The sequence below is a fragment of the Kitasatospora sp. NPDC036934 genome, assembly GCF_055608425.1.
Genome location: NZ_JBVJQR010000003.1, coordinates 56,157 through 113,827, shown reverse-complemented (window position 1 = coordinate 113,827; position 57,671 = coordinate 56,157). Strand labels below are relative to the sequence as shown.

Annotated in this window: 44 protein-coding genes, 1 tRNA gene and 2 riboswitches (1 of these 47 only partly in view); of the genes, 28 read left to right on the top strand and 17 right to left on the bottom strand. The window is 73.3% G+C overall.

Annotated elements, in window-relative coordinates; all coding sequences use genetic code 11:
- Window positions 1-514 precede the first annotated feature (514 nt).
- The gene (locus tag ACZ7BZ_RS05620) at window positions 515-3,742 is read left to right on the top strand and encodes a protein kinase domain-containing protein (RefSeq protein WP_470357240.1); all 3,228 of its coding nucleotides are present in this window, start codon (window positions 515-517) and stop codon (window positions 3,740-3,742) included.
- 131 nt (window positions 3,743-3,873) lie between these two features.
- On the opposite strand, the gene ACZ7BZ_RS05615 is transcribed toward ACZ7BZ_RS05620, so the two are convergent.
- Window positions 3,874-4,503: a GTP cyclohydrolase II gene (locus ACZ7BZ_RS05615; RefSeq protein ID WP_470357239.1), complete on the bottom strand. Its 630-nt coding sequence runs from the start codon at window positions 4,501-4,503 to the stop codon at window positions 3,874-3,876.
- Between the two features lie 442 nt (window positions 4,504-4,945).
- Between ACZ7BZ_RS05615 and ACZ7BZ_RS05610 the strand changes: the two genes are divergently transcribed.
- The 3 genes from ACZ7BZ_RS05610 (at window position 4,946) to ACZ7BZ_RS05600 (ending at window position 7,849) form a co-directional block, all read left to right on the top strand.
- Window positions 4,946-5,821 (top strand): AraC family transcriptional regulator, encoded by an 876-nt coding sequence (locus ACZ7BZ_RS05610; RefSeq protein WP_470357238.1) that lies wholly within the window; start codon window positions 4,946-4,948, stop codon window positions 5,819-5,821.
- Between the two features lie 222 nt (window positions 5,822-6,043).
- A complete protein-coding gene (locus ACZ7BZ_RS05605; protein ID WP_470357237.1) occupies window positions 6,044-6,952 on the top strand; it encodes an NADP-dependent oxidoreductase in 909 nt (302 codons plus the stop codon).
- 135 nt (window positions 6,953-7,087) lie between these two features.
- Window positions 7,088-7,849: a VOC family protein gene (locus tag ACZ7BZ_RS05600; protein ID WP_470357236.1), complete on the top strand. Its 762-nt coding sequence runs from the start codon at window positions 7,088-7,090 to the stop codon at window positions 7,847-7,849.
- Here the strand turns inward: ACZ7BZ_RS05600 and lnt are convergent.
- Window positions 7,825-9,450, bottom strand: a complete 1,626-nt coding sequence (gene lnt / locus ACZ7BZ_RS05595; protein WP_470357235.1) for an apolipoprotein N-acyltransferase — start codon at window positions 9,448-9,450, stop codon at window positions 7,825-7,827. The two genes, ACZ7BZ_RS05600 and lnt, sit on opposite strands and share 25 nt — an antisense overlap.
- 282 nt (window positions 9,451-9,732) lie before the next feature.
- On the bottom strand, window positions 9,733-13,413 hold the full coding sequence (cobN, locus tag ACZ7BZ_RS05590) for a cobaltochelatase subunit CobN (protein ID WP_470357234.1): 3,681 nt from the start codon (window positions 13,411-13,413) through the stop codon (window positions 9,733-9,735).
- Between the two features lie 157 nt (window positions 13,414-13,570).
- Window positions 13,571-13,656: riboswitch (cobalamin riboswitch) on the bottom strand.
- 290 nt (window positions 13,657-13,946) lie between these two features.
- Between cobN and ACZ7BZ_RS05585 the strand changes: the two genes are divergently transcribed.
- From ACZ7BZ_RS05585 to ACZ7BZ_RS05575, 3 genes are read left to right on the top strand one after another with little or no spacing between them, the layout of a single operon-like run.
- On the top strand, window positions 13,947-15,221 hold the full coding sequence (locus tag ACZ7BZ_RS05585) for a hypothetical protein (RefSeq protein WP_470357233.1): 1,275 nt from the start codon (window positions 13,947-13,949) through the stop codon (window positions 15,219-15,221).
- Window positions 15,218-15,844 carry a precorrin-8X methylmutase gene (locus ACZ7BZ_RS05580; protein ID WP_470357232.1) on the top strand — a complete coding sequence of 209 codons (627 nt, stop codon included), beginning with the start codon at window positions 15,218-15,220 and terminating at the stop codon, window positions 15,842-15,844. The genes ACZ7BZ_RS05585 and ACZ7BZ_RS05580 overlap by 4 nt, the downstream gene beginning before the upstream one ends.
- Entirely contained in the window at window positions 15,841-17,367 is a 1,527-nt protein-coding gene (locus ACZ7BZ_RS05575) for a precorrin-2 C(20)-methyltransferase (RefSeq protein ID WP_380453292.1), read from the top strand. The genes ACZ7BZ_RS05580 and ACZ7BZ_RS05575 overlap by 4 nt, the downstream gene beginning before the upstream one ends.
- Window positions 17,368-17,490: 123 nt before the next feature.
- Here the strand turns inward: ACZ7BZ_RS05575 and ACZ7BZ_RS05570 are convergent, their stop codons facing one another.
- The gene (locus ACZ7BZ_RS05570; RefSeq protein WP_470357231.1) at window positions 17,491-19,230 is read right to left on the bottom strand and encodes a TIGR03767 family metallophosphoesterase; all 1,740 of its coding nucleotides are present in this window, start codon (window positions 19,228-19,230) and stop codon (window positions 17,491-17,493) included.
- A gap of 349 nt (window positions 19,231-19,579) precedes the next feature.
- Here ACZ7BZ_RS05570 and ACZ7BZ_RS05565 point away from each other — a divergent pair, with 349 nt between their 5' ends.
- Together ACZ7BZ_RS05565 and ACZ7BZ_RS05560 are read left to right on the top strand one after the other, a co-directional pair.
- Entirely contained in the window at window positions 19,580-20,830 is a 1,251-nt protein-coding gene (locus ACZ7BZ_RS05565) for a cobalt-precorrin-5B (C(1))-methyltransferase (RefSeq protein ID WP_470357230.1), read from the top strand.
- Window positions 20,831-21,044: 214 nt separating this feature from the next.
- The gene (locus tag ACZ7BZ_RS05560) at window positions 21,045-22,574 is read left to right on the top strand and encodes a UDP-N-acetylglucosamine 1-carboxyvinyltransferase (protein WP_470357229.1); all 1,530 of its coding nucleotides are present in this window, start codon (window positions 21,045-21,047) and stop codon (window positions 22,572-22,574) included.
- A gap of 23 nt (window positions 22,575-22,597) precedes the next feature.
- On the opposite strand, the gene ACZ7BZ_RS05555 is transcribed toward ACZ7BZ_RS05560, so the two are convergent.
- The 6 genes from ACZ7BZ_RS05555 to ACZ7BZ_RS05530 form a co-directional block, all read right to left on the bottom strand.
- Window positions 22,598-22,795: a hypothetical protein gene (locus tag ACZ7BZ_RS05555; RefSeq protein WP_470357228.1), complete on the bottom strand. Its 198-nt coding sequence runs from the start codon at window positions 22,793-22,795 to the stop codon at window positions 22,598-22,600.
- A gap of 348 nt (window positions 22,796-23,143) precedes the next feature.
- On the bottom strand, window positions 23,144-23,647 hold the full coding sequence (locus ACZ7BZ_RS05550; protein WP_470357227.1) for a DinB family protein: 504 nt from the start codon (window positions 23,645-23,647) through the stop codon (window positions 23,144-23,146).
- Between the two features lie 132 nt (window positions 23,648-23,779).
- Entirely contained in the window at window positions 23,780-24,556 is a 777-nt protein-coding gene (locus ACZ7BZ_RS05545; protein ID WP_470357226.1) for a cobalt-precorrin-6A reductase, read from the bottom strand.
- Window positions 24,553-25,314, bottom strand: coding sequence for a precorrin-4 C(11)-methyltransferase (gene cobM, locus ACZ7BZ_RS05540; protein WP_470357225.1), 762 nt, complete (start codon window positions 25,312-25,314; stop codon window positions 24,553-24,555). Before cobM ends, ACZ7BZ_RS05545 begins: the two co-directional genes overlap by 4 nt.
- Window positions 25,311-26,549: a precorrin-6y C5,15-methyltransferase (decarboxylating) subunit CbiE gene (gene cbiE, locus ACZ7BZ_RS05535; RefSeq protein WP_470357224.1), complete on the bottom strand. Its 1,239-nt coding sequence runs from the start codon at window positions 26,547-26,549 to the stop codon at window positions 25,311-25,313. The genes cobM and cbiE overlap by 4 nt, the downstream gene beginning before the upstream one ends.
- 207 nt (window positions 26,550-26,756) lie before the next feature.
- The gene (locus tag ACZ7BZ_RS05530) at window positions 26,757-27,200 is read right to left on the bottom strand and encodes a gamma-glutamylcyclotransferase family protein (protein ID WP_470357223.1); all 444 of its coding nucleotides are present in this window, start codon (window positions 27,198-27,200) and stop codon (window positions 26,757-26,759) included.
- A 133-nt stretch (window positions 27,201-27,333) separates the two neighbouring features.
- Here ACZ7BZ_RS05530 and ACZ7BZ_RS05525 point away from each other — a divergent pair, with 133 nt between their 5' ends.
- The gene (locus tag ACZ7BZ_RS05525; RefSeq protein ID WP_470357222.1) at window positions 27,334-28,386 is read left to right on the top strand and encodes an EamA family transporter; all 1,053 of its coding nucleotides are present in this window, start codon (window positions 27,334-27,336) and stop codon (window positions 28,384-28,386) included.
- A gap of 184 nt (window positions 28,387-28,570) precedes the next feature.
- On the opposite strand, the gene ACZ7BZ_RS05520 is transcribed toward ACZ7BZ_RS05525, so the two are convergent.
- The 3 genes from ACZ7BZ_RS05520 to ACZ7BZ_RS05510 form a co-directional block, all read right to left on the bottom strand.
- Window positions 28,571-29,134 (bottom strand): EF-hand domain-containing protein, encoded by a 564-nt coding sequence (locus ACZ7BZ_RS05520; protein WP_470357221.1) that lies wholly within the window; start codon window positions 29,132-29,134, stop codon window positions 28,571-28,573.
- A gap of 125 nt (window positions 29,135-29,259) precedes the next feature.
- Complete coding sequence (locus ACZ7BZ_RS05515; RefSeq protein ID WP_470357220.1) at window positions 29,260-29,730, bottom strand: cytidine deaminase family protein; 471 nt, start codon at window positions 29,728-29,730, stop codon at window positions 29,260-29,262.
- 93 nt (window positions 29,731-29,823) lie between these two features.
- Entirely contained in the window at window positions 29,824-31,305 is a 1,482-nt protein-coding gene (locus tag ACZ7BZ_RS05510; protein WP_470357219.1) for an ABC transporter permease, read from the bottom strand.
- 303 nt (window positions 31,306-31,608) lie between these two features.
- Window positions 31,609-31,703: riboswitch (ZMP/ZTP riboswitch) on the top strand.
- A 22-nt stretch (window positions 31,704-31,725) separates the two neighbouring features.
- Here ACZ7BZ_RS05510 and ACZ7BZ_RS05505 point away from each other — a divergent pair.
- The gene (locus ACZ7BZ_RS05505; protein ID WP_470357218.1) at window positions 31,726-33,192 is read left to right on the top strand and encodes a glycine hydroxymethyltransferase; all 1,467 of its coding nucleotides are present in this window, start codon (window positions 31,726-31,728) and stop codon (window positions 33,190-33,192) included.
- 81 nt (window positions 33,193-33,273) lie between these two features.
- On the opposite strand, the gene ACZ7BZ_RS05500 is transcribed toward ACZ7BZ_RS05505, so the two are convergent.
- A complete protein-coding gene (locus tag ACZ7BZ_RS05500) occupies window positions 33,274-34,707 on the bottom strand; it encodes an aldehyde dehydrogenase family protein (RefSeq protein WP_470357217.1) in 1,434 nt (477 codons plus the stop codon).
- Window positions 34,708-35,308: 601 nt separating this feature from the next.
- On the opposite strand from ACZ7BZ_RS05500, the gene ACZ7BZ_RS05495 reads away from it, so the two are divergent.
- Window positions 35,309-36,283: a class I SAM-dependent methyltransferase gene (locus ACZ7BZ_RS05495; RefSeq protein ID WP_470357216.1), complete on the top strand. Its 975-nt coding sequence runs from the start codon at window positions 35,309-35,311 to the stop codon at window positions 36,281-36,283.
- 92 nt (window positions 36,284-36,375) lie between these two features.
- Here the strand turns inward: ACZ7BZ_RS05495 and ACZ7BZ_RS05490 are convergent, their stop codons facing one another.
- Both ACZ7BZ_RS05490 and ACZ7BZ_RS05485 read right to left on the bottom strand, forming a co-directional pair.
- Window positions 36,376-38,037, bottom strand: coding sequence for an APC family permease (locus ACZ7BZ_RS05490; RefSeq protein ID WP_470357215.1), 1,662 nt, complete (start codon window positions 38,035-38,037; stop codon window positions 36,376-36,378).
- Window positions 38,038-38,333: 296 nt separating this feature from the next.
- Window positions 38,334-38,418, bottom strand: a tRNA-Leu gene (locus ACZ7BZ_RS05485).
- Between the two features lie 372 nt (window positions 38,419-38,790).
- Here ACZ7BZ_RS05485 and ACZ7BZ_RS05480 point away from each other — a divergent pair.
- On the top strand, window positions 38,791-39,366 hold the full coding sequence (locus ACZ7BZ_RS05480; protein ID WP_470357214.1) for an ATP-binding protein: 576 nt from the start codon (window positions 38,791-38,793) through the stop codon (window positions 39,364-39,366).
- Between the two features lie 26 nt (window positions 39,367-39,392).
- Here the strand turns inward: ACZ7BZ_RS05480 and idi are convergent, their stop codons facing one another.
- The gene (gene idi, locus ACZ7BZ_RS05475; protein WP_470357213.1) at window positions 39,393-40,043 is read right to left on the bottom strand and encodes an isopentenyl-diphosphate Delta-isomerase; all 651 of its coding nucleotides are present in this window, start codon (window positions 40,041-40,043) and stop codon (window positions 39,393-39,395) included.
- Between the two features lie 489 nt (window positions 40,044-40,532).
- Between idi and ACZ7BZ_RS05470 the strand changes: the two genes are divergently transcribed.
- The 15 genes from ACZ7BZ_RS05470 to ACZ7BZ_RS05400 form a co-directional block, all read left to right on the top strand.
- Window positions 40,533-41,288: a phosphocholine cytidylyltransferase family protein gene (locus ACZ7BZ_RS05470; RefSeq protein ID WP_380453258.1), complete on the top strand. Its 756-nt coding sequence runs from the start codon at window positions 40,533-40,535 to the stop codon at window positions 41,286-41,288.
- Entirely contained in the window at window positions 41,276-42,337 is a 1,062-nt protein-coding gene (locus ACZ7BZ_RS05465) for an iron-containing alcohol dehydrogenase family protein (RefSeq protein ID WP_380453256.1), read from the top strand. Before ACZ7BZ_RS05470 ends, ACZ7BZ_RS05465 begins: the two co-directional genes overlap by 13 nt.
- 91 nt (window positions 42,338-42,428) lie before the next feature.
- Complete coding sequence (locus ACZ7BZ_RS05460; protein ID WP_470357538.1) at window positions 42,429-43,166, top strand: CDP-alcohol phosphatidyltransferase family protein; 738 nt, start codon at window positions 42,429-42,431, stop codon at window positions 43,164-43,166.
- A gap of 49 nt (window positions 43,167-43,215) precedes the next feature.
- Window positions 43,216-44,115 carry a glycosyltransferase family 2 protein gene (locus ACZ7BZ_RS05455; protein WP_380453254.1) on the top strand — a complete coding sequence of 300 codons (900 nt, stop codon included), beginning with the start codon at window positions 43,216-43,218 and terminating at the stop codon, window positions 44,113-44,115.
- A gap of 143 nt (window positions 44,116-44,258) precedes the next feature.
- On the top strand, window positions 44,259-45,200 hold the full coding sequence (locus ACZ7BZ_RS05450; RefSeq protein WP_380453252.1) for an ABC transporter permease: 942 nt from the start codon (window positions 44,259-44,261) through the stop codon (window positions 45,198-45,200).
- Window positions 45,193-46,002: an ABC transporter ATP-binding protein gene (locus ACZ7BZ_RS05445; RefSeq protein WP_470357212.1), complete on the top strand. Its 810-nt coding sequence runs from the start codon at window positions 45,193-45,195 to the stop codon at window positions 46,000-46,002. The genes ACZ7BZ_RS05450 and ACZ7BZ_RS05445 overlap by 8 nt, the downstream gene beginning before the upstream one ends.
- A gap of 304 nt (window positions 46,003-46,306) precedes the next feature.
- Window positions 46,307-47,254 carry a squalene synthase HpnC gene (gene hpnC / locus ACZ7BZ_RS05440; protein ID WP_470357211.1) on the top strand — a complete coding sequence of 316 codons (948 nt, stop codon included), beginning with the start codon at window positions 46,307-46,309 and terminating at the stop codon, window positions 47,252-47,254.
- A gap of 41 nt (window positions 47,255-47,295) precedes the next feature.
- A complete protein-coding gene (hpnD, locus tag ACZ7BZ_RS05435; protein WP_380453310.1) occupies window positions 47,296-48,153 on the top strand; it encodes a presqualene diphosphate synthase HpnD in 858 nt (285 codons plus the stop codon).
- Window positions 48,154-48,292: 139 nt separating this feature from the next.
- Window positions 48,293-49,735 carry a hydroxysqualene dehydroxylase HpnE gene (gene hpnE / locus ACZ7BZ_RS05430; protein ID WP_470357210.1) on the top strand — a complete coding sequence of 481 codons (1,443 nt, stop codon included), beginning with the start codon at window positions 48,293-48,295 and terminating at the stop codon, window positions 49,733-49,735.
- Window positions 49,736-49,917: 182 nt separating this feature from the next.
- Complete coding sequence (locus ACZ7BZ_RS05425; protein WP_470357209.1) at window positions 49,918-51,006, top strand: polyprenyl synthetase family protein; 1,089 nt, start codon at window positions 49,918-49,920, stop codon at window positions 51,004-51,006.
- A 7-nt stretch (window positions 51,007-51,013) separates the two neighbouring features.
- Window positions 51,014-53,095, top strand: a complete 2,082-nt coding sequence (shc, locus tag ACZ7BZ_RS05420) for a squalene--hopene cyclase (protein WP_470357208.1) — start codon at window positions 51,014-51,016, stop codon at window positions 53,093-53,095.
- Complete coding sequence (locus ACZ7BZ_RS05415; RefSeq protein WP_470357207.1) at window positions 53,092-53,778, top strand: phosphorylase family protein; 687 nt, start codon at window positions 53,092-53,094, stop codon at window positions 53,776-53,778. The genes shc and ACZ7BZ_RS05415 overlap by 4 nt, the downstream gene beginning before the upstream one ends.
- A 2-nt stretch (window positions 53,779-53,780) precedes the next feature.
- Complete coding sequence (gene hpnH, locus ACZ7BZ_RS05410) at window positions 53,781-54,809, top strand: adenosyl-hopene transferase HpnH (protein WP_380453238.1); 1,029 nt, start codon at window positions 53,781-53,783, stop codon at window positions 54,807-54,809.
- 136 nt (window positions 54,810-54,945) lie between these two features.
- Entirely contained in the window at window positions 54,946-56,856 is a 1,911-nt protein-coding gene (dxs, locus tag ACZ7BZ_RS05405) for a 1-deoxy-D-xylulose-5-phosphate synthase (protein WP_470357206.1), read from the top strand.
- Window positions 56,846-57,671, top strand: partial view of an aspartate aminotransferase family protein gene (locus ACZ7BZ_RS05400; RefSeq protein ID WP_465750331.1) — the 5' portion only. The gene runs 575 nt beyond the window's last position; the window shows 826 of its 1,401 coding nt (coding positions 1-826); the start codon lies at window positions 56,846-56,848; the stop codon falls past the right edge of the window. The genes dxs and ACZ7BZ_RS05400 overlap by 11 nt, the downstream gene beginning before the upstream one ends.

Below are 57,671 nucleotides of genomic sequence, written 5' to 3'. Positions count from 1 at the left end.
GGAGTCGTCCCGTCGTGGTCCCCGTGGCGCGGTCCCTGTGGCGCGGCCGTCGTGGCGCGGTCGTCATGGCGCGGTCCCGTTCCGGCAAGCGTTCCGGAACCGTTCCGGAAACCGTCCTACGGCCCCGGCCGGTATGCGGGATGATGGCGCGTCAAAATCACCACCCGGCACCGGTGCGCCCGTGGTCACGGCCTTCGCACCGGCCCGGGGGCACGGGGAGGGGAGCGCCGCCATGGGCGCAACGGAGGGCGCCGGCCCGGCCGAGGGGGACCGGTCCCAGGGGTGGCCGGGAGAGCCGCCGCGGACCAGGGTCGACTGGGGGTCGCGGGAGCGCGGCTCGCGGTTCCGGAGGTCGTGGGACCGGCGGCGCGGCGCCCAGGGCGGGGGACGGGGCGGTGCCGACTCGGGCGCGGGAGCCGGTGCAGGGGCCGGTGCGGGCTACGGTTCGGAGCGGCCGTCCCGACTCGGCGCCCGGCGGCCCGGCAGGGTGACCCCGGAGGCCGACACCCGGCGGATGCCCGGTCCGCGCCACGACCCGGAGGCCGCGACGAAGGTCCGGCCCGGCACCCCGGGGCGGTTCGACCCGGAGGCCGTCACCGAGGTGGTGCGGCCCCGCTCCGCGGACGGCCCGTCCTGGCAGGACAACATCGGCCCGGGGCCCAGCCCGAACGGCGTTTCCGGTTCAAACGGTGTGCCCGGCCCGAACGGCGGGCCGAGCCCGGACGGCGGGACCGGTCCGGAGGGTGGTGGGCCCGGCCCGGCCGAGGACGGCTTCCCGGACGCCCTGCGCGGCCGCTTCACCCCGCTGGGCAAGGCGGGCGCCGGCGCCGAGGGCACCGTCTGGTACGTCCGGCGCACCGACGGCGGCGCCGACGCCGCAGTCAAGGTGGCCGTCGTCGGCCACCCGATGGACCACGACCTGCTCACCCACCTGCGCAACGACGGCTTCCGCCGGCACGTCCCGCACCTGATCGACTTCGGCCGGGTGCGCCACCACGGCGCGCTGGTCGACTGGGTGGCGATGGAGTACCTGCCGGTCACCCTCTCCGCGCACGTCGCCGGGCTGCGCCGGGACGGCGCCCAGGCCGACCCGCGGACCACCGAGCAGATCGTCTACGAGCTGGTCTCGCTGCTGGAGTTCTGGCAGCGGCGGATCCAGCGCAACCCGCTGGACTTCAAGCCGGCCAACATCCTGGTCCGACCCGGCCGCGGGCCCGGGGAGTTCGTGATCGCCGACTTCGGCGGCGTCGACCGGCTCACCGACAGCCGCCGCTTCACCTCCGCGATGATGGTTACCGTCGCCTACATGGCCCCGGAGCAACTGGCCGGCAAGAACCACGAGGCCGGGCCCTGGTGGGGGCTCGGCAACGTGCTGTACGAACTGTTCGTCGGCCGCCCCCGGTTCGTCGGCGCGGATGGTGAGCGGGCCGCCGACCACGACCTGGAGCTGGAGCTGGTCATGGGTGAGGAGGTGGACCTCAGCGCCGTCTCCGACCAGCGCCAACTCCTGCTGCTCCAGGGCCTGTTCACCAAGAAGCCGGAGGACCGCTGGACCGCCCGGGAGGTCCGTAGCTGGCTGGCCGGCGGCAGCCCGCAGGTGGTCCGTCGCCGCCCGCAGGCCCGTCGGCCGATCACCTTCCTCGGTGACCCGTTCACCGACCCGGCCCGGCTGACCGAGGTGCTGCTGCGCAACTCCGGCGCGGCGGCGCGCTGGCTGGCGGCGGTGGGCGCGGAGCGGCTGCGCGACTGGCTGCGCGACGAGGTCCAGGACTCCGTGTTCGACCTGCACTACCTCACCGACGTGGTCCGCTCGCCCGGCTCCCGGCGGGAGGCCGTGGCCGCCGTGGCCGTGCTCGCCCTCGGCGCCGCATACGCCCCGTCCGCCGTCCCGCACTACCGCGACCGGCCGGTCGACCCGGCCGGCCTCGAACGCGTCGTCACCGAGCCGGACGGCGCCGCGCTCATCGACGAACTGGTCCGCGGCGGCGCCCCCGCCGTCGCCGCGCGCTACGACTGCTTCCACCCCGAGTGCTCCGGCGAGCACTGCTCGCGGCTGCTCGCCCTCGCCGCCCTCCCGGACGTGCTGGCCGAGGTGGAGCGCACCGCCCGGACCGTCGGCGGCGGCCGGCGCGGTGACGGCGGGCTCAGCCCGGAGGAGCGCGAGGAGGCCCACCGACTGGCGGTGTGGCTGAGCATCCGCCCGGAGGAGCGCCACCGGCTGCTCGGCAGACTCTCCCCGCTGCCCGCCGCGCTGCACCGGCTGCCGTTGCCGGTACGGGTGTCGGAGCTCGCCGCGGTGGTCGCGGCCGCAGTGGTGGACGGGGCGCTGACGGCGGGTGCCGGAGCCCGTACGGCGGTGCGCTCGGCGGCTCGGCGGCCGGCGCCCGACCCAGCGGCGGCCACCCCGCGGGACGTGGTGCGCCGGCGCTGGTCGGCACTGCGACGGCGGGCGGTGGGGGCAGAGCCGGAGCAGGTCGCGGGGCGTGCTGCGCTGGTGGCCGCGGAGGCCCTGCGGCAGCGAGGCCGGGGACGGGTGGAGCGGTCCGGGCCCGAGGCGGAGGCGGCGGTACTGCGGGAGGGCCGGGCGCGGGCCGGCCGCGCGGCCCGGCTGTGGCGCGAGCGGCACCGCCGGCCGCCGGTGGACTGGGCGGCCCGGCTGCGCCTCTGGTGGCCGTACGCCCGCACCATGCTGCCGCGCCGGGTGGCGGCGGTCGCGCTGCTGGTGGTGGGCCTGGGGCTGCTGCTGTGGACGGGGGCGGTGCTGCGCTACCCGATCGAGTCCGGGCACCAACTCGACCTCTCGCCCGACCTGTTCGGCGGGCCGCTGCGCCACGCCGGGCAGCGGGCGGCCGAGCAGGTGGTCGGCAAACTGGGCGCGGCCTTCGTCGCGGCCTCCGTGCTCGCCTTCTTCCCGGCCCCGGTCGGGTTCGGCACGGCCCTGCTGACCGGCGCGGGCGCCCTCGCGATCGGCTACCTGCGGCTCGGACCGCCGATGACGGCCGTGGAGGCGCCGCAGGCGGTGGCCGATCGGGTGGTCATGTTCGAGGGAGGGATGGGGAGTTGGGCCGGGATCGCGGCGGTGGTGGCGCTGGTGGCGGCCGTCGTGCTGATCGAGCGGGCGGCCGACCGGCTGCTCAAGCCCGCCCAACAAGCCCGACGGCGGGTCCGGGACGGCTGGCGGGAGCTCGACCGACGGGCCGAGCGGGCGGCGCGGGTCGCGGGCGCACCGGCGCGGCCGGCGGGCGCTGCGGGGGCTGCGGGGGCTTCCGGGGTGGCGGGTGCTGCGCGGGCGTGGGGCACCGGCCGGGCGGGGACGCGTGACCGGCTGCGGTTCGCGCTCGTCGGCACCGGGGTGCTGGTCCTGCTGCTGTGGGCGGCGGTCGAGGTGCGGCTCGCGGCCACCGGGGTGCACCGGACACCGGACTCCTGGGGGACGGGACAGGCCGGTGCGGCCTACCAGGCGGGGTTCGTCATCCTGCTGGCGGCGGTGTCGCTGCTGAGCACCCTCGGGACGCTGGTCACCGCGCGGGTGCTGTTCGTCGGCTGGATCCTCGGCACCCTGTTCCTGGGGGCCTGGCCGGGAGCGTTGGGGCCGGTGGAGGCGCTGCGGATCCCGGTGTTCGAGGGGCTGTTCGACGCCGTCGCGGACTGGTGGGGGCACGGGGCCTTCTGGGCGGCGCTGCTGGTGGCGCTGCCGCTGGCGGCGTACGGGGTGCTGCGGATGGTGCGGGGACGGACGTGAGGGAGGGCGGGGGAACGGCCGACAGCTGACGGATAACAGATTTCGAAATCTGTTATCTGTTATCTGTTATCTGTCAGCTGTTCGCCGCCCGCCGCCCGCCGTCGGCTGCCGGCCATCGCCGTCCGCCGGGCTCAGCCCACCAGTCGGGAGAGCTCGATCGAGTGCCCGGTCCGCTCCACCTTGGCCGTCAGGTAGCGCACATTGCTCGCCGACAGGTGGACGCCGGTCGGCACCCGCCGGTGGACGGTGATCCCTAGCCCGGCCAGTTGGGCGGCCTTGTCCGGATTGTTGCTCAGCAGGTCGATGCCGTCGACGCCGAGCGCGGCGAGCATCTGGGCGGCTGCGGTGTAGTCCCGGCCGTCCTCGGGCAGGCCTAGCGCGGTGTTTGCGTCGTAGGTGTCCAGCCCGGAGTCCTGCAGGGCGTACGCGTCGAGCTTGTTGTAGAGGCCGATGCCCCGGCCTTCCTGGCGCAGGTAGAGCAGGTAGCCGCCGGCCTCGCTGATCCGCTCCACCGACTCGCGAAGCTGCGGTCCGCAGTCACAGCGGTCCGAGCCGAAGACGTCGCCGGTCAGGCACTCGGAGTGCAGTCGCACCAGCGGGGTCCCGCCGTCCGGGACGGTGCCGAGGGCGAGCGCCAGGTGCTCGGCGCCGTCGGTGAGGCCGTGGAAGGTGGAGACCTCCGCGTCGGCGCGGTAGCCGTCGGGGAAGGTGAGCGGGATGCGCACGTGCGAGCGCACCGTGGCGGAGCCGGGTTGAGGCATGGACGGGCCTCCGTCGATCGGGGGTGGACCGGGTTGGACCGGGTTGGACCGGATTGGATCTTCGGATCCGGATGGACCCGCGGGGGATCCGCGGGGGATCCGATCGGTTCGGAGGTCGACCGTACCCGTTTGTTCCAATTTGAACAACTGGGTACTGCCAGTGACCGCTCCGACCACGGAGGCGGACAACACCCCGCCCGCTCCGCCTGTTCCCGTCCGGCGTACCAGCATGCGGAAGGGGTGGGAGCGGGGGTGTGGACACTGCGACCTGGTCTGAGTCCGGGCTCCGGCCTGTGCCCGGCCTGAGCCTTGGTCGCGGCCCGGCCTTGGTCGCGGCCGGTCACCCGGCGATCGGCACCCGACCGGCGCGGGCACCGATCGTCGGGTACGGCAGGGTGGGTCCTTCCTACGGTGGTGATCAGCAAGGAAGGACGGGGTTGGCGTGCTGGAGCACCTGAACCGGGCGATGGAGCACATCGAACGGCACTTGGACCAAGAGATCGACGTGGCCGAACTGGCGCGGATCGCGATGACGTCGGAGTACCACTTCCGACGGTTGTTCTCGATGCTCGCCGGGATGCCGCTGTCGGAGTACGTCCGGCGCCGGCGGCTGACCGTCGCCGGGGCCGAAGTGCTCGACGGCGGACGTACGTTGCTGGACATCGCGGTCAGCTACGGCTACACCTCGGGGGAGGCGTTCGCCCGGGCGTTCCGGGCGATGCACGGGGTCGGGCCCGGGGAGGCCCGGCGCGACGGTGCGACGCTCATCTCTCAGCCCCGGATGTCCTTCCGACTCATCGTGGAGGGAAGCAGCAGCATGCAGTACCGGATCATCGAGAAGCCGGATTTCCGGATCGTCGGCAGGAAGGCCCGGGTGCCCCTGATCTACCGGGGCGTCAACCCACACATCGCCGAGTTCATCAAGGGGCTCGGCGCGGAGACCGTCGAGCGGATCACGGCCCTGACCGGCAAGGACCCGCTCGGCATCGTTTCGGTGACCGACGACTTCTCGCCCAACCGGGAGGAGGGGTCCGAACTCGACTACTGGCACGCGGTGGTGGCGCGCGAGGACGCTGCCGTCCCGGACGACCTGGACGTCCTGCACGTCCCGGCCGGGACGTGGGCGGTGTTCAGCAACAGCGGGCCGTTCCCGCAGGCGCTGCAGGAGATGTGGGGGGACACGTACAGCCAGTGGTTCCCGTCCAATCCGTACGAGGCCCGGCCGGGCCCGGAGATCCTGAAGACCCGTTTCATCCCGGGGACGGGCGACACCGACGCAGAGCTCTGGATTCCGGTGACGCGGACTGTGCGCGACTGACGGCTGACGACTAACAGAAGACAAGAAACAGATAACAGCTGACGGATGACAGATTTCGAAATCTGTCATCCGTCAGCTGTCGTTTGTTCGCCCACCCCCGTCCCCGCTCCCCGCCCCGACCCCCGTTCGGCCCACCAGCGCCCGCCCCCATACCGCCCTGCCCCGCATGCTGGGGCGGGGGAGCAGGGGCCGCAGACCGCTACCCGAGGAGTGGGATCACCGATGGTCAAGGCATTCGGCTTCGTCGACTACGGCGGCCCGGAGACCCAGGAGTTCCTCGACCGCCCCGTACTCGATCCCGGCCCCGGCCGACTGGCGATCACCGTCCGGGCCGCCGGGGTGAACCCGGTGGACTGGAAGATCCGCCGCGGCCTCCTCGGCCGCGAACGTCAACTCCCCGCCGTGCTGGGCCAGGAAGCCGCCGGAGTGGTGCAGCAGGTCGGCCCCGGGGTCACCGGTTTCACCCCGGGCGACGAAGTGTTCGGCCTGGTCGCCGCCGGAGCCTTCGCCGAACAGACCTTGCTGCGCGCCGAGATGAGCGCCCTCAAGCCCGAGGCTGTCAGCTTCGACCTGGCCGCCGCGCTCTGCGTCTCGGTCGCTACCGCCGACGACGCCGTCCGTCAACTCGCCCTGGGCGCAGGCCGGACGCTGCTGATCCTCGGCATCGCGGGCGGGGTCGGCAGCGCCGCCGCCCAGATCGCCCGCAGCCAGGGCCTGGTCGTGGTCGGCACCGCGAGCGACGCCAACCGGGCGTACGTGGAATCCCTCGGTGCCACGCAGGTCCGCTACGGCGACGGCGTCGCCGCGCGGATCGCCGAGGCCGCCCCCGACGGTGTCGACGGCATCCTGGACCTGGTCGGCGGCCACGCCCTGCGGGCCGTGGCCGACGTCCGCGCCGAGCGCACCGAGCTGGTCAGCACCGCCGATCCGGTCACCGTCGCCGAACTCGGCGGCAGCTACGTCACCCGCTCGACCACCCCCGAGACCCTCGCCGCCCTGGCCGCGCTGGTCGCCGCCGGCGACCTCGACCCGCAGGTCACCGGCCGCTACCCGCTCGCCGACGCCGCCGAGGCACTCGCCGAGGTCGAGTCCGGGCACGCCCGCGGCAAGGTGATCCTCGAAGTCTCCTGACCCAGTGCAGCGTTGCGAGACCCGACATCCGACACCCCAGGCCCGACACCCGACACCCGCCACCCGCCACCCGACACCCGCCACCCGCCACCCGACACCCCAGACCCGACACCCCAGACCCGAGAGCCGGGAGCCATGAAGCAGACCTCCGTCACCACCAACGCCCCGTGCTGGGTCGAGCTGGGCACCGACGACCCGGCCGCCGCCCGGACCTTCTACGCCGAACTGTTCGGCTGGCGCCCCGACAGCGACGTCCGCCCCGAGGACGAGGGCTACACCCAGATGTTCCTCGGCGAGGCCCCGGCCGCCGCCGTCACCCCGCGCTACGCACCGCAGCAGCCGGTGGCCTGGACGGTCGCCTTCGCGGTCGCCGACGCCGAGGCCACCGCGGCGAGGATCAAGGCGGCCGGCGGCAAGGTCCTCAAGGAGCCCACCGACGTGCGCGACCTCGGCCGCTTCTCGGTGGCCGCGGACCCGTCGGGCGCGGTCTTCATCCTCTGGCAGGCCGGTGCCTTCGAGGGCGCCGGGGTGTTCAACGAGCCCGGCTCGCTGGGCTGGGCGGAGCTGGCCACCCGGGACGCGGCCGGTGCGACGGCCTTCTACCCGGCGGTCTTCGGCTGGTCCGTCGCGCGGTCCGAGTTCTACACCCAGTGGGGCCTGGACGGTGAGGACTTCGGCGGCATGGTGGTGATGGACGACGGCTTCCCGCCGCAGGTGGCGCCGCACTGGCTGCCGTACTTCTCGGTGGCCGACGTCGACGGCACGGTCGACCGCGCGGTCGCGATGGGTGCGGAGGTGCTGATGCCCGCCTTCTCCATGCCGGTCCGGCGGATCGCCGTGCTGCGGGACGCCCAGGGCGCGCCGTTCGGCGTCTACCGCGACGGCGTCGAGGGCTGAGCGCTCGACCCCTCTGACCGCGTGACCGCAGTCCCGGCGGTCCGCCGCCGGGGGCCGCGGGTGCGCCAGGCCGTGACCGCCGCGCCCGCCGTGACCAGCAGCGCGCCCAGCGGTACCACGTCGCCGATCCGGTCGTACCAGGTGAGTGTCCCGGGGGCGGTGAGCGGCAGCCGTACGGTCAGCGCGCCGCTGCCGTCGGTGCCGAGCCGGGCCAGCTCCCGGCCCTGGGCGTCGAAGGCGGCGGAGACCCCGGTCAGCGAGGCCTGGACGGCGGGGCGCCCGGTCTCGGCGGCCCGGATCGCGGCCAGCGAGACGTGCTGCTCGGGCGCCCAGGTGTGCTGGAAGGTGGAGGTCGAGGACTGGTAGACCAGCATCCGGGCGCCGTCCCGGGCCGCGGTGCGCGCCATGTCGGGGAAGGCCGATTCGAAGCAGATCAGCGCACCGACCGGCAGCGGCCGGCCCGAGCGGTCGGTGGCGGGCAGCACGTGGAAGGCGGTGCCGGGGGCCCGGTTCTCGCCCGCGGCCCGGCTGACCCCGGCGATCCAGCCGAACAGCGGCCGCAGCGGGATGTACTCGCCGAAGGGCACCAGGCGGATCTTGCGGTAGCGGTCCACCACCCCGTCGGGGGAGACCAGCACCGCGTCCTTGGAGATCCGCCCGTCGGCCTTGCGGGCGTCCTCCCCGGCGAGCAGTTCGGCGCCGGTGGTGCCCGCGAGCCGACGCAGCGCGTCCAGGGAGGCCGGGTCGCGGTCCAGGTCGGCGGTGGTGCTGCTCTCGCCCCAGACCACCAGGTCCACTGGTTGTCCGACCAGGTCGGCAGTGGCCCGCGCGCTGGCGTCGAACCGGGCCTGGGGGTCTTCGACGATGCCCGGCTGGACCAGCGCCACCGTCACCGCACCGGCCCCCGTCGGCGCGGGGCGCAGCGCGAACAGCAGCGGACCGGCGGCCAGCACCAGGACGGTCACCAGCGCGGCGAGCGCCCGGGGCCGCCGGTGGACGGCCGTCAGGACGATCAGCACCCCGGTGTTCACTGCCGCCACCGCCGCGCTGACCAGCCAGATCCCGCCCGCCGCGGCGAGTCCGAGGATCGCCGGGTGCTGCCACTGGGTGGCGCCGAGCAGGGCCCACGGCCCGCCGAGTGCGTGCCAGGAGCGCGCGTACTCGGCGCTCACCCACACTGCGGGGACGACCAGCAGCGCGAGCAGTGCCCGGCGGCCGGTCAGCGGCGGGCGCAGCAGCCGGTGCACCGCGTACCCGACCGGGGCCTGGAGCGCCCCGAACAGCACCGCGAGGACGGGCAGCGCCGGTCCGACGGACGGCACCAGCCAGTACATCGCGGTCAGGATGAATCCCGCGCCGAACCACCAGCCGCGCACCGCCGCCTCCCGCCCCGAAGGCGCCCGCTGTGCCAGCAGCAGCCCCGGCACGAGCGCGACCCAGGCGAGCCACGCCTGCCCCGGCGCGGGGAACGCCACCACGGGCACGGCCCCGGCGGCCAGCGCCCCGGCCCGTGCCCGGTACCGGTGGGGTCTGCGCGGCTCACGTTCCTCGGTGCGGGCCGTGCTCAGGGCTGGGCTGGCGGTAACGCTGCGGCGCGACATGCCCCGTATTGTCCGCTCGGGCGACGCCCGGTGCCAGATGGCGGTTCACGTGGTTGACGCCGGTCCTTGGAACGGTGCCGGTCATGGGCACCACCGGACCGAGCCCGAACCGTCTCCGGCGGGCGCCTCGCGACAACAGCGGCTGCCACCCGCCGAAACCGAGGCTGCCACCCGCCGAAACCGAGGCGGCCACCCGCCGAAACCGAGGCGGCCACGCGCCGAAACCGAGGCTGCCACCCGCCGGAACGGCGGGTGGCAGCCTCGGTACGGGTGCTGCGGACCTCAGCCCTCGTCGCCCTCCAGGTCGCCCTCGGTCTCCAGGAACGCGGCCTGCAGCTGCTCGATCAGCTGCGGGTCCGGCTGCTCCCAGAGCCCGCGGCTGGCCGCCTCCAGCAGGCGCTCGCTGATCCCGTGCAGCGCCCAGGGGTTGGCGCCGGCCAGGAACTCGCGGTTGACCGGGTCGAGGACGTACTCCTGGGTGAGCTTCTCGTACATCCAGTCCGCGACCACGCCGGTGGTGGCGTCGTAGCCGAACAGGTAGTCGACCGTCGCGGCCATCTCGAAGGCGCCCTTGTAGCCGTGGCGGCGCATCGCCTCGATCCAGCGCGGGTTGACCACCCGGGCGCGGAATACGCGGGCGGCCTCCTCGGTGAGGGTGCGGGTGCGGACCGTCTCCGGGCGGGTCGAGTCGCCGATGTAGGCGGTCGGGGCCTTGCCGGTGAGGGCGCGTACGGTGGCCACCATGCCGCCGTGGTACTGGAAGTAGTCGTCCGAGTCGGCGATGTCGTGCTCGCGGGTGTCGGTGTTCTTCGCGGCGACGGTGATCCGCTTGTACGCGGTCTCCATCTCCTCCCGGGCCGGTCGCCCGTCCAGTCCGCGACCGTATGCGTAGCCGCCCCAGACGGTGTAGACCTCGGCGAGGTCGGCGTCGGTGCGCCAGTCCCGGCTGTCGATCAGCTGGAGCAGGCCCGCCCCGTAGGTGCCCGGGCGGGAGCCGAAGACCCGGACGGTGGCCTTGCGCTCGTCGCCGTGCACCGCGAGGTCGGCCTGGACGTGGGCGCGCACGAAGTTGTCCTCGTCGGCCTCCTCCTGGGCGGCGGCCAGGCGCACCGCGTCGTCCAGCAGGGCGACCACGTGCGGGAAGGCGTCCCGGAAGAAGCCGGAGATGCGCAGCGTGACGTCGATCCGCGGGCGGCCGAGCTCGGCCGACGGGATCGGCTCCAGGCCGGTGACCCGGCGCGAGGCGTCGTCCCAGACCGGGCGGACGCCGAGCAGGGCGAAGGCCTCGGCGATGTCGTCGCCGGCGGTGCGCATCGCGCTGGTGCCCCAGAGCGAGAGCCCGACCGAGGGCGGGTAGGCGCCGTCGTTGTCGGCCCGGTAGCGGTCGATCAGCGAACTCGCGAGGGCCTGGCCGGTCTCCCAGGCGAGCTTGCTGGGGACGGCCTTCGGGTCGACGGAGTAGAAGTTGCGGCCGGTCGGCAGCACGTTGACCAGACCGCGTAGCGGCGAGCCGGAGGGCCCGGCCGGGACGAAGCCGCCCTGGAGCGCGTGCAGCACGGCGTCCAGCTCGTCGGTGGTGGCGGCCAGCCGCGGCACCACCTGGGTGGCGGCGAACGCGAGCACCTCGTGGACGGCCTCCGGAAGCCCGGCGGCGACCTTCTCCACCGCCTCGGGCGCCCAGTCCTCCGCCTCCATCGCCTCGACCAGGGCGCGGGCCTGCGCCTCGGCCGCGTCGGTGGCGCCGAGGGTGCGGGCCGCCTCGTCCAGGCCGAGCGCCTCGCGCAGGCCGGGCAGCGCGCTGACGCCGCCCCAGATCTGCCGGGCGCGCAGGATGGCCAGCACGATGTTGACCCGGTCGGTGCCGGCCGGGGCCTGGCCGAGGACGTGCAGGCCGTCGCGGATCTGGGCGTCCTTGACCTCGCACAGCCAGCCGTCGACGTGCAGCAGGAAGTCGTCGAAGCCGTCGTCCTCGGGGCGCTCGTCCAGGCCGAGGTCGTGGTCCAGCTTGGCGGCCTGGATCAGCGTCCAGATCTGGGCGCGGATCGCGGGCAGCTTGGCCGGGTCCATCGCGGCGATGTTGGAGTGCTCGTCGAGCAGCTGCTCCAGGCGCGCGATGTCGCCGTAGGAGTCGGCGCGGGCCATCGGCGGGACGAGGTGGTCGACCAGGGTGGCGTGGGCGCGGCGCTTGGCCTGGGTGCCCTCGCCCGGGTCGTTGACCAGGAAGGGGTAGATCAGCGGGAGGTCGCCGAGGACGGCGTCCGGGCTGCACTCGGCGGACAGTGCGGCGGTCTTGCCGGGCAGCCACTCCAGGTTGCCGTGCTTGCCGAGGTGGATGACGGCGTGGGCGCCGAAGCCGCCGTCCTCCTGGGCGGCCTGGATCCAGCGGTAGGCGGCCAGGTAGTGGTGGCTCGGCGGGAGGTCGGGGTCGTGGTAGATGGCGACCGGGTTCTCGCCGAAGCCGCGCGGCGGCTGGATGAGCACCAGCAGGTTCCCGGAGCGGATCGCGGCGAGCACGATGTCGCCGTCCGGGTTCTGCGAACGGTCGACGTACAGCTCGCCGGGGGCCGGGCCCCAGTGCTCCTCGACCTGCTCGCGCAGGCCCTGGGGGAGGGTGGCGTACCAGCGGCGGTAGTCGGCGGCCGGGATGCGGACCGGGTTGCGGGCCAACTGGTCCTCGGTGAGCCAGTCCTGGTCGTAGCCGCCGGCCGCGATCAGGGCGTGGATCAGGGCGTCGCCCTCGTGGCTGTCGTCGTGGGCCGTGACTCGCCCGGGCGCCTCCCCGCCCTCCTGGTCGGCTCGGGGCGCGGCGTTGAAGCCGGGCAGCGCCGAGCCGAGGTCCATGCCCTCCGCGCGCAGCCGCTCCAGCAGGCGCATCGCGCTGGCCGGGGTGTCCAGGCCGACGGCGTTGCCGACCCGGGAGTGCTTGGTCGGGTAGGCGGACAGCACCAGGGCGAGGCGGCGCTCGGCGGCCGGGACGTGCCGCAGCCGGGCGTGCCGGACGGCGGTGCCGGCCACCCGGGCGGCCCGCTCCGGGTCGGCGGCGTAGACGGTCAGGCCGTCCTCGTCCAGCTCCTTGAAGGAGAACGGGACGCTGATCAGGCGGCCGTCGAACTCCGGCACCGCGACCTGGGTGGCGGTGTCCAGCGGGGACAGTCCGTCGTCGCTGGCCTCCCACTGGGCGCGGGACCAGGTGAGGCAGAGCGCCTGCAGGATCGGGCGGTCCAGCGCGGCCAGCGCGCCGGCGTCCCAGGCCTCCTCGTCGCCGCCGGCCTGGGCGTCGGCCGGGCGGGTGCCGCCGGCGGCGAGCACGGTGGTGACGATCGCGTCGGCCGCGCCGAGTTCGGCCAGCAGCTCGGGCTCGGCGCCGCGCAGCGAGGCGCAGTAGTAGGCCTTCGCCCGGGCGCCCTGGTCCTCGATGGCCCGGCAGAGGGTCTCCACGAAGGCGGTGTTGCCGCTCATGTGGTGGGCCCGGTAGTAGAGCACCGCGACGGTCGGCCCGTCCGTGGTCGGCCCGTCTGTGGTCGTACGGGCTTCGCGCTCCAGCGGTCCCCAGGCGGGCGCGGAGGCGGGCGGGGCGAAGCCGTGGCCGGTCAGCAGCACGGTGTCGGAGAGGAAGGCACCCAGCTCGGCCAGGTTGGCCGCGCCGCCGTGGGCGAGGTAGGCGTGCGCCTCGGCGGCGATGCCGGCCGGGACGGTGGACAGCTCCATCAGCTGGGCGTCAGGGGCCTGTTCACCGGTCAGCACGACCACCGGGCGGGGGCCGGCCAGCAACGCGTCCAGGCCCTCCTGCCAGGCGCGGCGCCCGCCGAGCAGGCGGACCACCACCAGTTCGGTGCCCTCCAGCAGTCCGGGCAGGTCCTCGGGGGTCAGTCGGGCCGGGTTGCCGAGCCGGTACGGGACCGGGCCCGTCGAGGCGCGGGCGCTCAGCAGGTCGGTGTCGGACGTCGACAGCAGCAGGATCATGCGAAGGCCCTCCCGGCCTCGTGGGCGGCCGGGGCGGCCGCAGTGGTGGCCGGGGCGGCCGTGGTGGTGGCCGGGGAAACGGGCGCGGGCATGCGACAGCGGTGGTGCATTTCTGCCTTCCTCGGGGTCCGCGCCCCGGGCCGGTGGAGGACGGCGGGAGTTCCTGGCTCCCGCGGCCGACCGGCTTCCCGGTGAGCCGCGGTCACAGTGGCGGGACCGCACCGGGTTCGCACCGGTTTCCTCCCCTGCGCCGTCGCTGGCGTCGGACGGCCCGCTGGGACCGTCCGCCTGCATCGTACGGGTTGCGGCTGACCTGGGGGAGAGCCGGCTTCGCTTCGCCCGGCGCACGGGCGGGCGCACGGCGCCCACCGGCGCCGGGTGGGGGTCCGGTGTGCTGGCGGCCTGCCGCCGGCGTGCTGCCGGACGCCACCCGGTGTGCCGGGTCGGTGTGCCGCCTGGGGTGCTGCGGGTGTGCTGCCGGTGTGATGCAGCGGACGGGGGCAAGCGATCGGATCATCTGTATGCTCGCCGCCATGCCACCGACTCCCGACGCGACCGCGCCGGGCGCCGCCGTGCCCGACCGGGGGCGCGCCGACGCCTGCCCCGGAGCGCTGCGCCTGCACGCCGCCGACGACGGCGGCCTCGCCCGGGTCCGGCTGCCCGGCGGACTACTGACGTCCCGTCAGGCGTTCGGCCTGGCCGAGGCGGCGGAGGCCCTGGGCGACGGGGAGTTGGAGACCACCTCGCGCGGCAACGTCCAACTCCGCGGCCTGGCCGCGGACTGCGGCGCCGAACTCGCCGACCGGCTGCGCGCCGTCGGACTGCTGCCCTCGGACACCCACGAGCGGGTGCGCAACATCGTCGCCTCACCGCTGGCCGGGTTGGACACCGCCGGTAACGCCGATGTCCAGGCCTGGGTACGGGAACTGGACGCCCGGCTGTGCGCGAGCGACTGGGCGGCCGGGCTCTCCGGCAAGTTCCTGTTCGCGCTGGACGACGGGCGGGGCGACGTCGCCGCGCTCGACGCCGATGTGACATTGATCGCAGCTTCGGGCGGGCCCGCCGTCCTGCGCCTGGGGCGCGCCGCGAACGGGCATCCGGTCGAGCCGGGGCAGGAGATGACGGCCGTGCTGGACGCGGCCCGCGCCTTCCTGGACGCGCTGCGCGGCAGCGGCCGACGGGCCTGGCACGTGCGCGAGGTGCCCGACCTGCTGCCGGCCGGCCCGGTGCCGCTGCCCGCCGCCGCCGGTGCGCCGCCCGCAGTCGGCGCGCTTCCCGGAGGGCTCTCGGTGGGCGTGCGGTTCGGGCGGGCGAGCGCCGCGCAGTGGCGGGCGCTGGTCGCCGCCTCGGCCGGCGAACTGCGGTTGACCCCTTGGCGCGGCGCGGTGCTGCCCGGTGCCCCGGCCGACCGGCTGCCCGCGCTGGCGGCGGCCGGGTTCCGTACCGAGTCCGGTTCGCCCTGGGAGCGGGCTACGGCCTGCACCGGACTGCCGGGCTGCGCCAAATCGCTGGCCGACGTACGGGCCGACGCGGCCCGGGCGTTGGAGGCAGCGGCTTCGGCTGTGCCTTCGGCTTCGGCGGCGGTGGGACGGGGAGCCCGGGCCGGGACCGGCGCACTGCCCGTCCACTGGTCGGGCTGTGAACGGCGCTGCGGCCACCCGGCCGGGCGGTGGGTGGATGTGCTCGCCACCGGGCACGGCTACCGGGTGACGGTGAACGGGCCGGCCACGACCGCGGGCGCCCCCGTGGACGTGAGGAACGAGGAGATGGCCGAGGCGGTCGCCGAGGCCAGGAGGACCACGAAGTGATCGAGTACGAGAAGGACGGCGCGTCCATCTACCGCCAGTCCTTTGCCACCATCCGTGCGGAGGCCGACCTGGCCGCCCTCCCGGCGGACGTCTCCCAGGTCGCGGTGCGGATGATCCACGCCTGCGGGATGACCGACCTGGTCGAGGACCTGGTGTACTCGCCCGGCGTGGTCGCCTCGGCCCGCGCGGCGCTGCACGCCGGTGCGCCGATCCTCTGCGACGTCAACATGGTCGCGAGCGGTGTCACCCGCAAGCGGCTGCCCGCCGGCAACGAGGTGATCTGCACCCTCACCGACCCGTCGGTGCCCGAACTCGCCCGCGCGATGGGCAACACCCGCAGCGCGGCGGCCATGGAGCTGTGGCTGCCCCGGCTGGAGGGCGCGGTGGTGGCCGTCGGCAACGCGCCGACCTCGCTGTTCCGGCTGCTGGAGATGATCGAGGCGGGCGCACCGCGGCCGGCCGCGGTGATCGGCGTCCCGGTCGGCTTCATCGGCGCCGCCGAGTCCAAGCAGGCGCTGGCCGAACACCCGTCCGGCCTGGAGCACTTGGTGGTGCGCGGTCGGCGCGGCGGCAGCGCGATCGCCGCCGCCGCCATCAACGCGATTGCGAGCGAAGAAGAGTGACGGAGCATCAGGAGTCCCGAGTCGCCACCGGGCGGCTGTACGGTGTCGGACTGGGCCCGGGCGACCCCTCACTGGTGACCGTTCGCGCGGCCGAACTCATCGGTAAGGCGGACGTGGTGGCGTACCACAGCGCCCGGCACGGTCGGTCCATCGCGCGCTCGATCGCCGAACGGTACCTGACGGGTGGTCAGATCGAAGAGAAACTGGTCTACCCGCTCACCGTCGAGGCCACCGACCACCCCGGCGGCTACCGGGGCGCGCTGGACGAGTTCTACCAGGAGGCCGCCGCCCGACTGGCCGCCCACCTGGACGCCGGTCGCGACGTCGTCGTCCTCGCCGAGGGCGACCCGCTCTTCTACGGCTCCTACCAGCACATGCACAAGCGGCTCGCGGACCGCTACCCGACCGAGGTGGTGCCCGGCGTGACCTCGGTCAGCGCGGCGGCGGCCCGGCTCGGCCGGCCGCTGACCGAGGCCGAGGAGACCCTCACCGTCATCCCCGGCACCCTGCCCGAGGAGGAGCTGACGGCGCGGATCGCCTCGGCGGACTCCGCGGTGATCATGAAGCTCGGGCGCACCTTTCCGGCCGTCCGGCGGGCGCTGGAGCGAGCCGGTCGGCTGGAGGACGCCCAGTACGTCGAGCGGGCCTTCATGGACGGCGAGCGGATCGCACCGCTCGCCGAGGTCGAGGGGGAGACCGTCCCCTACTTCTCGGTGGCCGTGCTGCCCAGCAAGGTCGCGCCGCTGGAGCCGGAGGTGCGGCTCGCGGACGGCGTCGGCAGCGTGACCGTGGTCGGCACCGGCCCGGCCGGACCGCTCTGGCTCACCCCCGAGGCGCGCGGCGCCCTGGCCGAGGCCACCGACCTGGTCGGCTACACCACCTACCTGGACCGGGTGCCGGAGCGGCCGGGGCAGCAGCGGCACGGCTCGGACAACAAGGTGGAGTCGGAGCGCGCCGAGTTCGCCCTGGACCTCGCCCGGCGGGGCCACCGGGTCTGCGTGGTGTCCTCGGGCGACCCGGGCGTCTTCGCGATGGCCACCGCCGTGCTGGAGGTCGCCTGCGAGGCGGACTACCGGGACGTGCCGGTGCGGATCGTCCCCGGGATGACCGCCGCCCACGCGGCCGCCTCCCGGGCCGGTGCCCCGCTCGGGCACGACTACGCGGTGGTGTCGCTGTCGGACCGGCTCAAGCCCTGGGACGTGGTGGCCAAGCGGCTGCGCGCCGCCGCCGAGGCGGATCTCGTGCTGGCGCTCTACAACCCGGGTTCCAAGTCCCGCACCACCCAGGTCGGCTTGACCAGGGACCTGCTGCTGGAGTACCGCGCGCCGGAGACCCCGGTGGTGATGGCCCGCGACGTCGGCGGGCCGACCGAGCGGATCCGGATCGTCCGGCTGGGCGAGCTGGACCCGGCGCTGGTCGACATGCGGACCATCCTGCTGATCGGCTCCTCGCAGACCCAGGCGGTCGAGCGGGGCGGCGGCGTGGAGGTCGTCTGGACGCCCCGGCGCTACCCGGAGGCGTGACGGGCGGCGAGCGCGGAACAGGCCACGGGTAACGGATGACAGCTGACAGAGTTCATCATCTGTCAGCTGTCATCCGTTTGTTGTTCGCCGTTCGCCGTTCGCCGTCCCCGGCTCGCCGCTACCTCAACGGGTCGGCTTGGTGATCAGCAGCTCGGTGTTGTGGTCCTCCCCGGCGCCCAGCAGCGAGGAGACCCGCCCGTTCGGGTCGTTGTACGCCAGCTCGCGGTACAGCGCCGCCAGGTTGGTGTCCGAGGTGCTGCCGAAGTCAGTGGCGTACGGCGCGGCGGACTCGATCAGCGTGGTGAACAGCGACAGCGTGCCGTCCCCGTTGTCCGCGATCTCGATGATGCGTCCGTGCTGCGGGTAGTCGATGTGCGAGGCGGTGTTGATCTCCCAGAACGCCCGCTCCGGCACCGCGTGCCCGTGCGCCGTGATCTTGTTCATGTGGGTGTGCCCGTTCACCCAGCCGACCACGTTCGGGTAGCGCTGCAGCAGTGCGACCAGCTCGTTGCCGTCGTGCCGCTTCTCGAAGATGTTGCGCGGGTCCGGCAGCAGGTTGCCCATCGACCCACTGGTGTGGTGGCTGAAGACCAGGATCACGTCATCGGTGCTGCCACCCGTGACCCGGTTCCCGTTGGGGTCGTACCAGTGTCCGCTGTGATCCTTCAACTGCTGCTCCAGCCAGCGCAGTTGGGTGGTGCCCAGCGAACCGTCGGCGAACCCGGCCTGGTTGGTGGTGTCCAGGCTGATGCCGACGACCTTCTCCGAGATCCGGAAGGTGTAGTAGAGCTTGCCGCTGCTCACCATGTCCGAGGTGAAGCCGTGCCCGTACGGGCCGGCGCCGGTGACCGCCGGGTCGAGGTGGGCCTTGGCGAACTCCTTGAGCGTGAACGGGTGCCGGCGCTCGTCCGGGGTCACCCGGCGCACCGCCTCGCCGTTCGCGAGCAGCTTGGCGAGCAGCAGTACGGCGCCCGCGGGGTCGCGGCGCAGCGAGTCCATCAGCTGGGCGGCGGTCGCGTCGTCGCAGCCCTCCAGCTTGAGGCCGCCCGTGTAGAGCTCGTTCAGCAGCCCGAAGTCCGGCAGCGAGCCCTCGATGCTGTCGTCGTGGTTGCCGACCGTGGTGTACCAGGGGGTGCGCAGGCCCGGTGCGTCGAAGGGCCGGCCTGCCGCCGACAGGAAGCCGGGCAGCTGCGGGAAGCCCTTGGCCTTGTAGGCGTCGGCATAGGCGAGTTCGGGGTTCCAGAAGGCCGAGTTGCCGGAGTTCTGCACGCCCTCGTAGCGGGTCGGGTCGCCGGTGTTCTGGGCCAGCCGCCCGCCGCCCATGACGGTGAGGTACCAGTCGAGTTCGGCCAGCTCGTGGTTGTCGGTGTTGTCACCGGTGGCCATCACCATGCTGAACGGCATCCCGGTGTACGGGCCGCCGGCGAGCGAGTTGACCCGCTCGACGAGGGCCGAGACACCGCGGGCGTTCAGGGCCTCCTGCGGCCGGTAGGCGCTGTCGTTGGACTTGGCCAGGAACTCGAAGCGCACCGGGGACTCGGTGTCCACCAGGTGCAGGTCGCTGAACTGGACGAAGCTGGCCAGCCCGGTGCGGCGGTCGTCCCGCCCGGCGCCCGGCGCCGCGAGCTCCCCGCGCACCATCAGCGGCCACCCCGGCCCCGAGGCCAGCCGCTTGTAGGAGCCGGTGCCGGTCGGCGTGGCCACCTGCTCCAGGGTCGTCCCGGAGACGTTGACCGCCCGCGCGGCCGTGGTCGCCAGCGCCCGCTCGCGCGCCGCGGCCGAGGCGAACTGCGCGCCGCCCAGGGACAGGGCCGACCAGGCGGCGGCCACCGACGTACCGGTGAGGAAGGTGCGTCGTTTCATGCCTGCCACAAAAACCCCCACATACTGATGGCCCGGTCGGGAGGAAGCCCCGTCCACCGGGCCTGAATGTCATGAACCCGCTTCTGGCGGACCGCCAGATTACCCATGGGTAGCCGCCGGGCGTTAGGCCCGTGCGGAGAACACTTCGGGAACGCGGGTCGGCCTTTCCTCCGTAGCCCCCACAAGGCATGCCGGCCGCCACCCCGGTCGGGCCGGGGCCGGGGGGATGGGGGAAAATCGTCGGCGACGACGGCCGGACGGCCGCCGGAGGAAGGGCGGCCACACCGGCCGCCGACGGAACGGGGGCCGGTGCGCGAGCGCCGACCCGCAGGACGGAAGCGAGGCGCAGGTGGCCGCAGCGGGAGCCGAGCCGGGAGGCCGGGCCGGCCAGCTGAAGAGCAGCGGCCTGCGGCACGGCTGGACGACGGGCGCCTGCGCCACCGCCGCCACCAAGGCCGCGTACACGGCGCTGCTCACCGGCCACTTCCCTGACCCGGTGGCCATCACCCTCCCCAAGGGGCAGCAGCCCGCCTTCGCCCTCGCCGTCGAGCAGCTGACCACGGCCGTCGAGCCGCTGACCACGGCCGTCGAGCCGCTGACCACGGCCGTCGAGCCGCTGACCACGGCCGACGGGGAGCCGACCGCGGCGGGTGAGGCGCTCGCCACGGCGGGCCAGGAGCGGACCAGTGCCATGGCCGGGGTGGTCAAGGACGCCGGCGACGACCCGGACGTGACCCACGGCGCGCTGGTCCGGGCGACCGTACGCTTCGGCGAACCCGGCACCGGGGTGGTCTTCCGGGCCGGCCCCGGAGTCGGGACGGTCACCAAGGCGGGCCTGCCGCTGCCGGTCGGCGAACCCGCGATCAACCCGGTGCCCCGGCAGATGATCCGCGACGCCGTGGCCGAGGTCGCGGCGGCACACGGCGGCAGCGGGGACGTGGTGGTGGAGGTCTCGGTCGACCACGGCGCGGAGATCGCCCGCTCGACCTGGAACCCCCGCCTCGGCATCCTCGGCGGCCTGTCCATCCTCGGCACCACCGGGATCGTCGTCCCCTACTCATGCTCGGCCTGGATCGACTCGATCCGTCGCGGTGTGGACGTGGCCCGGGCGGCCGGGCGCACCCATGTGGCGGGGTGCACCGGTTCGACCTCGGAGAAGGTCGCGGTCGCCGTGCACGGGCTGCCCGAGGACGCGCTGCTCGACATGGGCGACTTCGCCGGGGCCGTCCTCAAGTACCTCAAGCGCCACCCGGTGTCCCGGCTGACCATCGCGGGCGGTTTCGCCAAGCTGTCCAAGCTGGCCTACGGTCACCTCGACCTGCACTCGGCGCGCTCCCAGGTGGACAAGGGCTACCTGGCCGAACTGGCCCGGCGCGCCGGGGCGGACGAGGAGCTGGCCGCGGCGGTGGCGGCGGCCAACACCGGCCTGGAGGCGGTGCAGTTGTGCCGGGCGGCCGGGGTTCCGCTGGGGGACCAGGTGGCCGAGGCGGCTCGGGCGACGGCGCTCGGCGTGCTGCTCGGCTCGCCGGTGGCGGTGGACGTCATCTGCATCGACCGCGCGGGCACCATCGTCGGCCGGGCGGAGCCGCTCGGTCCGTGACGGCGCCCGGGTCCGTGACGGCGCCCGGGCCCGTGATGGCGCCCGGGCCCGTGATGGCGTCGAGTTGAGTGTCCCGTTCGTGCAAAAGAACCTCAGCAATATCGCATGGTGATGTGAAGATCCGATGCCCATACGGGGCGAGAAACGGACAAAGGTGGCGCCATGCCCGCTCTTGATTCTGGTGCCATCTCAACCATGAGATATGGTCTGCCGGGTGACAGGCGACTACCTCAACCGTATCGGCACCCTCATCCGTACCGCTCGTCAGCACCGCGGCTGGTCCCAGGCGCAGCTCGGCGAGGCACTCGGCACCAGCCAGAGCGCGGTCAACCGCATCGAACAGGGCAAGCAGAACGTCAGCCTTGAGATGATCGCGCGCATCGGCGATGCCCTCAACAGCGAGATCGTCTCCCTCGGCTACTCCGGACCGATGCACCTGCGGGTCACCGGCGGCACCCGCCTCTCGGGCGCCATCGAGGTCCGCAGCAGCAAGAACGCCTGCGTCGCGATCCTCTGCGCCTCGCTGCTGACCACCGGCCGCACCACGATCCGCAGCGTCGCCCGGATCGAGGAGGTCTACCGCATCCTCGAGGTGCTCACCAGCATCGGCGTCAAGAGCCGCTGGCTGAACGACGGCCGCGACCTCGAACTCACCCCGCCGGCCGAGCTCGACCTCGCCGCGATGGACGTCGAGGCCGCCCGCCGCACCCGCAGCGTGCTGATGTTCCTCGGCCCGCTGATGCACCGCGCCCAGCGCTTCGCCATCCCGTACGCCGGTGGCTGCGACCTCGGCACCCGCACCGTCCAGCCGCACCTGACGGCACTGCGCCGCTTCGGCCTGGAGGTCGCCACCACCGGCGGCGCCTACCACGCCTCGGTCGAGCCGGGCACCCCGCTGGACCGCCCGATCGTGCTGACCGAGCGCGGGGACACCGTCACCGAGAACGCCCTGCTGGCCGCCGCGCGGCACGACGGCGTCAGCGTCATCCGCAACGCCTCGCCCAACTACATGGTCCAGGACCTCTGCTTCTTCCTGGAGAAGCTGGGCGTCCGGATCGAGGGCATCGGCACCACCACCCTCACCGTGCACGGCGTCCCGGAGATCACCTGCGACGTCGACTACACCCCGGCCGAGGACCCGGTGGAGGCGATGAGCCTGCTCGCCGCCGCAGTGGTCACCTCCTCCGAGCTGACGATCCGCCGGGTGCCGATCGAGTTCCTGGAGATCGAACTCGCGGTGCTGGAGGGCATGGGCCTCGACTACGACCGGACTCCGGAGTACCGGGCCCACAACGGCCACACCCGCCTGGTCGACCTCACCGTGCGCCCGTCCAAGCTGGCCGCGCCGATCGACACCATCCACCCGATGCCGTTCCCCGGCATCAACATCGACAACGTGCCGTTCTTCGCCGCCATCGCCGCGGCCGCGCACGGCACCACGATGATCCACGACTGGGTCTACGACAACCGCGCGATCTACCTCACCGAGCTGACCCGGCTCGGTGCGGACGTCAAGCTGCTCGACCCGCACCGCGTCCTGGTTCAGGGCCCGACCCGCTGGCGCGCCGCCGAGATGATGTGCCCGCCCGCACTGCGCCCGGCCGTGGTCATCCTGCTGGCGATGCTCGCCGCCCAGGGCACCTCCGTCCTGCGCAACGTCTACGTCATCAACCGCGGCTACGAGGACCTCGCCGAGCGCCTCAACTCCATCGGTGCCCAGATCGAGACCTTCCGCGACATCTGATGGTTCGTCAATCCTGACCAGCCTCAATCGCTGAGGCCGATCAGTAGGGCCGCCACGTTCAACCCGGTGTTCAGGTACTCCACGAACACCGGGTTGTTCAGCGCCCAGGGCGAGCGCCGCTCCCGGACCAGCCGGGCCGCCCCGGCCGGATCGTGCCCGGGGTCGACCAGCGCGAGGGTGACCACCAGGCCCGAGCGGTTGCAGCCGGAGTGGCAGCGCACCAGCGTCCGGTGGCCCCGGCGCACGGCGGCGGAGGCGGTGAGTTCCGCCCCTCCTGGACGGCGAGCGACTGGCGGGGGAGAGCGGCTGGTCAGGCACCTCGCGGACGACGTGCTCCACCTCCGGGGCCGGGCCGTGCCCCGATCGCGTGAAGAGGCTCACCGCCAGGTCGAACTCGCCCCGGACGGTGGCGAGTTCCAGCTCGCCGCGGGGCGGGGTGAAGCATGGCCGCCCATCCAGAGCGCTGGGAGGACTTCGTTCGAGGACTTCGTTCAAGGGCTCCGGGGGGCCGGGGGTGTCGCGGGCCTTCTGGCGGGTGCGCATCCGTGCTTCTTCGCCCGCCGGTGCGGCTACTCGCCGGTGCTGCCGTCGAGGTGCTCGCGCAGGAGATCGGCGTGGCCGTTGTGGCGGGCGTACTCCTCGATCATGTGGGTGAGGATCCAGCGCAGCGAGAACACCTCCTCGCCGTGGTGGCCCAGGACGTCCAACGACTCTGCGGCGGCGACGAGTTCCCGGGCGTGGTCGCACTCGCGGCGCCAGACGGCGAAGGCCTCCGCCGGGTCGGCGGCCTCCACGTCGAACTCGGCGAAGCCGCCGTCGGGGTGCTTCCAGAAGCCGGGCCGGCCTTCGTCGGCGAGGACGTTGCGGAACCAGCTGCGCTCCACCTCGGCGAGGTGGCGGACCAGCCCGAGCAGCGAGAGCCCGGAGGGTGCCAGCACCCGGGCGCGCAGCTGCTCGGCGGTAAGTCCGGCGCACTTCGTCGCCAGGGTGTCGCGCTGGAAGTCCAGGAAGCTCGCCAGGGTGGCCCGTTCGTCGGCCGTGCGCGGGGTGGTGGTGCGCTGATCAGCGGTCATCCGGCCATCCTGCCAAGCGGTCGGCGCCGCCGCAGACCATTCCACTGGCTGGACGTGCCACGGCAAAGGGGCCATGCCGGACGGGCCGTGCCGGACGGGCCGTGCCGGACGGGCCGTGCCGCGTCGGGCGAGCTACGGCAGTTGGGCCAGCTGCTCCAGCCACTCCACCGCGCTCGGCACGTCCGGTGCGACCGGTACACCGTCCGGCACCGGCGGGCGCTCCACCACGACCACGGGCAGACCGAGTTCACGGGCGGCGGTGAGCTTGGGCGCGGTCGCGGCGCCCCCGCTGTCCTTGGTGACGACCACGTCGATCCGGTGCTCGCGCAGCAGTGCCCGCTCGCCGTCGAGGGTGAACGGGCCGCGCTCCAGCAGGACTTCGAGCGAGGGCGGCATCGGCGGCTCGGGCGGGTCCACCGAGCGGGCCAGGAAGTGCAGCCCGTCCAGGTGGGCGAAGGCGCCGATGCCCTTCCGCCCTGAGCTGAGGAAGACCCGCCGACCGAGGCCGGGCAGCAGCTCGGCGGCGGCCGCCAGTGAGGGCACGAGGTGCCAGCGGTCCCCGTCGGCGGGTGTGAAGCCGGGTCGGCGCAGCACCAGCAGCGGCACACCGGTGGCGGCGGCCGCGAGCGCGGCGTTCTGCGACATCCCGGCGGCGAACGGGTGGGTGGCGTCCACCACGGCGGTCACCCCCTCGGCGCGCAGCCAGGCGGCCAGCCCGTCCGGACCGCCGAAGCCGCCGATCCGCACCTGTCCGACGGGCAGCCGGGGTCGGGCGACCCGCCCGGCCAGCGAGCTGGTGACCCGCAGGCCCGCCCGGCCGTCCAGCGCGGCGGCCAGCGCCCGCCCCTCCGTCGTCCCGCCGAGGAGCAACACGTGTGCGGGGGCGGGCGTGCGGCCGTCCCGGGTCATGCGCCGCAGGGCTCGTGCGGCCGCTCGCGGTCCGCCGAGTAGAGGTGGCTGTCGCGGAACTGCTCGGCGGCGAGCGTGCGGCCGACGATGATGACGGCGGTGCGGACCACGCCCGCCTCTTTGACCTGCCCGGCGATGTCGGCCAGCGTGCCGCGCAGCACCAGCTCGTCGGGCCGGCTGGCCATCGCGACCACGGCGGCCGGGCAGTCCGTGCCGTAGTGCGGCAGCAGCTGCTCGACCACGTCGTCCACGTAGCCGGCCGCCAGGTGCAGCACCAGCAGGGCGCCGCTGCGGCCCAGGGTGGCGAGGTCCTCGCCCTCGGGCATCGGGGTGGCGCGCTTGGCGATCCGGGTGAGGATGACGGTCTGGCCGACGGTCGGCACCGTCAACTCCCGCTTCAGCGCGGCCGCTGCGGCGGCGAAGGCGGGTACGCCGGGGACCACCTCGTACGGCACGCCGGCCGCGTCCAGCCGGCGCATCTGCTCGGCGACGGCCGAGAACACCGACGGGTCGCCGGAGTGCAGCCGGGCGACGTCCCGGCCGGCCGCGTGCGCGGCGACCACCTCGGCGATGATCTGGTCCAGGTTGAGCTGCGCGGTGTCGACCAGTCGGGCGTCGGGCGGGCACTCGTCCAGCAGCTCGCGCGGGACGAGGCTGCCGGCGTAGAGGCAGACCTCGGCGCGGGCCAGGATGCGCTGGCCGCGCAGGGTGATCAGGTCGGCGGCGCCCGGGCCGGCTCCGATGAAGTAGACGGTCACGAGGCTTCCTCCTGAAGGGTGTTGGGCTTGACGGCGGACCACTGGGTGACCGGCATGGCCTGCCGCCATCCGGTGAATCCGCCCACCGGGACGGCGTGGGCGACGGCCAGTTTGACGAGTTCCCCGCCGTGGCGCCGGTACCACTCGGTGAGCAGCGCCTCGGACTCCAGTGTCACGGTGTTGGCGACCAGCCGCCCGCCCGGGCGCAGCGCGGCCCAGCAACTGTCCAGCAGGCCGGCGGCGGTGAGGCCGCCGCCGATGAACACGGCGTCGGGGGTGGGGAGTTCGGCGAGTGCGTCGGGCGCCCGGCCGGTCACGACCCGAAGCCGGGGCACGCCCAGCGCGGCGGCGTTGTGCATGATCCGCCCGGCCCGGACCGGGTCGCGCTCGATGCTGACGGCCCGGCAGTCCAGGTGGGCGCGCAGCCATTCGATGGCGATCGAGCCGGAGCCGCCGCCGACGTCCCAGAGCAGTTCGCCGGGGGCGGGAGCGAGGGTGGCCAGGGTGGCGGCGCGGACGTGCCGCTTGGTGAGCTGGCCGTCGCTCTGGTACGCCTCGTCGGGCAGTCCGGGGACGAGGGAGCCGCGCGGACCGTCGCCGAGTTCGACGGCGATCAGGTTCAGCGGGTCGCCGGGCGGGTGCAGCCAGTCGTCGGCGCGGCCGTCGACCTCCCGTTCGCGGTCGTGGCCGAGCTGCTCCAGCACCCGCAGCCGGGCGGTGCCGAAGCCGCGCGCGGTGAGCAGTGCGGCGACTGCGGCCGGGGTGTCGGCGTCGGCGCTGAGCACCAGCAGACGGCGCCCGGGGTGGAGGGCGCGCGCGAGGGCGTCCAGCGGCCGGCCGACCAGGCTGACCACCTCGGTGGCTTCCATCGGCCAGCCGAGCCGGGCGCAGGCGTGGGAGACGGAGGAGGGGTGCGGCAGGACGCGCAGCCGGTCGGCGCCGACGATCTCGGCGAGGGTGCGGCCGATGCCGAAGAACATCGGGTCGCCGCTGGCCAGCACGGCGATCCGGCGGTCGGCGTGCCGGGCGAGCAGCCCGGGGACGGCCGGGCGCAGCGGGGACGGCCAGGCGACGCGCTCGGCGCTGACGGCGTCCCGGGGGAGCAGGTCCAGCTGCCGGGAGCTGCCGATGACCACCTCGGCTGACTGCAGCGCGGCCCGGGAGCCGGTGGCGAGGCCGGGCCAGCCGTCGGCCCCGATCCCGACGACGGTGATCGGAGGGGGCAGCTCGGGCACCGGGTGGCTCCTCGTCGTTCGTTCCTGCTGGCCGGGGCAGCCTACCTGGCGGTATGCGGGCGGGATCCGGCGAGGTGACGGCGGGCGGCGGACGACTTGCAGGTTTCAGCGAACAGCTTTCAGATGTTGAACTCTGAAAGCTGAACTCTGAACTATGAAAGCTGAAGGCTGTCAGCTGTCCGGCGTCCGCCCCTCAGCCCGCCGCCCTCACCTGTCCGCCCAGTCCCCGGAGGCGATCAGCGCCGGCCGCTCCCGCAGCCGGGCCTCGGCCACCGGCCCGGCCAGGTACACCCAGGCCTCGCGCAGCTCGCCGTCCGCCGTCCGTACCGCCAGCCGCCGTCGTACGTACAGCCCCGTTCCGTCCGCCCGGCAGTCCTCCAGGCGGTCCAGCGCCGCGAGCGCCCCGGGGTACGCTCCGGGGCGCACGGTGACCAGCTCGCCCACGATCCGGCGCCCGGGCGCCGGATCCGGCACCGCGTACGGGAACCCGGGGCCCTCGTGCAGGGCCGCGCCCTCCAGCACCGCCGGGCGGATCTCGGCGCAGCGTCCGCCCAGGTGGCGGGCGTGGTTGCGGCCGCCGCTGCGCAGGGTGCCGTACACGAAGAACGGCAGCGCGGCCCCGGCCGGCGGGGCCTGCTCGGACGCGGACACGGGTTCGACCTCCTCGCTGGGGGAGCGCCCACGGTACGTCCCGCCGACCGGTCCGTGGAACCCACTGGCGCACCGGGTGCTCGATGCGCTGTCATATCGGATGTTCGGCCAGCACCGTCCTAGGGGGACACACATGACATCGCCCGCCTCGCCGCAACCGGCCACGACCCCGGCCCCGGCAACAACCCCCGGCAGCGCCCCGGCCGGCCCGTCCCCGAGCACACCCCCCACCCCCCGGCTCTCCGGCGCGGTCTGGCTGGCCCTCGCGGTGGTCTACGTCGTCTGGGGCTCGACCTACCTCGCGATCCGGATCGCGGTCGAGACGATGCCCTCCTTCTTCTCCGCCGGCGCCCGCTTCCTCACCGCCGGTCTGCTGCTGGTCGGCTTCCTGCTGGTTCGGCAGGGCCCGGCCGCCCTGCGGGTGAGCGGCCGCCAGCTGGCCTCCGCGGCCCTGGTCGGGGTACTGCTGCTGACCGGCGGCAACGGCCTGGTGGTGCTCGGCGAGACGTCCGTCCCGTCCGGACTGGCCGCCCTGCTGGTGGCCGCCGTCCCGCTCTGGATGGTGGTGCTGACGGCCTTCGGCGGCGGCGAGCGCCCCAGGCCGGCCGAGCTCGCCGGGGTGCTGCTGGGCCTGGTCGGCCTGGGGGTGCTGTCCGCCCCGGCGATCGGCGGGGCGATCAAGCCGATCGGAGTGATCCTGATCATCGGCGCCACCCTGAGCTGGGCGGTCGGTTCCTTCGCGAGCAAGAAGATCCCGCTGCCGGGCAACGTGCTGGCCGCGAGTGCCTACCAGATGCTGGCCGGCGGCCTCTGCGACCTGCTGGTCGGACTGGCCCGCGGCGAGCAGCACGGGCTCGACCTCGGGGCGGTCTCCGGGCGTTCCTGGCTGGCGCTCGGCTACCTGGTGGTGTTCGGTTCGCTGCTCGCCTTCACCGCGTACGCCTGGTTGCTGCGCTCGGCCCCGCTGACCCTGGTCGCCACCTACGCCTATGTGAACCCGGTGGTCGCCGTGCTGCTGGGCTGGCTGATCCTGGCCGAGCCGCTGACCGGCCCGACCCTGGCGGGCGGGTCGATCGTGGTGGCGGGCGTCTGCATGGTGGTGAGCGTCAGCCGGCGTCCGTCCGGTCGGGGCCCGTCCGACCGGCGTCCGGGGCGCCCGGTGAAGGCGCGGTCCGGTCGCGGCTGAGCCGTTCCGGACCGTACGCGCCGTCGCGGGGCCCGGGCGGATCGTCCCGGCCACCTGACCGGGGACGATCCGCCCGCGCGCCCCACACGCCCCGCGCCCGCGCCGCTCGCAGCGGGGAAGGGCGAGGAAGGCGAGGAAGGGTGACGAAGAGTGGGGACGGGGGCCCGGAAGGCGAGTGGGCCGGTCAGAGCGAGTGCGGAGGCTTCCCCGTCCACCAGTTCCCCGGCGCCTCGGGGTCGCGGCTGGTCCAGTACTCGATGATCGCGCCGGTGAACTCCTCGGCGGACAGCGTGCCGTCCCCGTCGAGGTCGAGGTGCCGGAAGGCCTCTTCGGCGTCGTCGCGGCAGAGCCCGGCGAAGTGGCCGCGCTGGAACACGAAGAACTCGCCGGCGTCCACCGTCCCGCTGCGATCGGCGTCGGCGACGGAGAGGAAGGCCTCGGCCAGGGAGCCGAGGATCTCCCGGGCGGCCTCCGGGTCGTCGGCGAGCGCGGCGGTCGCGGCGACGAACTGCTCGCGGGTGATCGCCTCCGTCCCGGCGGGCTTTCCGGCGAGGTGCAGGTCGTGCCAGACCGTCAGGTAGGCGCGGACGATGACGGCCTCCGCCTCCGAGCCCTCCTGGTGGCCGAGCGAGCGGGCCACCGAGTGGCCCATCAGGACGTGGTCCCGCTCGGTGAGCAGGCCGTCCCCGTCGGCGTCGAGGTGGTCGAAACCGTGATTGATCTTTGCGATGAGCAGGTCGTCCGACAATGTGCCCCCTCCGGTGGCGGTCCGCGCGGCACGTCGAGTGACGGCACGTCGCCAGCACGCTAACGCCTCGAACCGGGCTCGCGCAGCCGAACGAACGCCGAACGGCAGCGCCCGCCGGGCCCGGTTCAGTCTTCCTGGTGGTCGGCCCAGACGTATGTCTCCGGCAGCAGGTCCGCCACCGGCAGGGTGCGCAGTCCGGTGTCCCGGCCGACGATCACCCGGGCCTTCGGGAAGTAGTCGAGCAGCACCTGGCGACAGCGCCCGCACGGCGGGATCACCCCGCGCTCGCGGTCCCCGACCGCCACCACCGTGGTGAGGTCGTACGCTCCCTGGCCCGCGGCCGCGCCGATCAGCACCAGCTCCGCGCACGGCCCGCCGGTGAAGTGGTAGACGTTCACCGCCGTGACGATCCGCCCGTCGGCGTTGCGTCCGGCCGCCGCCACGGTGTGGTTGTCGCCCTTCGAGTACCGCCGGGCCACCTCCAGGGCCGCCTCGACGAGCTCCTGGTCGACGGGCTCCTGGTCGACGGGCTCCCGGCCGACGAGCTCCTGACCGGCGGACGCCTGGTCGGCGGCCTCGTGATCGATGCCGGACATCATCGGCGGTCCTTCCTGGTCGAAGCCGGAACCCTTCGATCATCACCGTTGCGCCCCCGATCGTGCCAACCCTTTCCCGGGCCCGGACGGCGGTCACCACACAGTCCCGGAGCGCCGACCCGCCTCAGTGCACCGCCGCCAGCAGCTCCCGGTGTACTCGGTGTGCGGCGCCTCGAACAGCTGCTCCCGGTCGGTCGACTCGACCAGCCGCCCCCGCTGCATCACCGCCACCCGGTCGCAGAAGTGCCGGACCACCGCGAGGTCGAGCGAGGCGAACAGGGGGGCCACACCGAGCTGTTCGCGCAGCTCCATCATCAGGTTGAGCACCTGCGCCTGCACCGACACGTCGAGCGCCGAGACCGGCTCGTCCGCGATGATCAGCCGCGGCTCGGGTGCCGGTGCCCGGGGGATGCCGATCCGCTGCCGCTGCCCGCCGGAGAGCTCGTGCGGGTGGTCGCGCAGCCGGGCGGCCGGGATGCCGACCCGGTCGAGCGTCGCGGCCGCGCGCCGACGGGCCTCGGCGCGCCCGGCCCGCGGGTGGAGGGGCTCGGATGGTTGATCGGTTGATCGGTCGGAACGGGACGGTCGGAACGGGAGGGGGCAGCGGGCCCGGCGCGGGTCCAGCGTGTCCCGGACGGCGTCGCCGAGCAGGTTGAAGGCGAGCACGAACACCAGCAGCGCGACCCCGGGGAAGACCAGGTAGGTCGGGTCGGACTGGAAGACTTCCGAGACGCGCAAGATCATCCGCCCCCCCCAGTCGGGCACGGGCTCGGTGATGCCGACGCCGAGGAAGGACAGCGCGGCCTCGGAGGCGACGAAGGTCGGCACCGCCATGGTGGCGTGCACCAGCAGCTGGGAGCGGACGTTCGGTAGGAGTTCGTGGACGACGATGTGCAACCGGCTCGCCCCCTGCGCCCGGGCGGACTGCACGAAATCCCTTTCCCGGAGCGAGCGGACGGTGGCCCGCAGGGAAAGCGCGAGCGGAATCCAGCCGAATGCGGAGAAAACCGGGATCAGCGCCAGGAACTGCATCCACTCCGGTTCCGCGCTGCCCGGATCGACCGGCCGGGACTGGATCACCGGACTGAGGGCGAGCAGCAGGAGCAGGGTCGGAAAGGCCGGCAGCACGTTGGCCGGAAAGCCGAACAGTCGGTCCGCGATCCCGCCGAGATAGCCGATCGCGACCCCGGCCAGCACGCCGAGCGCGGTGGTTACGGCGGCCGAGGCCAAGGCGATCGGCAGCGAGGTGCGGATGCCGTACAGCAGCTGGGTCAGCACGTCCCGGCCGAGGCCGGGCTCCAGGCCGAACCAGAACTCCCCGGAGATCCCGCCCTTCGGCAGCATCGGCAGGCCACCATCGCTGAGCAGGCCCGGAGTGTTCTGGCCGTAGTGCTCGACCGGGTCCTTCCCGTGCAGGGCGGCGATCAGCGGCGCGGCCAGTGCGAGCAGCAGGAACAGCAGGACGACGGCGCTCGCGGCGGCGCCGACCCGGTCGCGCGGCACCCGGCGCGGCAGGCTCGGTGCCGCGGGCCCGGAGGCCGTGCCGGCAAGTGCGACCGTGTCGACCGCTGCCACGAGAGCCGTACTCGCCGAATTCTCCGCCGCCCGTGGGTGAGGGTGCGCTGGTGGGCATTTCCGAACCGCCGCCACGGATTTCCCGGCTACTGTTCGAGTGGCATCAGATCGGATGCGTCCGATGTTCCGCAAATCACCGGAAGGCGCGCCGACGGAATTCCTGCGGCACTGCTTCGGGAATCGTGGCGGCTTCATTTCCCGGCAACACGGCCGTCGCAGGAGAACGGACATACCCCGCCGAACCGGGCGGCCCGTTCCGCATTCTGAGACCTCCGCCACAGTCCCCGCGGTGTTGGTACGATCCCGGTGGACCGCGACTGGCGCGTAGGGATGGAATCGACCATCGGGAAGCGGTCCCGTGCATCCTCACGTCGTTGCCGAGCGCCTGGGCCGCCCCAGCATCCCCACCAGGAGACCGCCATGGCCCAGCCCGAGCAGACGCCCCACACCGCCGCCGTCCCCGCGGCCGACACCGCCTTCCGCAGTGCCCTGGACGTCGTGGCCGGCGTCGAGCCGCGGATCGCCGCCGCCATCGGCCAGGAGCTGGCGGACCAGCGCGCCTCGCTCAAGCTGATCGCCAGTGAGAACTACGCCTCCCCGGCCGTCCTGCTCACCATGGGCAACTGGCTCAGCGACAAGTACGCCGAGGGCACCGTCGGCCGCCGCTTCTACGCCGGCTGCCGCAACGTCGACACCGTCGAGGCGATCGCCGCCGAGCACGCCCGCGAACTGTTCGGCGCCGAACACGCCTACGTCCAGCCGCACTCGGGCATCGACGCCAACCTCACCGCCTTCTGGGCCGTCCTCTCCCAGCGGGTCGAGAGCCCGGCCCTGGAGCGCGCTGCGGTGCGCAACGTCAACGACCTCACCGAGCAGGACTGGGCGGAGCTGCGCCGGGAACTCGGCAACCAGCGCATGCTCGGCATGTCCCTGGACACCGGCGGCCACCTCACCCACGGCTTCCGCCCCAACATCTCGGGCAAGATGTTCGAGCAGCGCAGCTACGGCACCGACCCGGTCACCGGCCTGATCGACTACGACGCGCTGCGCGAGACCGCCCGCGAGTTCCGCCCGCTGATCCTGGTGGCCGGCTACTCCGCCTACCCGCGGCTGGTGAACTTCCGCAAGATGCGGGAGATCGCGGACGAGGTCGGCGCGACCCTCATGGTCGACATGGCGCACTTCGCCGGCCTGGTCGCGGGCAAGGTGCTCACCGGTGATCACGACCCGGTGCCGCACGCCCACATCGTCACCACCACCACCCACAAGTCGCTGCGCGGCCCGCGCGGCGGCATGGTGCTCAGCACCGCCGAGCTGGCCGAGCACGTCGACCGCGGCTGCCCGTTGGTGCTCGGGGGCCCGCTCTCGCACGTCATGGCGGCCAAGGCCGTCGCCCTCGCCGAGGCCCGCCGCCCCGAGTTCCGGGCCTACGCCCGCGCGGTGGTGGACAACGCCCAGGCGCTGGCCGAGGGCCTGCTGCGCCGCGGCGGCAAGCTGGTCACCGGTGGCACCGACAACCACCTGGTGCTCGCCGACGTATCCGGCTACGGCCTGACGGGTCGTCAGGCCGAGGCGGCGCTACTGGACTCGGGCATCGTCACCAACCGCAACTCCGTCCCGCAGGACCCGAACGGCGCCTGGTACACCTCGGGCGTGCGGCTGGGCACCCCGGCGCTCACCACCCGCGGCCTGGGCACCGGCGAGATGGACGAGATCGCCGCCCTGATCGACACCGTCCTGCGCGGCACCACCCCCACCAGCACGGCCAATGGCGCCCCGTCCAAGGCGAACTACGCCCTCGACGAGTCCCTCCGCGACGGCGTCGCCAAGCGCGCCGCCGACCTCCTGGCGCCCTTCCCGCTCTACCCGGGCGTCGACCTGGTCTGACCGGGCCCCGGCGGGCTCGGCGCGGAAATGTCCCGACCCGGGGCCACCGACCAGCGGTTCGGCGGCCCCGGGCCAACCCGACTAGTACTGAAGCGACTTGTAGGTCAGGAACTCCTCCAGCCCGTGCCGGCCCAGTTCGCGGCCGAGCCCGGAGTTCTTGTAACCGCCGAACGGGGCCAGCGGGTTGAACCGGCCGCCGTTGAGGTCGACCTGGCCGGTGTCCAGCCGACGGGCGAAGGCGGCGGCGGTGGCGGTGTCCGCGGCCCAGACGCCGCCCGCGAGGCCGTAGTCGGTGCCGTTGGCGATCTCGACGGCGTGGTCCTCGTCGCGGTAGGCGAGCACGGTGAGGACCGGGCCGAAGACCTCCTCCTGGGCCACCGCCATGTCCGGGGTGACGTCGGCGAGGACGGTCGGCCGGACGTAGAAGCCGGCCGGGAGCCCGGCCAGTGGCTCCGGGCCGCCGGCCACCAGCCGGGCGCCCTGGGCGAGCGCGCCCTCCAGATGGCCGCGCACCCGGTCCAGCTGCCGGGCGTTGACCAGTGGGCCGATCCGGGTCTGCGGGTCGGCCGGGTCACCCGGCACGTACTTCCCGGCGGCCTTGGCGGCGATCGCGAGCGCCTCCTCGTACTGGTCCCGGTGCACCAGCAGCCGGGTCCAGGCGCTGCACGTCTGACCGGAGTTGGCGAACACGTTGGCCACGTTCACGTTCACCGCCCGGGTCAGGTCGGCACCCGGCAGCACCACGTTGGCGGACTTGCCGCCGAGCTCCAGCGTGACCCGCTTCAGCCCGCGCCCGGCCGTCTCGGCGACCTCCCGGCCGACGGCGGTGGAGCCGGTGAAGGACACCACGCCCACCTCCGGATGGGCGGCGAGCGCCGCGCCCGCGACCGCTCCGGTGCCGGTCACCAGGTTGAACACGCCGGCGGGGAAGCCGGCTTCGTGCACCAGCCGGGCGAACAGCCGGGCCACCAGCGGGGTGTCCTCGGCCGGCTTGAGGACCACCGGGCAGCCGGCCGCCAGCGCCGGGACGACCTTGGCCACGATCTGGTGCAAGGGGTAGTTCCACGGCGTGATCGCCGCGACCACCCCGGCCGGCTCGGCGAGCACCACCGAGTTGCCGATCCGCTCCTCGAAGGGGTGCTCGGCCAGCAGGGTCAGGTAGGAGGTCGCCACGGTCAGCGGCAGCCCGGCGTGCACGGCCCCGGCGAAGCCGACCGGGGCGCCCAGCTCGGCCACCACGGTCGCGGTGATCTCGCCCTGGGCCTCGGCTATCCCGTCCCGCAGCCGGGTCAGCAGCGTGAGCCGCTCCTCGCGGGTGGTGCCGGCCCAGCCCCGGGCCGCCCGGCGGGCCGCCGCGACCGCGGCGTCGATATCGGCCGCCGCGCCCGCCGGCACGGTGGCGAGCACCTGCCCGTTCGCCGGGTTCAGCACGGTGATCGACCCGGAGTCCCCGGAGGGCCGCCAGGCGCCGTCGATGTACTGGTCGCGGTGCTCCGCGTGATCCTGCTGCTGCACGGGTCGTCCTCTCAGCTGGTCAGCCGTCTTAACTAACAGCGCTAGTCGGGAGCTCAGTCAAGGCGGCTGTCCGGCCGCGCGCAAGAGTCGACCCCGCCGCGTGGACCGGCCGGTCACCCAGGGGCGAACCGCCCGGTGTGCTCGGCGGAGACACTTCGATCCCCACCACCGCACCGCCGTCGCCCGCCACCGGCCTTACCCTGAAGCAGAGTTGACGGCACGCCCGTCGAACTCCCGAGCCCGGCACCCGGCCCGCTCCTCGCCGACTCCTCGACCGACTCACCGGCCGACGGCCCGTCATACCGACCCGTCGGCTCCCAGACCGGGACACAAGGGGACGGGTCCACCGGGCCGGCCGGGGTCCCCTCCGGCGGCGGCCCCGCGGGTTCCGCGGTTCCACAATTCGAGACGCGAAAGGCCTCCTCATCGCCCGGGCACCCGCTGTAGATTGCAGCGAACTCCGTGGTGGGGCCTACTGTCGGTGGGGGGTCGACTCGTGTACGGCCGGTTGCCCGGCTCGTCCCCGTGGCCGGGAAGGCCCTCACCGCGCCGAGGTGAGGCTCAGAACCCGCAGGTCATCCGTACCGCTAAGGAGCATCCCGTGACCGACACCGCGTTGAAGGGCGAATCGCGGCAGCCCGGCGAACCGACCGTGTTGGAAGACGTCCCGGGATGGTTCTGGGACCACGACCGACACTCCTTCGAGTGGTTCCTCGGCCGGCAGGCCAAGCAGGGCGTCACGGGTGACCTGATGGAGATGGGCGCCTACCTGGGCCGCAGCGCCATCGTGATAGGCGAGCACCTCCGGCCAGGCGAGACCTTCACGGTCTGCGACCTCTTCGATTCGGACGCCCCGGACGAGGAGAACTCCACCGAGATGTCCATCTCCTACCGCAAGACCCTCACCCGGTCGGCCTTCGAGACCAACTACCTGGCCTTCCACGAGGAACTGCCGGAGATCATCCAGGCCCCGACCTCGGTGCTCGCGGGCGGACGGGTCGCGGCCGGGGCGTACCGTTTCATCCACATCGACGCCTCGCACCTCTACGAGCACGTGGTGGGCGACCTCCAGGTGGCCCGGACCGCGCTGCAGGACCAGGGCGTCGTGGTGCTGGACGACTACCGCTCCCAGCACACCCCCGGCGTCGCGGCCGCGACCTGGGAGGCGGTGTTCAACCACGGCCTCCGGCCGATCATGCTCACCGAGTGCAAGTTCTACGGCACCTGGGGCGACCCGGAGCCGTTCCAGCGCGACCTGCTCGACCGGGTGGACCTCGCGGCCGGCTGTCACCTGAGCACCGAGACCCTCGACGGCCGGCAACTGCTGCGGATGACCGGCAGCTCGGAGGGCATCCGGCCGTTCCGCGGCTCCCGCTACCTGCAGCGACTGGGCGGCGGGCAGCCGGAGTCCCGCGGCTCGCTCCGGACGGCCCAGGACGAGGCCGCGCTCGACCTCGCCGTCCGCCGCGCCCGCGCCGCCGAGGCGCGCCGCCCGGTCAACGTCGCCAAGCGCGCCGCCAAGGACCTCCTGCCCCCGGTCGTCGCCTCCGCGATCCGCCGCGCCCGCCGCGGCTGACCGGCCCCGCCACTTCTCCTCCCAGCCCCACTCCACCAATGCCGAAGGGCCGGTCGGACAATCCGACCGGCCCTTCGGAAGCACCTACCAGCTCAGACCCGCGAAGGCTCCGCAGCCCCGGCGGCGCCCCCGGCGGCGATCTCAGCCGCCGCCTCGGCCTCCAGCTCACGACGCACCTCGGCCAGCGAGGGGTTCGCCCAGGCGCTCGCGACGCCCCAGTGGTAGAATGCCAGCCCGATCGCGGCCACGATCAGCAGGTCCCAGCCCTCCGGCAGGTAGCCGTGCCCGCCGAAGTCGGCACTGCCGGCCCAGGAGGTCCCGGCCATCACGAACAGGTAGCCGACCATCCAGGCACCCGCCTTCAGGTGCGGCTTCAGCTCGGCGAACGGCTTGCGCAGCTCGTACCAGGCCCAGATCGGCAGCCCGGCGGCCATCAGCAGGATGACCTTGCCGGTGAGCGGCCAGCGGGCCCAGTACAGCACCAGCGAGCCGAACACCATCGCGACCGGAGCGATCACCGGCATGGCCTTGAGCTTCACCGGTCGCGCCAGGTCCGGGGCGAGGCGGCGCAGCGCCATCACCGCGACCGGGCCGGTGATGTACGAGATCACGGTGGCCACCGAGACGATCTCGGCCAGCGAGCCCCAGCCGCGGAAGACCGCGAGGAACAGGAAGGCGACCACCAGGTTGAGCAGCAGCGCGGGGCGCGGGATGCCGGTCTTGGCGTCGACCTTGCCGAAGATCTTCGGCAGGTGGCCGTTCTCCTGCACGCCGTGGATCATGCGCGAGGTGGTGGCGGCGTAGATCATGCCGGTGCCGGACGGCGAGATGAAGGCGTCCGCGTACAGCACGATCGCGAGCCAGTTCATGCCCCAGGCGATCGCCAGGTCCGCCAGCGGTGAGGTGTAGGCGAGGTTGCTCCAGCCCTGCGACAGGTCACCGGCCGGGATGGCGCCCAGGAAGGCGATCTGCAGCGCGACGTAGATCACCAGGGCGATCAGGATCGAGCCGATGACGGCCTTGGGCAGCGACTTGCCCGGGTTGCGGGCCTCGCCGGCCAGGTTGAGCGGCGACTGGAACCCGTTGAAGGCCCAGACGATGCCGGAGACGGCGACGGCGGTGAACACCGCGCTCCAGCCGTTCGGCGCGAAGCCGCCGTGGTCGGTGAAGTGTGCGGTGTCGAAGTGCGCGAAGAGCAGGGCACCGGCGGTCAGCGTCGGCACGACGACCTTGAACACGGTGATCGCCGTGTTGGTCTTGGCGAACAGCGTGATCGCGAACCAGTTGAGGGCGAAGTAGACGACGAGCAGCACGCTCGCCAACGCCACCCCGCTGAGGGTGAGCTCCTTGCCGTCGTACAAGCCCTTGGCCCAGCCGAAGTGCCAGGAGCTCATGTACTGGACGGACGCGGTGGCCTCACCCGGGATGACCGAGACGATGGCGATCCAGTTGGCCCAGGCGGCCAGGTAGCCGGCCAGCGAGCCGTGCGAGTACTGGCCGTACCGGACCATGCCGCCGGCCTTGGGGAACATCGAACCCAGCTCGCTGTACGTGAGGGCGATGGTGAGCGCCACGGCGGCGCCGATCACCCAGGCGAGGATCGAGGCGGGGCCGGCCAGCTTGGCCGCCCGCTCGGCACCGAACAGCCAGCCGGAACCGATGATCGACCCCAGCCCGACCGCTGTCAGGCTGATCGTGCCGAGCGATCGGCGGTAGTTCTGGTGTGATGCCGTCGACGAATCGGGCTCACTCAACGTATCGGTCCTCTCGCTCGGGGTTCAGCGGATGGTGTCGGTGCTTTTACGGTTTTGAGTCGGTATTCCGGACAAACCCCAGCAGCCTATGGTTCGAAATGGGGCGAAAACCTCAGGGGAAGCTCAAACCGCCCGATCGTTGCCATCTCGTGTCCGGTTTTCGGACCCTTCGGACCGCTCAGCGAGACCGACGCCACACCGCCGACCGGCAGTGGATCAAGGGAGAGGGCCGGCCGCGGCCGGGAAAAGGAAATTCCCCGTGGGATCCTTTCGGATTCCACGGGGAATTTCGGTTGTGTCCGAGGGGGGACTTGAACCCCCACGCCCGATAAAGGGCACTAGCACCTCAAGCTAGCGCGTCTGCCATTCCGCCACCCGGACAGGGTGTGTGCCTCGGGGTCTTTTCTCTCGCCCCCTCGGCGACAGAGAGAACATTACCAGGGTTCTGGAGTGCTTCTCACCTGCGTTTCCTCGGCCCCGACGACGCCTCCGGGCCCGGCCCCCACCGCGCCCCACCCGCGCCCCCCGAGCCCGACCGCGCGCCCACCGGGACGCCCGGCCTGCCCGGACTGGCTGGAACCCCTCGCGTACGCGCTCGAATCCCGTCCGAAGCGATGGTGAGCGCGAAGCAAACGATCGGTTCCGCCCCAGCCAACGGTCGAACCCAGTCGGAACCGATCCGACACGGGCAACTTGTCGACCCTGCCCCGGCCGCGCCGACCGCTCTCCTAGCCTCTGTGGACCGAGGGCGCCATGAGCGGATCGCCTGATTCCCGGATCGCGGACGTAGCTGACGAAGCGGACGAAGGGCGGCTGGACGTGGAGCAGATCAGCGGGGCGGCGAAGGCCGAGTCGAGACCCGGCAGCCGGGCCGGCGGGCGGCAGTCCGCCGGTGGTCCCGTCGAGGGCGTGTGGCGTTTCCGGGTGCCCGCCGTCGAGGCCTCCGTGCCGCGCACCCGCCACGCGGTGCGCGACCGCCTGCTGGCCCAGGGCATGGCCGGGGTGCGCTACCAGGAGCTGGTGGACGACGTGCTGCTGATCGTCTCGGAGCTGGTCGGCAACGCGGTGAAGCACGCGGCCGAGCTGTCACCCGAGGTGACCACCGAGCTGTCGGTGCGCCGGGGCTGGGTGCGGGTCTCGGTAGAGGACGGCGACCCGTACCGGCCGAAGGCCCTGGAGAGCGACACCGCCCGCACCGGCGGTCGCGGCCTGCTGCTGGTGAAGAGCATCACCCTGCAGGCCGGCGGGGTGTGCGACGTCGAGCACACGGGGGAGGGCGGCAAGGTCATCTGGGCCTCGCTGCCCGTCCCCCCGGAGCCCGGGCACTGACGGCGGCCCCCACGGGGGCGCGGCCGCTACCAGTCCCGGCCGGCGATCTCCCGGATCCCCGGCAGCGCGGCCTCGAAGACGGTCTCGAACCAGACCGAGAACGGCCGCTCGGCCCGCAGCTCGCGCAGTTCCTGGGCGGTGACGAAGGCGACGTCGTCGACCTCCTCCGGGGCCGGCTCGACCGGTGCGGTGACCAGCCCGACGAACAGGTGGTTCCACTCCCGCTCGATCAGCCCGGTGGCCTCGTCCGGCAGGTCGTAGCGGACCGTCCCGGCTTCGCAGAGCAGCGCCGGTGCGACCCCCAGCTCCTCGGCGGTGCGTCGGGCGGCGGCGACGAACGGCCGCTCGTCCGGGTACGGGTGCCCGCAGCAGGTGTTCGACCAGACTCCGGGGGAGTGGTACTTGCTGAGCGCCCGGCGCTGCAGCAGCAGCCGGCCCTGGCGGTCGAAGAGGAACACCGAGAAGGCCCGGTGCAGCCGGCCCGGCTGCTGGTGGGCCCAGTGCTTCTCGGCGGTGCCGATGGTGACGCCCTCGTCGTCGACCAGTTCCAGCAGGATCTCGCTGCCCGCGGGGGCGGCGGAGGCCCGGGGATCGGCCGTCACGTCTGTCTCCACGTCCAGGCCGGTGTCGATCTCGGCGGCGAAGTGTGTCGGGTCGGTCGGCGGACTCTGGGGCATGGGGCCTCTTTCGGGAGCGGGAGCAACGGGAGCATCGGGTGCGTCGTGCGGCACCTGGTGGGGTGCGCGGGACGCAGCGGGGGCACCGGCGCCGGCGTCGGGCTCCAGTCTGCCGTATGGGTGGCGGTCCGGACGGGTCCCACGCAGAACCGGGCGGATCATGGCCCGGGGGCGTCCCGATCCGTGCAGGGAGCGGTCCGGGACGCCCCCGGAAGGGTCATTCGTCCCGAAGGCCAGTTCGGCATCCGTTCCAATCCTGTTCGATCACCGCTCCTCCACTCCGCCGCCACCTCACCGTCTCCGGCCGGGTTCGGGCGGGTCGTCCGGGTCGCCTACCATCGCTTACGACACGCTGCCCGGATCTGTGCCGGTCCGGCGCGCCGCCGCCGGGCCCGGCCGAACGCCGGTCCGGTGGGCAACAGCGCCGCCGGACCCGTCGGCACGTCCCCGCGCGCACAGCACGACGCACGACGGATCAGGAGACCCCGCATGATCGGCCTCGTTCTGGCAGCCGGCGCCGGCCGCCGGCTGCGCCCGTACACCGACACCCTGCCCAAGGCGCTGGTGCCGGTCGACGGGGAGCGGACCGTCCTGGACCTCACCCTCGGCAACTTCGCCGAGGTCGGACTGCGCGAGGCGGCGATCGTCGTCGGCTACCGCAAGGAGGCGGTGTACGACCGCAAGGACGCCCTGGAGAACAAGTACGGCGTCAAGCTCCACCTGGTCGAGAACGACAAGGCCGAGGAGTGGAACAACGCGTACTCGCTCTGGTGCGCCCGAGACCTCTTCGCCGAGGGCCTGCTGCTGGCCAACGGCGACACCGTCCACCCGGCCTCGGTGCAGCGCACCATGCTGGAGGGCAACCGGCGCCTCACCGAGAACGGTGCGGCCCCCGGCATCCTGCTCGCCCTCGACACGGTGAAGAAGCTCGCCGACGAGGAGATGAAGGTCGTCGTCGACCCGGCCGCCGGCATGCGCCGGATCACCAAGCTGATGGACCCGGTCGAGGCGACCGGCGAGTACATCGGCGTCACCGTGATCAACCCGGCCGCCGCCGCCGACCTCACCGACGCGCTGCGCGCCACCTACGAGCGCGACCCGCAGCTGTACTACGAGGACGGCTACCAGGAGATGGTCGACCGGGGCCTGCGGATCGACGTGCAGCCGATCGGCGAGGTGTCCTGGGTCGAGGTCGACAACCACGACGACCTGGCGAAGGCGCGGGAGATCGCGTGCCAGTACTGACCCGACTGGTCCCGTCGCCGCTGTTCGCCGAGATCCGCCCGGGTGCGCTGGACGCGCTCGGCGGCATCCTGGCGGACCAGCGGCTGTCGGCCTCGGGCCGGATCGCGGTGGCGATCAGCAACGGCTCCGGCGCCGCGATGCGCGAGCGCCTGGAGCCGGCCCTGCCCGGCGCCGACTGGTTCAACGTGGACGACGGCAGCCTCGACAGCGCGGTGCGCTTCGCCGAGGAGATGCGCGGCAAGCACTACGACGCGGTCGTCGGCCTCGGCGGCGGCAAGATCATCGACGCCGCCAAGTACGCCGCCGCCCGGGTCGGCCTGCCGGTGGTCGCGGTCGCCACCAACCTGGCCCACGACGGCATCTGCTCGCCGGTCTCCACCCTCGACAACGACGCCGGCCGGGGCTCCTACGGGGTGCCCGGCCCGATCGGCATCATCGTCGACCTGGACGTGATCCGGCAGGCCCCGCAGCGCTTCGTGGCGGCCGGGATCGGCGACGTGATCTCCAACATCTCGGCCTGCGCGGACTGGGAGCTGTCGCACGCGGTCACCGGCGAACCGGTGGACGGACTGGCCGTGGCGATGGCCCGCTCGGCGGGCGAGAACCTGCTGCGGCACCCAGGAAACATTCAGGACCAGGACCTCCTGACGGCCCTCGCGGAAGCCCTGGTACTGTCCGGCATCGCGATGAACATCGCGGGCAGCACCCGGCCCTCGTCGGGCGCCTGCCACGAGATCTCGCATGCCCTGGACGTGCTGTACCCCAAGCGTTCCGCCCAGCACGGCGAACAGGTTGGCCTCGGCGCCGCGTTCGCCAGCTTCCTGCGGGGCGAGCGCGAGCTGACCGGTCTGATCGTGGAGCGCCTGGCGAGCCACGGCCTGCCGGTGACCGCGGCTCAGATCGGTTTCACCGAGGCGGAGTTCACCGAGGCGGTGCACTACGCTCCCAACACCCGCCCGGGGCGCTTCACCATCCTCGAACACCTCGACCTCTCCCCTTCCGCAATCAGGGACGCGTACGCCGACTATGTCCAAGCCGTCAACAGCTGACCCCTCCACCGCGGGCGCCGAGCGGCCCCCGGTGGACCTGACCCGCCGGCCCTCGATCGAGGAACTGCGCGCGGTGATCCACCCGGAGGGCATGCTCCAGCGCCGCAGCGCCGAGCACTGGGCCGGGCGCCTGTACATGCGGAAGATCTCGCTGCGGATCACCCGCGTGCTGTCCACCATGACGGCGATCACGCCCAACGGCCTGACCTACCTGATGATGCTCACCGGCATCCTGGCCGGCGCCGCGCTGGTCGTGCCGGGCATCACCGGCGCCGTCCTGGGCGCCCTGCTGATCCAGGTCTACCTGCTGCTGGACTGCGTGGACGGCGAGGTGGCCCGCTGGCGCCGGCAGACCTCGCTCACCGGCGTCTACCTGGACCGGGTCGGCCACTACATGTCCGAGGCGGCCCTGCTGACCGGTCTCGGCCTGCGCGCCACCGACCTGCTGCACCGCGAGGGCAGCGGCTCCCACTGGGAGTGGGCGTTCCTGGGCACGCTGGCCGCGCTCGGGGCGATCCTGATCAAGTCCGAGACGGACCTGGTGGACGTGGCCCGCGCCCGCAGCGGTATGACGGCCGTCGAGGACAGCGCCTCGGTGCCGCGCTCAGCCTCGGTGGCCAGGGCCCGCCGGGCCGCCTCGCTGCTGAAGTTCCACCGCCTGGTCGGCGCGGTCGAGGCCTCGCTGTTCATCCTGGCGGCCGGGATCGCCGACACCCTGCACGGCGGCCTGTTCTTCACCCGGCTCGCGGTCGTGGTGCTGGCCGCGATCGCCATGCTGCAGACCGTGCTGCACCTGCTGAGCATCGTCCTCTCGAGCAGGCTGCGGTGAACGAGATGAACGAGCGGAGCGAGTCCATGATCGAGAGGTGCGCGCGGGCATGAGCACTTCCACCACCGCGGCGGACTTCCGTCTCGGCGTCGTCATCATCACCATGGGCAACCGGCCCGCCGAGCTGAACGCCCTGATCGAGTCGGTCCGCGCCCAGGAGGGCCCGGCGGTCGAGTTCGCCGTGGTCGGCCAGGGCGTCGAGCTGCCCCCGCTGCCCGCGGGCGTGCGCACCGTCGCGCTGCCGGAGAACCTCGGCATCCCGGGCGGGCGCAACGTCGGCATCGAGCTGTTCGGGCCGCACGGCCGGGAGGTGGACGCCGTCCTCTTCCTGGACGACGACGGGCTGCTGCCGCGCACCGACTCGGCCCGCCTGCTGCGCGAGGCCTTCACCGCCGACCCGGAGCTGGGCATCGTGTCCTTCCGGATCGAGGACCCGGACACCGGGGTCACCCAGCGCCGGCACGTCCCCCGGCTGCGCGCCAGCGACCCGCTGCGCTCCTCCCGGGTGACCACCTTCCTCGGCGGCGCGAGCGCCGTGCGCTGCAAGGTGTTCGAGCAGGCCGGGCAGCTGCCCGCCGAGTTCTTCTACGCCCACGAGGAGACCGACCTCGCGTGGCGCGCACTGGACGCCGGCTGGGCCATCGACTACCGGGCGGACGTGGTGCTGCACCACCCCGCGACCTCGCCGGCCCGGCACGCCGCCTACTTCCACAACGTGGCCCGTAACCGGGTCTGGCTCGCGAGGCGGAACCTTCCGGCCCCGTTGGTGCCTCTCTATCTGGGAACCTGGTTTCTGCTGACCCTGGCCCGACGCCCCTCCGCGGAGGGGCTGAAGGCCTGGCTGGGCGGATTCCGGGCGGGCTTCCGCGAACCCTGCGGTCCGCGGCGGCCCATGCGATGGCGGACCGTCTGGCGACTGACCAGGATGGGCCGACCTCCGATCATCTGATTGGATCGAGCGATCGATCGCCGCGGCCGGTGGCCACACACCGGCCGGAACCTCCCCCGTGATCCCAGTGGATCCCCATCGGCGCAAGGCCGGCGGACCCCCGCCGACCGGCCGCCCCGACAGATCCCGCGCGAAGGACGAATGTGTCGACAGTGAGTGAACCCGTCAGCCTCTCAGCCCCGAGGGGGGCGGACGCGGGCCTGACCCCCAAGCAGCTTGCAGACAAGTACGGCCTGTCGGTGAGCGGTGCCCGGCCGGGCCTGTTCGCCTACACCAAGCAGCTCTGGGCCCGGCGCCACTTCATCTGGGCCTTCGCCACCGCCCGCCTGGTGGCCCAGTACACGGACGCCAAGCTGGGCCAGCTCTGGCAGGTCGTGACCCCGCTGCTCAACTGCGGTGTGTTCTACCTGGTCTTCGGCGTGATCCTGAAGAGCAAGGAAGGCTTCCCGCCGAACACCTACATCGCCTGGCTCTGCATCGGTGTCTTCGTCTTCCAGTTCACCCAGAACGCCGTGCAGTCCGGCACCCGGGCGATCTCGGACAACCTCGGCCTGATCCGCGCGCTGCACTTCCCGCGCGCCAGCCTGCCGATCGCCTTCACCGTGATCCAGCTCCAGCAGCTGCTGATCTCGATGGTGGTGCTGGTCGTCACCGTGCTGGCGGCGGGCATCACGCCGGGCTCCACCTGGCTGCTGATCATCCCGGCTCTGCTCCTGCAGACGATGTTCAACACCGGCGTCTCGCTGATCATGGCCCGGATCGGGGCCAAGACCAGTGACATCTCCCAGCTGATCCCGTTCGTGATGCGGGCCTGGATGTTCCTGTCCGGCGTGATGTTCAGCATCCAGGACCGGGTCCACAGCTGGCCGCACTACATCCAGGTGCTCTGCAACGTGAACCCGGCCTCGGTCTACATGGACCTGCTGCGGCACGCCTTCGCGCCGATCATCTACAACAAGCACCAGCCCGTGCACCAGTCGCTGCCGGCGCACCAGTGGACCTACGGCATCGCCTGGGCGGTCGGCATGTTCGTCATCGGATACGTCTTCTTCTGGAAGGCCGAGGAGGAGTACGGCCGTGGCTGACACCGACCTGAGCAAGCGCGACACCGTTGCGGACACCAAGGTGGCCCGCGAGCCCACCGTCGTCGTCGACGACGTGCACATCGTCTACCGGGTGCACGGCGCCGGCTCCGGCAAGGGCAGCGCCACCTCGGCGCTGAGCCGCATCATCAGCCGCAAGCGCGCCGCCGGCGTGCGCGAGGTGCACGCGGTCAAGGGCATCAGCTTCACCGCGTACAAGGGCGAGGCCGTCGGCCTGATCGGCTCCAACGGCTCCGGCAAGTCGACCATGCTGGCCGCCATCGCGGGCCTGCTGCCGACCGAGAAGGGCGGCATCTACACCAACGGCCAGCCCTCGCTGCTGGGCGTCAACGCGGCCCTGATGAACGAGCTGAGCGGCGAGCGCAACGTCGTCCTGGGCTGCCTGGCGATGGGAATGTCCCCGGCCGACGTCCGGGCGCGCTACCAGGACATCGTCGACTTCTCCGGGATCAACGACAAGGGCGACTTCATCTCCCTGCCGATGCGCACCTACTCCTCCGGCATGGGCGCCCGGCTGCGCTTCTCGATCGCCGCTGCCAAGACCCACGACGTGCTGCTGATCGACGAGGCGCTGGCCACCGGTGACCAGGCCTTCCAGCAGCGCAGCAAGAAGCGCATCGACGAGCTGCGCGGCTCCGCCGGTACGGTCTTCCTGGTCAGCCACGACAACAACTCGATCCGCGAGGTCTGCGAGCGGACCATCTGGATCGAGGCGGGCGAGCTGGTCATGGACGGCCCGACCGAGGAGGTCGTCGGCCGGTACGAGCGCGGCGAGCGCCCGTAGCCCCGAAGAGTCCCGGCACCGAAGGGCCGGCCCCGGAACACTCCGGCGCCGGCCCTTCGGCGTGCCGCCGCCGGACAGGCCCTACCCCGGGTGGCCCGCCGCCGCGGGGGTGAGCGCCACCGTGCGCCGGGCGGGGCGCTCTTCTCGGGCGCGGCGCGTGGTGTCAGGCTGGGGGCGCGGGGGTGGTGTGCCGTAGGTGACGCCCGCGCTCGGACGCGTGTCCGAGTCGGACCGGTGGTACCGAGCGGTGTAGAACGGGGGAGTGACTGCAGTGTCGGCTTCGGCCCAGCCCAGAGATACGCCGGTGAACCCCTCCGCGGGACAGACCCTGGAGAAGGCGGGGGCGGAGAACTTCCCGGTCGCCCCCTTCTTCCTGCCCGCGGCCTGGCGCGACGACCTGATGGCCGTCTACGGCTTCGCCCGGCTGGTCGACGACGCCGGTGACGGCGACCTGGCCGACCCGGCCGCCACCGCCGCCCTGCTCGGGCTCGAACGGCGGCCCCCCGCCACCCCTTCGGCCCAGTCCGGGCCGCCGAGCCCGGCGGAGGTCTCGTTCCGGCTCGCCCTGCTCGACGGACTGGAGCGCGACCTCGACCGGGTTTTCGAGACCGCCCTGCACTCCGGCGACGCCGAGCGCCCCCGTCACCCGCTGATGAGCGCCCTCGTCCCGGTGGCCGAGCGGCACGCCCTGACCCCCGAGCCGTTCCGCCGTCTGATCGAGGCCAACCGGGTGGACCAGACCACCGCGCGTTACGCCGGCTACGAGGACCTGGTCGGCTACTGCACGCTCTCCGCCGACCCGGTCGGCCGCCTGGTGCTCGCCATCGCGGGCGTCTCCACCCCCGAACGGATCGCCCTCTCCGACGCGATCTGCACCGCCCTCCAGGTGGTCGAGCACCTGCAGGACGTGGCCGAGGACCTCTCCCGCGGCCGGATCTACCTCCCCACCGAGGACCTCGAACGCTTCGGCGTCTCCGAGGAGGAGCTCGCCGCCCCCAGCGCGACCGGAGCCGTCCGGGAGCTGATCGCCTTCGAGGCCGAACGGGCCCGCACCCTGCTCGACCGCGGCGCACCATTGGTAGGTACGGTTCGGGGGAGGCTTCGACTGCTCCTGGCGGGATTCACCGCAGGCGGCTACGCGGCCCTGGCGGCCATCGAGGACGCCGGGTTCGACGTGCTCGCGCAGCAGGCGAAGCCGGACAAGCGCCGCCTCGCAGCGAAGGCGGCGGCCATCTTCGCGAAGGGAAGGTGAACGCCCGAGTGGCGGCATCACCACTGGCGTCGGCCCCGGTCATGGCGGCGTACCGGTACTGCGAGGCAGTCACCGGACTGCAGGCACGCAACTTCAGCTACGGCATCCGCCTGCTGCCCGAGCCCAAGCGGCTGGCCATGTCGGCCCTGTACGCGCTGGCCCGCCGGGTGGACGACATCGGCGACGGCGACCTCCCGGCCGACCGCAAGGCCGAGGCGCTGGTGCGCACCCGGGAGCTGGTGGACGAGGTCCGCTCCGGTGCGGTCGCCGAGGACGACACCGACCCGATCAAGGTCGCCCTGGCCGACGCGGCCCGGCGCTTCCCGATCCCGCTCGGCGGGTTCGACGAGCTGATCGACGGCGTCGAGATGGACCTCAAGGGCGCCGAGTACCAGACGTACGAGGAGCTCAAGGTCTACTGCCGCTGCGTGGCTGGCGCCATCGGCCGGCTCTCGCTGGGCGTCTACGGCTGCGACGACCCCGAGCGCGGGGCGCACTACGCGGACGCCCTGGGCCTGGCCCTGCAGCTCACCAACATCCTGCGCGACCTGCGCGAGGACGCCCTGACCGGCCGTACCTACCTGCCCACCGAGGACCTGGTCCGGTTCGGCTGCGAGCAGGGCTTCGCGCTGCCCAAGCCGCCGGTCGGCGCCGACTTCACCGGGCTGGTGGCCTTCGAGGCCGCCCGTGCCCAGGCCGCCTTCGAGGAGGGCCTGCGCCTGCTGCCGATGCTCGACCGCCGCAGCCGCGCCTGCACCGCCGCGATGGCCGGGATCTACCACCGGCTGCTCGGCCGGATCGCCGCCGACCCCGAGTCGGTGCTGCGCGGCCGGGTCTCGCTCCCGGGCTGGGAGAAGGCGTACGTCGCGCTTTCCGGGCTCGCCGGGGGGCGTTCTTGATTCTCGCCACGCTTCTGTCACGCTGTGTCAGCGGGGAATCACATCCGGGTGGGAGCGTGTTGGCCACGGTGCCGAGCACGACAGTGCCGGCCACAGCGACCGCCGCCGGGCGGTCCGGCGACTGCGAGGGGGAGGGTTGATGACCGGGCGAGCCGATGCCGCGCGCCCGGCCGCCGTCGTGGTCGGCGGCGGCCTGGCCGGAATCACCACCGCACTGCGACTGGCCGAGGCGGGCCATGACGTCACCCTCGCCGAGGGGCGCCCCCGGCTCGGCGGCCTGGCGTTCTCCTTCCAGCGCGGCGAGCTGACCGTCGACAACGGCCAGCACGTCTTCCTGCGCTGCTGCACCGCCTACCGCGGCCTGCTGGAGCGCCTCGGCGCCGCCCGGATGACCCACATCCAGGACCGCCTGGACGTCCCGGTGCTCTCCGTCAGCGGCCCTGCCGAGGCCCCGGTGCGCACACTCGGCCGGCTGCGCCGGGCCGGCCTGCCCGTCCCGCTGCACCTGGCCGGCAGCCTCGCCCGTTACCCGCACCTGTCCCCGGGCGACCGGGCCCGGGTGGTCCGCGGGGCGCTCGCCCTGAAGGGCCTGGACCTCGCCGACCCGGCGCTGGACGGGCTCTCCTTCGGCGAGTGGCTGCGCCGCAACGGGCAGAACGCCGCCACCACGGCCGCGCTCTGGGACCTGGTCGGCGTCGCCACCCTGAACGCCCCGGCCGACCAGGTCTCGCTGGCGCTGGCCGCGATGGTGTTCAAGACCGGGCTGCTCTCAGACCCGGGGGCCTCCGACATCGGCATCGCCGCCGTCCCGCTGGGTGTGATCCACCACGACCGGGCGCTCGCCGAGCTGGAACGCGTCGGCGTGCGGGTGCTGCTTCGCACCCGGGTCGCGGAGCTCAAGCCGGCCACCCCCCAGCACGCCGTCCGGCTGGAGGGCGGCCAGCTGGGGGGCGGGAAGCTGCTCACCGCCGACACCGTCGTGCTGGCCGGTGCCCAGGACACCGCGGCCGCCCTGCTGCCGCCGGGTGCCGTCCCCCACCGCCTGGCGGACCTCGGCACCACGCCGATCCTCAACGTGCACGTGGTCTACGACCGCAAGGTGCTGCGCCGGCCGTTCTTCGCCGCGCTCGGCAGCCCGGTCCAGTGGGTGTTCGACCGCACCACCCACTCCGGCCTGGTCGGCACCCCGATCGGCCGTGCCCACCCCGGCGCCCAGTACCTGGCGCTCTCGCAGTCCGCCGTCCAGGACGAGATCGACCTGCCGGTCGCCGAACTGCGCGACCGCTACCTGCCCGAGCTGGCCCGGCTGCTCCCGGCCGCCGCCGGCGCCGAGGTGCTGGACTTCTTCGTCACCCGGGAGCGCACCGCCACCTTCGACGGTGCTCCCGGCAGTGCCGCACTGCGCCCGCCGGCCGCCACCGGTGTCCCCGGGGTGCTGCTGGCCGGCGCGTGGACCGCCACCGGCTGGCCCGCGACCATGGAGGGCGCCGTGCGCAGCGGTCACGCCGCCGCCGACGCGGTGCTCGCCGCGGCCGGCGCCCGGGTGCCCGTGGACCGGGCCGACGGGCGGTGGCCGAGGTGACGGCGGGCCCCGTCGCCGGGGAGCCCGCCAGAGCCGACGGGCGTACCGTCGGCCCCAGCGGCCGTAGCGACACCGTTCGCTCTGGCACCACCCGCACTGGCACCACCCGCACTGGCACCAGCCGCACCGACAGCAGCCGACCGCCCCGTGCGGTCCGGCACCACGAGGGAGAGGGAACGCACGTGGAGTCACGCACCGGCTTCGCCGTCGGAGGCACGGCGCACGCCGAACCGGTCTCGGTGCCGGAGCTGCTCGCCCGCAGCCGTACGCTCTGCACTCCGCCGCTACGGGCCACCATCGCCCGTCTGGCCGCACCGATGGACATGGTCGCGGCGTACCACTTCGGCTGGATCGACCGGGACGGCACCCCGGTGGAGGGCGACGGCGGCAAGGCCGTACGGCCCGCGCTGGCCCTGCTGTCCGCCCAGGCGGCCGGTGCGGCGGCCGAGGTCGGGGTCCCCGGCGGGGTTGCGGTTGAACTGGTGCACAACTTCTCCCTCCTCCATGATGATCTGATGGACGGTGACGAGACTCGCCGGCACCGGGCCACCGCCTGGACGGTCTTCGGACCGGCCCAGGCGATCCTGGTCGGCGACGCTCTGGCGACGCTCGGCACGGAGGTGCTGCTCGACGCCGCGGTGACCGGCGGCGCGAGCCCCGCCGACGCCGCGCGGGCCGTCCGGTTGCTCACCACCGCGACCCGCCGCCTGATCGACGGCCAGGCGATGGACGTCGCCTTCGAACAGCGCGACAGCGTCACCGTCGCCGAATGCCTGGAGATGGAGGGCGGCAAGACGGCGGCCCTGCTGGCCGCCGCCTCGGCGATCGGCGCCGTCCTGGCCGGGGCCGACGACAAGGTCTCCGACGCGCTCCAGCGCTACGGCCACCACCTGGGCCTGGCCTTCCAGGCGGTGGACGACCTGCTGGGCATCTGGGGCGCGACCGAGGTCACCGGCAAGCCGCACTGGGGCGACCTGCGCCAGCGCAAGAAGTCCCTGCCGGTCGCCGCCGCCCTCGCCGAGGGCGGGGCCGCCTCGCGCCGGCTGGCCGAGCAGCTCGCCGACCCGAAGGGCCGGGGCGAGGAGAGCGAGCCCGAGCTGGCCGCCCGGGCCGCGCTGATCGAGGAGGCCGGCGGCAGGACCTGGACCCAGGAGGAGGCCCGCCGCCAGCACACGACTGCCCTCGCCGCCCTGGACGAGGTGCCCATGTCCGACGGGGTGCGCGAGCACTTCGTCGCACTCGCCGAATTCGTGGTGGTACGAGAGAGGTGACGTTACGTTGACAGCAACCGCGGACGGCCGGCTCGACCCTGAGTACGATCCCGAGCCGGTCGCGGTGGGCGACCGCCCCCCGGCCCTGCTGGGCGCGGGGCGGTGGCAGCCCGAGGACACCGACCGGCCACGGCCGGCCGGTGAGGCGGACCGGCAGCCCGGCGACGCGCGCGAGGCCCTGGCGCGCGCCACCACCCACCTGCTCTCGCTGCAGTCGTCCGAGGGCTGGTGGAAGGGCGACCTCGAGACCAACGTCACCATGGACGCCGAGGACTTACTGCTCCGCCAGTTCCTGGGCATCAGGACGGAGGAGCTGACCCGGGCCACCGCCGAGTGGATCCGCTCCAAGCAGCGGGAGGACGGCACCTGGGCCACCTTCCACGGCGGGCCGGCCGAGCTGTCCACCACCGTCGAGGCGTACGTCGCCCTCAAGCTCGCCGGCGACGACCCCGACGCCCCCCACATGCTGGCCGCCGCGCGCTATGTCCGCTCCGCCGGGGGCATCGCGGCCGCCCGGGTGTTCACCCGGATCTGGCTCGCGCTCTTCGGCTGGTGGCCCTGGGAGCGGTTGCCCGAGATGCCGCCCGAGATCATCTTCCTGCCCAAGTGGCTGCCGCTGAACATCTACGCCTTCGGCTGCTGGGCCCGCCAGACCATCGTCCCGCTGACCATCGTCTCGGCCCACCGCCCGGTCCGTCGGGCCCCCTTCGCGCTCACCGAGCTGCACACCGACCCGGACCACCCGTACCCCGACCGGCCGCTCGCCCCCGTCACCAGCTGGGACGGCATGTTCGAGCGTCTTGACAAGGTGCTGCACGCCTACCACCGCCGGGCCTTCCGGCCGCTGCGCCGACTCGCCGTCGCCCAGGCCTGCCGCTGGATCGTCGAGCGGCAGGAGGCCGACGGCTGCTGGGGCGGCATCCAGCCGCCGGCCGTCTACTCGTTGATCGCCCTGCACCTGGAGGGCTACGAGCTGGAGCACCCGGTGATGAAGGCCGGGCTCTCCTCCTTCGACCGCTTCACCGTGCACACCGAGGACGGCATGCGCTGGATGGAGGCCTGCCAGTCCCCGGTCTGGGACACCTGCCTGGCCACCATCGCGCTGGTCGACGCCGGCCTGCCGGCCGACCACCCGGCGCTGGTCTCCGCCGTCGACTGGATGCTCGGCGAGGAGATCCGCAAGCAGGGCGACTGGTCCGTCCAGCGGCCCGGGCTCCCGGCCGGCGGCTGGGCCTTCGAGTTCGAGAACGACACCTACCCCGACATCGACGACACCGCCGAGGTGGTGCTGGCGCTGCGCCGGGTCGCCCACCCGGACCCGGCCAAGGTCGACGCCGCGGTGGACCGGGGCGTGCTGTGGAACCTCGGCATGCAGTCCAAGAACGGAGCCTGGGGCGCCTTCGACGTCGACAACACCAGCCTGCTGCCGAACAAGCTGCCGTTCTGCGACTTCGGCGAGGTGGTCGACCCGCCCTCCGCGGACGTCACCGCCCACGTGGTGGAGATGCTCGCCGAGACCGGCCGGGCCCGCGACCCGCGCACCCGGCGAGGCATCGAGTGGCTGCTGCGCAACCAGGAGGCGGACGGCTCCTGGTTCGGCCGCTGGGGCACCAACTACATCTACGGGACCGGCTCGGTGCTGCCCGCCCTGGTCGCGGCCGGCGTCCCGGACGAGCACCCGGCGATCCGCCGGGCCGTGCGATGGCTGGAGGACCGGCAGAACGCCGACGGCGGGTGGGGCGAGGACATGCGCTCCTACGACGACCCGGCGCGCTGGGCCGGTCGCGGCGACTCCACCGCCTCGCAGACCGCGTGGGCGCTGATGGCGCTGCTCGCGGCAGGCGAGGGCCCGGACGGCCGGGCCAACCCGGCGGCGGAGCGCGGGGTGGAGTGGCTGGTGCGCACCCAGCTGCCGGAAGGCACCTGGGACGAGCCGCAGTTCACCGGCACCGGCTTCCCGTGGGACTTCTCCATCAACTACCACCTGTACCGGCTGGTCTTCCCGGTCACCGCGCTCGGCCGGTACCTCAACGGCAGCCCCGGCATGGTGAAGCCCGGCGGCACCCCGGCGATCGGGGCCTCACGGTGACCACCGCCCCGCTGCTGGTGCTCTGCGCGCTGGGCCCCGAGGTGTGGGCCCTGCGCGGCGGGGACTGGCGCGGCGCGGCGGGCGGGCCACCGGTGCTGCTGCGCACCGGGGTCGGCCGGCGGCGCGCCGGGACGGCCGTGCGGCGGCTGCTCGGCTCCGCCCCGGGCGGCTACGGCGCGGTCGTGGTGGCCGGCTTCGGCGCCGCCGTCGGGCCGGGCGTCGCGCCGGGCGACGTGGTGGCCGCGGACGGCGTGCGCGACGCCGAGGGCCACCTCTACCCGGTCGACTCCGGGCCGGAGCTGGCCCGGGCGCTCAAGGTGCGGGGCCTGACCGCGCACACCGGGGTGCACCACACCGCCGACCACGTGGTGCGCGGCATCGAGCGGCGCGCCCTGCACCTCCAGGGAGCGCTCGCCGTCGACATGGAGGCCGCCGCCGTCCTGGCCGCGCTGCGGGAGGTGCGCCCGGTGCTGCCCGTCGCCGTACTGCGGGTGGTGGTGGACACCCCCGAGCACGAACTGCTGCGGCTGGGCACGCTGCCGGCCGGGGTGCGCGCCTGGCGGACCCTGCGGGCGACGGTGCCCGCCCTGGTCGACTGGTACCGGCAGGAGCCGGGCCCGCGCCCCGGCTCCGCAGACCTGAACCACCCCACATCCTCGACGCTCCCCCAGGAGGCGAGCTAGCCATGGCCATGCCGTTGCGCCAGACCGTGCGGGTCGGCACCTACCTGATGCAGCAGAAGCTGCTCAAGCGACGGGACAAGTTCCCGCTGATCGTCGAACTGGAACCGCTGTTCGCCTGTAACCTCGCCTGCGAGGGCTGCGGCAAGATCCAGCACCCGGCCGGCGTCCTCAAGCAGCGGATGCCCGTCGCCCAGGCGGTCGGCGCGGTCCTGGAGTCGGGTGCCCCGATGGTCTCGATCGCCGGCGGCGAGCCGCTGATGCACCCGCAGATCGACGAGATCGTCCGGCAGCTGGTGGAACGCCGCAAGTACGTCTTCCTCTGCACCAACGCGCTGCTGATGCGCAAGAAGATGGACAAGTTCAAGCCCTCGCCGTACTTCACCTTCGCGGTGCACATCGACGGCCTGCGCGAACGGCACGACGAGTCGGTGGCCAAGGAGGGCACCTTCGACGAGGCGGTGGCTGCGATCAAGGAGGCCAAGCGGCGCGGCTTCCGGGTCACCACCAACAGCACCTTCTTCAACACCGACACCGCGCAAACCGTCATCGACGTGCTGGACTTCCTCAACGACGAGCTGAAGGTCGACGAGATGATGATCTCCCCGGCCTACGCCTACGAGAAGGCCCCCGACCAGGAGCACTTCCTCGGCGTCGAACAGACCCGGGAGCTCTTCCGCAAAGCCTTCGCCGGCGGCAACCGCAAGCGCTGGCGCCTCAACCACAGCCCGCTCTTCCTGGACTTCCTGGAGGGCAAGGCCGACTTCGAGTGCACCCCCTGGGGCATCCCCAACTACTCGCTGTTCGGCTGGCAGCGGCCCTGCTACCTGATGGCCGACGGCTACGTGCCGACCTACCGGGAGCTGGTCGAGAAGACCGACTGGAGCAAGTACGGGCGCGGCAAGGACCCGCGCTGCGAGAACTGCATGGCCCACTGCGGCTACGAGCCGACCGCCGTCCTCGCCACCATGGGCTCGCTCCAGCAGTCGCTGCGCGCCATCACCGAGACCGTCAGCTCCAACCGCGGGCGCTGAGCCCGGGCCGGGCGCCGCCCGTCCCGAAGCCGTCCCGCCCAGAGCTCCCGACCGGCCCGGGCCGTCGTGCCCGGGCCGGCCCCGCCCCGCCGGGCGGAGGCACCACCGCACCACATCCGAGTCGTGAGGTGTACCCATGTCACTGCTCTCCCGCGTCACGTCCCCGGCCGAGCTGCGCAAGCTCCCGGCCGCCGAACTGCCGCAGCTCGCCGACGAGATCCGCGACTTCCTGATCGACGCCGTCACCCGCACCGGCGGCCACCTCGGGCCCAACCTCGGCGTGGTGGAGCTCACCATCGCGCTGCACCGGGTCTTCGACTCGCCGTACGACCGGATCGTCTTCGACACCGGCCACCAGAGCTACGTCCACAAGCTGCTCACCGGCCGGCAGGACTTCTCCAAGCTGCGGATGAAGGGCGGGCTGTCCGGCTACCCCTCGCGGGCCGAGTCCGAGCACGACCTGGTCGAGAACTCGCACGCCTCCACCGCGCTCTCGTACGCCGACGGGCTCGCCAAGGCCGCCCAGCTGCTCGGCCAGCACGACCGGCACACCGTCGCGGTGATCGGCGACGGCGCGCTCACCGGCGGGCTCGCCTGGGAGGCGCTCAACAACATCGCCGAGGCCCGTGAACGGCCGCTGGTCATCGTCGTCAACGACAACGAGCGCTCCTATGCCAGGACCGTCGGCGGCCTCGCCAACCATCTGGCCACCCTGCGCACCACCCAGGGCTACGAGCGCTTCCTCGCGCTCGGCAAGGAGGCGCTGCAGCGCACCCCACTGGTCGGGCAGCCGATCTTCGACGCGCTGCACGGCGCCAAGAAGGGCTTAAAGGACGCCTTCGCGCCGCAGGGCATGTTCGAGGACCTAGGGCTCAAGTACCTCGGGCCGATCGACGGCCACGACCTGGGCGCGGTCGAACAGGCGCTGCGGCAGGCCCGGAACTTCGGCGGCCCGGTCATCGTGCACTGCCTGACCGTCAAGGGGCGCGGCTACCGGCCCGCCGAGCAGGACGAGGCGGACCGCTTCCACGCCGTCAACCCGATCGACCCGTACACCTGCCTGCCGATCTCGCCCAGCGCCGGAGTCTCCTGGACCTCGGTGTTCGGCGAGGAACTGCTCGCGCTCGGCGCCGAGCGGCCCGACCTGGTGGCGATCACCGCGGCGATGCTCCAGCCGGTCGGACTGGCGGCCTTCGCCAAGGCCTACCCGGACCGGACCTTCGACGTCGGGATCGCCGAGCAGCACGCCGTCACCAGCGCGGCGGGTCTGGCCACCGGCGGGCTGCACCCCGTGGTGGCGGTGTACGCGACCTTCCTGAACCGGGCCTTCGACCAGGTGCTGATGGACGTCGCCCTGCACCGGCTGGGCGTCACCTTCGTGCTCGACCGCTCCGGGGTCACCGGCTCGGACGGGGCCTCGCACAACGGCATGTGGGACCTGTCGATCCTGCAGGTCGTCCCCGGGCTGAGGCTCGCCGCGCCGCGCGACGCCGAGCAACTGCGGGCCCAGCTGCGCGAGGCCGCCGAGGTCGACGACGCGCCGACCGTCATCCGCTTCCCCAAGGGCAACGTCGGGCCGGTGATCAAGGCGGTCGAGCGGATCGGCGGGACGGACGTGCTGCTGCGCACCGGACCGGCCCCGGAGATCCTGCTGGTCGCCGTCGGCGCCACCGCCTCCGCCTGCCTGGACGCCGCCCGGCTGCTGCTCGCCGAGGGCTTCACCGCGACCGTGGTCGACCCGCGCTGGGTCAAGCCGGTCGATCCGGCGCTGGCCGACCTCGCCGCCGCCCACCGGCTGGTGGTCACCGTCGAGGACAACGGCCGTACCGGGGGCGTCGGTTCGGCCGTCGCCCAGGCGCTGCGCGACGCCGACGTGGACGTTCCGGTCCGGGTGCTCGGCCTGCCGCAGGAGTTCCTCGGCCATGCCGCCCGCGGCGAGATCCTGGAGGAGGCCGGCCTGACCGGCACCGGGGTCGCGGCCCAGGCCGCCGTCTTCGTCAAGAACCTGCTACCGACTCGAGGAGCGAACCCGCGCCATGCCGGCTGACCCAGACCGCCCAGCCTTCGACCTCGCCGCCCTCCTCGCCGAACGCGGCGGTGAGCGTTACGAGTTGCACAGCCGCTACCTCAACCCGCAGCTGCCGCGGATGCTCCACACCATCGGCTTCGACAAGTACTACGAGCGCGCGGAGGGCCAGTACTTCTACGACGCCGAGGGCAACGAGTACCTCGACATGCTGGCCGGCTTCGGCATCTTCGCGCTCGGCCGGCACCACCCGGCGGTGCGCTCGGCGGTCCAGCAGGTGATGGACCTCGACCTGCCGGACCTGGTCCGTTTCGACTGCTCGCCGCTGCCCGGACTGCTGGCCGAGCGGCTGCTGTCGTACGCGCCCGGGCTGGACCGGGTGTTCTTCGGCAACAGTGGCACCGAGGCGGTGGAGACCGCGCTGAAGTTCGCCCGGTACGCCACCGGCCGCAAGCGCGTCCTCTACGCCGACCACGCCTTCCACGGGCTGACCACCGGCTCGCTGTCGGTCAACGGGGAAGGCGGCTTCCGCAAGGGCTTCGACCCGCTGTTGCCGGACACCGCCATCCCGCTGGGCGACATCGGGGCGCTGGCCAAGGAGCTGAAGCGCGGGGACGTCGCGGCGCTGATCGTCGAGCCGATCCAGGGCAAGGGCGTCCAGGCGCCGCCGCCGGGCTGGCTGCGGGCCGCCCAGGCGCTGCTGCACGAGCACAAGGCGCTGCTGATCTGCGACGAGGTGCAGACCGGGATCGGCCGCACCGGCGAGTTCTTCGCCTACCAGCACGAGGAGGGCGTGCTGCCCGACCTGGTGTGCGCGGCCAAGGCGCTTTCCGGCG

What these genes read in the sequence shown, in the direction of transcription:
- ACZ7BZ_RS05620 (WP_470357240.1), top strand. Translation starts at nt 515, where the DNA reads ATGCCCGGTCCGCGCCACGACCCGGAGGCCGCGACGAAGGTCCGGCCC.
- ACZ7BZ_RS05615 (WP_470357239.1), bottom strand. Translation starts at nt 4,503, where the DNA reads ATGCCTCAACCCGGCTCCGCCACGGTGCGCTCGCACGTGCGCATCCCG.
- ACZ7BZ_RS05605 (WP_470357237.1), top strand. Translation starts at nt 6,044, where the DNA reads ATGGTCAAGGCATTCGGCTTCGTCGACTACGGCGGCCCGGAGACCCAG.
- ACZ7BZ_RS05600 (WP_470357236.1), top strand. Translation starts at nt 7,088, where the DNA reads ATGAAGCAGACCTCCGTCACCACCAACGCCCCGTGCTGGGTCGAGCTG.
- lnt (WP_470357235.1), bottom strand. Translation starts at nt 9,450, where the DNA reads ATGTCGCGCCGCAGCGTTACCGCCAGCCCAGCCCTGAGCACGGCCCGC.
- cobN (WP_470357234.1), bottom strand. Translation starts at nt 13,413, where the DNA reads ATGATCCTGCTGCTGTCGACGTCCGACACCGACCTGCTGAGCGCCCGC.
- ACZ7BZ_RS05585 (WP_470357233.1), top strand. Translation starts at nt 13,947, where the DNA reads ATGCCACCGACTCCCGACGCGACCGCGCCGGGCGCCGCCGTGCCCGAC.
- ACZ7BZ_RS05570 (WP_470357231.1), bottom strand. Translation starts at nt 19,230, where the DNA reads ATGAAACGACGCACCTTCCTCACCGGTACGTCGGTGGCCGCCGCCTGG.
- ACZ7BZ_RS05550 (WP_470357227.1), bottom strand. Translation starts at nt 23,647, where the DNA reads ATGACCGCTGATCAGCGCACCACCACCCCGCGCACGGCCGACGAACGG.
- ACZ7BZ_RS05545 (WP_470357226.1), bottom strand. Translation starts at nt 24,556, where the DNA reads ATGACCCGGGACGGCCGCACGCCCGCCCCCGCACACGTGTTGCTCCTC.
- ACZ7BZ_RS05525 (WP_470357222.1), top strand. Translation starts at nt 27,334, where the DNA reads ATGACATCGCCCGCCTCGCCGCAACCGGCCACGACCCCGGCCCCGGCA.
- ACZ7BZ_RS05515 (WP_470357220.1), bottom strand. Translation starts at nt 29,730, where the DNA reads ATGTCCGGCATCGATCACGAGGCCGCCGACCAGGCGTCCGCCGGTCAG.
- ACZ7BZ_RS05505 (WP_470357218.1), top strand. Translation starts at nt 31,726, where the DNA reads ATGGCCCAGCCCGAGCAGACGCCCCACACCGCCGCCGTCCCCGCGGCC.
- ACZ7BZ_RS05480 (WP_470357214.1), top strand. Translation starts at nt 38,791, where the DNA reads ATGAGCGGATCGCCTGATTCCCGGATCGCGGACGTAGCTGACGAAGCG.
- idi (WP_470357213.1), bottom strand. Translation starts at nt 40,043, where the DNA reads ATGCCCCAGAGTCCGCCGACCGACCCGACACACTTCGCCGCCGAGATC.
- ACZ7BZ_RS05470 (WP_380453258.1), top strand. Translation starts at nt 40,533, where the DNA reads ATGATCGGCCTCGTTCTGGCAGCCGGCGCCGGCCGCCGGCTGCGCCCG.
- ACZ7BZ_RS05460 (WP_470357538.1), top strand. Translation starts at nt 42,429, where the DNA reads ATGCTCCAGCGCCGCAGCGCCGAGCACTGGGCCGGGCGCCTGTACATG.
- ACZ7BZ_RS05455 (WP_380453254.1), top strand. Translation starts at nt 43,216, where the DNA reads ATGAGCACTTCCACCACCGCGGCGGACTTCCGTCTCGGCGTCGTCATC.
- hpnD (WP_380453310.1), top strand. Translation starts at nt 47,296, where the DNA reads ATGGCGGCGTACCGGTACTGCGAGGCAGTCACCGGACTGCAGGCACGC.
- hpnE (WP_470357210.1), top strand. Translation starts at nt 48,293, where the DNA reads ATGACCGGGCGAGCCGATGCCGCGCGCCCGGCCGCCGTCGTGGTCGGC.
- hpnH (WP_380453238.1), top strand. Translation starts at nt 53,781, where the DNA reads ATGGCCATGCCGTTGCGCCAGACCGTGCGGGTCGGCACCTACCTGATG.
- dxs (WP_470357206.1), top strand. Translation starts at nt 54,946, where the DNA reads ATGTCACTGCTCTCCCGCGTCACGTCCCCGGCCGAGCTGCGCAAGCTC.